The organism is Streptomyces sp. NPDC090025, assembly GCF_044748125.1.
Taxonomy (GTDB): domain Bacteria; phylum Actinomycetota; class Actinomycetes; order Streptomycetales; family Streptomycetaceae; genus Streptomyces.
Window position 1 is genome coordinate 84,867 of sequence record NZ_JBIVFL010000017.1, and the last position, 57,671, is coordinate 142,537.

48 protein-coding genes and 1 pseudogene (2 of these 49 cut by a window edge) are annotated in these 57,671 nt (G+C 73.3%); 31 read left to right on the plus strand and 18 right to left on the minus strand.

Going from position 1 to position 57,671, the window contains the following annotated elements; all coding sequences use genetic code 11:
* The 5 genes from ACIPXM_RS30420 to ACIPXM_RS30440 all read right to left on the minus strand — a co-directional run.
* Positions 1–585, minus strand: the 5' portion of a protein-coding gene (locus ACIPXM_RS30420; RefSeq protein ID WP_401662087.1) for a response regulator. Its footprint begins 93 nt before the window's first position; the window shows 585 of its 678 coding nt (coding positions 1–585); its start codon is at positions 583–585; its stop codon lies beyond the left edge, outside the window.
* On the minus strand, positions 582–1,664 hold the full coding sequence (locus tag ACIPXM_RS30425; protein ID WP_401662300.1) for a sensor histidine kinase: 1,083 nt from the start codon (positions 1,662–1,664) through the stop codon (positions 582–584). Before ACIPXM_RS30425 ends, ACIPXM_RS30420 begins: the two co-directional genes overlap by 4 nt.
* A 152-nt stretch (positions 1,665–1,816) precedes the next feature.
* On the minus strand, positions 1,817–2,596 hold the full coding sequence (locus tag ACIPXM_RS30430; protein WP_401662090.1) for an SAM-dependent methyltransferase: 780 nt from the start codon (positions 2,594–2,596) through the stop codon (positions 1,817–1,819).
* Complete coding sequence (locus tag ACIPXM_RS30435; protein WP_401662092.1) at positions 2,593–3,375, minus strand: glycerophosphodiester phosphodiesterase; 783 nt, start codon at positions 3,373–3,375, stop codon at positions 2,593–2,595. Before ACIPXM_RS30435 ends, ACIPXM_RS30430 begins: the two co-directional genes overlap by 4 nt.
* 31 nt (positions 3,376–3,406) lie before the next feature.
* The gene (locus ACIPXM_RS30440; protein ID WP_401662095.1) at positions 3,407–4,432 is read right to left on the minus strand and encodes an adenosine deaminase; all 1,026 of its coding nucleotides are present in this window, start codon (positions 4,430–4,432) and stop codon (positions 3,407–3,409) included.
* 75 nt (positions 4,433–4,507) lie between these two features.
* Between ACIPXM_RS30440 and ACIPXM_RS30445 the strand changes: the two genes are divergently transcribed.
* On the plus strand, positions 4,508–5,173 hold the full coding sequence (locus ACIPXM_RS30445) for a hypothetical protein (protein WP_401662097.1): 666 nt from the start codon (positions 4,508–4,510) through the stop codon (positions 5,171–5,173).
* 37 nt (positions 5,174–5,210) lie between these two features.
* Here the strand turns inward: ACIPXM_RS30445 and ACIPXM_RS30450 are convergent, their stop codons facing one another.
* The gene (locus tag ACIPXM_RS30450) at positions 5,211–5,783 is read right to left on the minus strand and encodes an NADAR family protein (RefSeq protein ID WP_401662100.1); all 573 of its coding nucleotides are present in this window, start codon (positions 5,781–5,783) and stop codon (positions 5,211–5,213) included.
* 175 nt (positions 5,784–5,958) lie between these two features.
* Between ACIPXM_RS30450 and ACIPXM_RS30455 the strand changes: the two genes are divergently transcribed.
* The 8 genes from ACIPXM_RS30455 to ACIPXM_RS30490 all read left to right on the plus strand — a co-directional run bounded on the left by ACIPXM_RS30455 (position 5,959) and on the right by ACIPXM_RS30490 (position 15,826).
* Positions 5,959–7,473, plus strand: coding sequence for a gamma-aminobutyraldehyde dehydrogenase (locus ACIPXM_RS30455; RefSeq protein ID WP_401662102.1), 1,515 nt, complete (start codon positions 5,959–5,961; stop codon positions 7,471–7,473).
* A gap of 49 nt (positions 7,474–7,522) precedes the next feature.
* Positions 7,523–8,767 carry a PotD/PotF family extracellular solute-binding protein gene (locus tag ACIPXM_RS30460; RefSeq protein WP_401662104.1) on the plus strand — a complete coding sequence of 415 codons (1,245 nt, stop codon included), beginning with the start codon at positions 7,523–7,525 and terminating at the stop codon, positions 8,765–8,767.
* A gap of 42 nt (positions 8,768–8,809) precedes the next feature.
* Entirely contained in the window at positions 8,810–9,976 is a 1,167-nt protein-coding gene (locus ACIPXM_RS30465) for an ABC transporter ATP-binding protein (RefSeq protein WP_401662106.1), read from the plus strand.
* The gene (locus ACIPXM_RS30470; protein ID WP_401662109.1) at positions 9,973–10,905 is read left to right on the plus strand and encodes an ABC transporter permease; all 933 of its coding nucleotides are present in this window, start codon (positions 9,973–9,975) and stop codon (positions 10,903–10,905) included. Before ACIPXM_RS30465 ends, ACIPXM_RS30470 begins: the two co-directional genes overlap by 4 nt.
* Positions 10,905–11,699 carry an ABC transporter permease gene (locus ACIPXM_RS30475; RefSeq protein WP_401662111.1) on the plus strand — a complete coding sequence of 265 codons (795 nt, stop codon included), beginning with the start codon at positions 10,905–10,907 and terminating at the stop codon, positions 11,697–11,699. The genes ACIPXM_RS30470 and ACIPXM_RS30475 overlap by 1 nt, the downstream gene beginning before the upstream one ends.
* 36 nt (positions 11,700–11,735) lie before the next feature.
* Positions 11,736–13,154, plus strand: a complete 1,419-nt coding sequence (locus ACIPXM_RS30480) for an NAD(P)/FAD-dependent oxidoreductase (RefSeq protein ID WP_401662114.1) — start codon at positions 11,736–11,738, stop codon at positions 13,152–13,154.
* A gap of 260 nt (positions 13,155–13,414) precedes the next feature.
* Positions 13,415–13,879, plus strand: a complete 465-nt coding sequence (locus ACIPXM_RS30485; RefSeq protein WP_401662117.1) for a hypothetical protein — start codon at positions 13,415–13,417, stop codon at positions 13,877–13,879.
* A gap of 144 nt (positions 13,880–14,023) precedes the next feature.
* Positions 14,024–15,826, plus strand: a complete 1,803-nt coding sequence (locus ACIPXM_RS30490; protein ID WP_401662120.1) for a chitinase — start codon at positions 14,024–14,026, stop codon at positions 15,824–15,826.
* 80 nt (positions 15,827–15,906) lie between these two features.
* Here ACIPXM_RS30490 and ACIPXM_RS30495 read toward each other — a convergent pair whose 3' ends face one another.
* The 3 genes from ACIPXM_RS30495 to gabT form a co-directional block, all read right to left on the minus strand.
* Complete coding sequence (locus tag ACIPXM_RS30495) at positions 15,907–16,572, minus strand: hypothetical protein (RefSeq protein WP_401662122.1); 666 nt, start codon at positions 16,570–16,572, stop codon at positions 15,907–15,909.
* Positions 16,572–17,165 (minus strand): phosphatase PAP2 family protein, encoded by a 594-nt coding sequence (locus ACIPXM_RS30500; RefSeq protein ID WP_401662124.1) that lies wholly within the window; start codon positions 17,163–17,165, stop codon positions 16,572–16,574. The genes ACIPXM_RS30495 and ACIPXM_RS30500 overlap by 1 nt, the downstream gene beginning before the upstream one ends.
* Before the next feature lie 378 nt (positions 17,166–17,543).
* On the minus strand, positions 17,544–18,878 hold the full coding sequence (gene gabT / locus ACIPXM_RS30505; protein ID WP_401662127.1) for a 4-aminobutyrate--2-oxoglutarate transaminase: 1,335 nt from the start codon (positions 18,876–18,878) through the stop codon (positions 17,544–17,546).
* A gap of 378 nt (positions 18,879–19,256) precedes the next feature.
* On the opposite strand from gabT, the gene ACIPXM_RS30510 reads away from it, so the two are divergent.
* The 4 genes from ACIPXM_RS30510 (at position 19,257) to ACIPXM_RS30525 (ending at position 26,194) form a co-directional block, all read left to right on the plus strand.
* On the plus strand, positions 19,257–21,623 hold the full coding sequence (locus ACIPXM_RS30510; RefSeq protein WP_401662129.1) for an ATP/GTP-binding protein: 2,367 nt from the start codon (positions 19,257–19,259) through the stop codon (positions 21,621–21,623).
* Between the two features lie 142 nt (positions 21,624–21,765).
* Entirely contained in the window at positions 21,766–23,487 is a 1,722-nt protein-coding gene (locus ACIPXM_RS30515; protein ID WP_401662132.1) for a PucR family transcriptional regulator, read from the plus strand.
* A 91-nt stretch (positions 23,488–23,578) separates the two neighbouring features.
* Entirely contained in the window at positions 23,579–24,556 is a 978-nt protein-coding gene (locus ACIPXM_RS30520; protein WP_401662135.1) for an EamA family transporter, read from the plus strand.
* A gap of 192 nt (positions 24,557–24,748) precedes the next feature.
* Positions 24,749–26,194 carry an aldehyde dehydrogenase family protein gene (locus tag ACIPXM_RS30525; RefSeq protein ID WP_401662138.1) on the plus strand — a complete coding sequence of 482 codons (1,446 nt, stop codon included), beginning with the start codon at positions 24,749–24,751 and terminating at the stop codon, positions 26,192–26,194.
* A 130-nt stretch (positions 26,195–26,324) separates the two neighbouring features.
* Here the strand turns inward: ACIPXM_RS30525 and ACIPXM_RS30530 are convergent, their stop codons facing one another.
* A complete protein-coding gene (locus tag ACIPXM_RS30530; RefSeq protein ID WP_401662141.1) occupies positions 26,325–26,627 on the minus strand; it encodes a putative quinol monooxygenase in 303 nt (100 codons plus the stop codon).
* 125 nt (positions 26,628–26,752) lie between these two features.
* Between ACIPXM_RS30530 and ACIPXM_RS30535 the strand changes: the two genes are divergently transcribed.
* The 8 genes from ACIPXM_RS30535 to ACIPXM_RS30570 all read left to right on the plus strand — a co-directional run bounded on the left by ACIPXM_RS30535 (position 26,753) and on the right by ACIPXM_RS30570 (position 37,544).
* Positions 26,753–28,678 carry an acyl-CoA dehydrogenase family protein gene (locus ACIPXM_RS30535; RefSeq protein WP_401662144.1) on the plus strand — a complete coding sequence of 642 codons (1,926 nt, stop codon included), beginning with the start codon at positions 26,753–26,755 and terminating at the stop codon, positions 28,676–28,678.
* 71 nt (positions 28,679–28,749) lie between these two features.
* Positions 28,750–30,024 carry a 3-phosphoshikimate 1-carboxyvinyltransferase gene (aroA, locus tag ACIPXM_RS30540; protein ID WP_401662146.1) on the plus strand — a complete coding sequence of 425 codons (1,275 nt, stop codon included), beginning with the start codon at positions 28,750–28,752 and terminating at the stop codon, positions 30,022–30,024.
* 25 nt (positions 30,025–30,049) lie between these two features.
* Positions 30,050–31,309, plus strand: a complete 1,260-nt coding sequence (dxr, locus tag ACIPXM_RS30545) for a 1-deoxy-D-xylulose-5-phosphate reductoisomerase (protein WP_401662148.1) — start codon at positions 30,050–30,052, stop codon at positions 31,307–31,309.
* Positions 31,306–32,610, plus strand: a complete 1,305-nt coding sequence (locus ACIPXM_RS30550; protein WP_401662151.1) for a M50 family metallopeptidase — start codon at positions 31,306–31,308, stop codon at positions 32,608–32,610. The genes dxr and ACIPXM_RS30550 overlap by 4 nt, the downstream gene beginning before the upstream one ends.
* 157 nt (positions 32,611–32,767) lie before the next feature.
* A complete protein-coding gene (gene ispG / locus ACIPXM_RS30555) occupies positions 32,768–33,925 on the plus strand; it encodes a flavodoxin-dependent (E)-4-hydroxy-3-methylbut-2-enyl-diphosphate synthase (protein WP_401662154.1) in 1,158 nt (385 codons plus the stop codon).
* Positions 33,926–34,272: 347 nt separating this feature from the next.
* Complete coding sequence (locus ACIPXM_RS30560) at positions 34,273–35,118, plus strand: GNAT family N-acetyltransferase (protein WP_401662157.1); 846 nt, start codon at positions 34,273–34,275, stop codon at positions 35,116–35,118.
* 21 nt (positions 35,119–35,139) lie between these two features.
* Positions 35,140–35,781, plus strand: coding sequence for a GNAT family N-acetyltransferase (locus ACIPXM_RS30565; protein ID WP_401662159.1), 642 nt, complete (start codon positions 35,140–35,142; stop codon positions 35,779–35,781).
* Between the two features lie 68 nt (positions 35,782–35,849).
* Positions 35,850–37,544, plus strand: a complete 1,695-nt coding sequence (locus ACIPXM_RS30570) for a proline--tRNA ligase (RefSeq protein WP_401662162.1) — start codon at positions 35,850–35,852, stop codon at positions 37,542–37,544.
* A gap of 12 nt (positions 37,545–37,556) precedes the next feature.
* On the opposite strand, the gene ACIPXM_RS30575 is transcribed toward ACIPXM_RS30570, so the two are convergent.
* The 4 genes from ACIPXM_RS30575 to ACIPXM_RS30590 form a co-directional block, all read right to left on the minus strand.
* A complete protein-coding gene (locus ACIPXM_RS30575; RefSeq protein WP_401662165.1) occupies positions 37,557–38,507 on the minus strand; it encodes a slipin family protein in 951 nt (316 codons plus the stop codon).
* 77 nt (positions 38,508–38,584) lie between these two features.
* Positions 38,585–39,469 (minus strand): aminoglycoside phosphotransferase family protein, encoded by an 885-nt coding sequence (locus ACIPXM_RS30580; protein WP_401662168.1) that lies wholly within the window; start codon positions 39,467–39,469, stop codon positions 38,585–38,587.
* A 55-nt stretch (positions 39,470–39,524) separates the two neighbouring features.
* A complete protein-coding gene (locus tag ACIPXM_RS30585) occupies positions 39,525–39,941 on the minus strand; it encodes a ferritin-like domain-containing protein (protein WP_401662171.1) in 417 nt (138 codons plus the stop codon).
* Entirely contained in the window at positions 39,938–40,534 is a 597-nt protein-coding gene (locus ACIPXM_RS30590) for a hypothetical protein (RefSeq protein WP_401662174.1), read from the minus strand. Before ACIPXM_RS30590 ends, ACIPXM_RS30585 begins: the two co-directional genes overlap by 4 nt.
* Positions 40,535–40,728: 194 nt before the next feature.
* On the opposite strand from ACIPXM_RS30590, the gene rimP reads away from it, so the two are divergent.
* The 9 genes and pseudogenes from rimP (at position 40,729) to ACIPXM_RS30635 (ending at position 52,091) form a co-directional block, all read left to right on the plus strand.
* Positions 40,729–41,235 carry a ribosome maturation factor RimP gene (gene rimP, locus ACIPXM_RS30595; RefSeq protein WP_401662177.1) on the plus strand — a complete coding sequence of 169 codons (507 nt, stop codon included), beginning with the start codon at positions 40,729–40,731 and terminating at the stop codon, positions 41,233–41,235.
* 2 nt (positions 41,236–41,237) lie between these two features.
* On the plus strand, positions 41,238–42,239 hold the full coding sequence (gene nusA / locus ACIPXM_RS30600; protein WP_401662180.1) for a transcription termination factor NusA: 1,002 nt from the start codon (positions 41,238–41,240) through the stop codon (positions 42,237–42,239).
* Between the two features lie 128 nt (positions 42,240–42,367).
* Complete coding sequence (locus ACIPXM_RS30605) at positions 42,368–42,646, plus strand: YlxR family protein (RefSeq protein ID WP_401662182.1); 279 nt, start codon at positions 42,368–42,370, stop codon at positions 42,644–42,646.
* A gap of 180 nt (positions 42,647–42,826) precedes the next feature.
* The gene (gene infB / locus ACIPXM_RS30610; RefSeq protein ID WP_401662185.1) at positions 42,827–45,916 is read left to right on the plus strand and encodes a translation initiation factor IF-2; all 3,090 of its coding nucleotides are present in this window, start codon (positions 42,827–42,829) and stop codon (positions 45,914–45,916) included.
* Positions 45,917–46,058: 142 nt separating this feature from the next.
* Positions 46,059–46,352 carry a DUF503 domain-containing protein gene (locus ACIPXM_RS30615; protein ID WP_401662187.1) on the plus strand — a complete coding sequence of 98 codons (294 nt, stop codon included), beginning with the start codon at positions 46,059–46,061 and terminating at the stop codon, positions 46,350–46,352.
* Positions 46,353–46,381: 29 nt separating this feature from the next.
* Positions 46,382–46,822, plus strand: a complete 441-nt coding sequence (gene rbfA, locus ACIPXM_RS30620) for a 30S ribosome-binding factor RbfA (protein WP_401662190.1) — start codon at positions 46,382–46,384, stop codon at positions 46,820–46,822.
* Positions 46,819–47,745 (plus strand): tRNA pseudouridine(55) synthase TruB, encoded by a 927-nt coding sequence (gene truB, locus ACIPXM_RS30625; RefSeq protein WP_401662191.1) that lies wholly within the window; start codon positions 46,819–46,821, stop codon positions 47,743–47,745. The genes rbfA and truB overlap by 4 nt, the downstream gene beginning before the upstream one ends.
* Positions 47,746–47,999: 254 nt before the next feature.
* Positions 48,000–48,401: pseudogene (locus tag ACIPXM_RS30630) on the plus strand (trypsin-like peptidase domain-containing protein); the annotation flags it as partial.
* 2,730 nt (positions 48,402–51,131) lie between these two features.
* Positions 51,132–52,091, plus strand: coding sequence for a bifunctional riboflavin kinase/FAD synthetase (locus tag ACIPXM_RS30635; RefSeq protein ID WP_401662303.1), 960 nt, complete (start codon positions 51,132–51,134; stop codon positions 52,089–52,091).
* Between the two features lie 36 nt (positions 52,092–52,127).
* Here ACIPXM_RS30635 and ACIPXM_RS30640 read toward each other — a convergent pair whose 3' ends face one another.
* Complete coding sequence (locus ACIPXM_RS30640) at positions 52,128–53,354, minus strand: cytochrome P450 (RefSeq protein ID WP_401662195.1); 1,227 nt, start codon at positions 53,352–53,354, stop codon at positions 52,128–52,130.
* Between the two features lie 202 nt (positions 53,355–53,556).
* On the opposite strand from ACIPXM_RS30640, the gene ACIPXM_RS30645 reads away from it, so the two are divergent.
* Positions 53,557–54,687 (plus strand): type III polyketide synthase, encoded by a 1,131-nt coding sequence (locus tag ACIPXM_RS30645; RefSeq protein WP_401662198.1) that lies wholly within the window; start codon positions 53,557–53,559, stop codon positions 54,685–54,687.
* Positions 54,688–54,915: 228 nt separating this feature from the next.
* Here the strand turns inward: ACIPXM_RS30645 and ACIPXM_RS30650 are convergent, their stop codons facing one another.
* The 3 genes in view from ACIPXM_RS30650 to ACIPXM_RS30660 are tightly spaced (each overlapping or abutting the next) and all read right to left on the minus strand, a layout consistent with a single transcriptional unit that may run on beyond the window.
* Positions 54,916–55,941: an ABC transporter ATP-binding protein gene (locus ACIPXM_RS30650; protein ID WP_401662201.1), complete on the minus strand. Its 1,026-nt coding sequence runs from the start codon at positions 55,939–55,941 to the stop codon at positions 54,916–54,918.
* Complete coding sequence (locus ACIPXM_RS30655) at positions 55,938–56,933, minus strand: ABC transporter ATP-binding protein (RefSeq protein WP_401662204.1); 996 nt, start codon at positions 56,931–56,933, stop codon at positions 55,938–55,940. The genes ACIPXM_RS30650 and ACIPXM_RS30655 overlap by 4 nt, the downstream gene beginning before the upstream one ends.
* Positions 56,930–57,671, minus strand: the 3' portion of a protein-coding gene (locus ACIPXM_RS30660; RefSeq protein WP_401662207.1) for an ABC transporter permease. 155 nt of this gene lie beyond the right edge of the window; 742 of the gene's 897 nt are visible here — the last part of the coding sequence; its start codon lies beyond the right edge, outside the window; it ends in the stop codon at positions 56,930–56,932. Before ACIPXM_RS30660 ends, ACIPXM_RS30655 begins: the two co-directional genes overlap by 4 nt.

Here is a 57,671-nt window from a genome sequence, read left to right on the forward strand (position 1 = left end):
GACGTTGCCCACATGGGTCTTCACGGTGTGGTCGCTGACCGTCAGCTCCGCCGCGATCTCCGCGTTCGACAGACCGCGCGCGAGCAGCAGCAGCGTCTCCCGCTCCCGGGCCGTCAGTACGTCGAGCCGAGGGTCGGGCCCGCCCCCGGCGGGCCTGCGCGGGCCGCCCGCCGTGTACTGCTCCACCAGGCGGCGCGCCACCGACGGCGCGAGCAGCGCCTCGCCCGCCGCCACCACCCGGACCGCGTGCACCAGGTCGTCCCGGCGGACGTCCTTCAGGAGGAAGCCGCTGGCGCCCGCGTGCAGCGCCTCGTACACGTACTCGTCGGCGTCGAAGGTCGTCAGGATCACCGTCCGGCACCCGAACTCGGCGCTGATCACCCGGCACGCCTCGATGCCGTCCATCCGGGGCATCCGGATGTCGAGCAGCGCCACGTCCGGCCGGTGGCGGCGCACGGCCTCCACCGCCGCCGCGCCGTCGGCGACCTCCGCGACCACCTCGATGTCGTCCTGGACGTCCAGGATCAGCGCGAAACCGCTGCGCACCAGCTCCTGGTCGTCGGCGACCACCACTCTGACCGTCATCGTGCCTCCAGCGGGAGCACCGCCCGCAGTTCGAATCCCCGCCCGTCCGGGCCCGGGCCGGTCGTCGCCGTGCCGCCGTGTGCGGCGGCCCGTTCGCGGATCCCGAGCAGGCCGTGGCCGCCGGTGCCGGTTCCGCCGGAGCCGGGCTCGCCGCGCGGGCCGCGGCCGTCGTCGGTGACCCGGATCCGCAGGGCGTCGCCGCCGTCGGGCCCGTGGTCGAGGCGTACCGTCACCCGGCTCGCCCCGGCGTGCTTGACCACATTGGTCAGGGCCTCCTGCACGATCCGGTACGCGGTCGCGCCGGTCGCCCGCGGCAGCGGCGGCTCGAAGTCCGCCGTCGTGCAGGTGACGTCGAGTCCGCCGTCGCGCACCCGGTCGAGCAGCGCGGGGAGTTCGGCGAGGCCGGGCTGCGGCGCGCGCGGGGCGGGCACCGGGCCGTCCGCGGACGCCGGTCCTTCGTCCCGCAACACGCCCAGCATGGAGCGGAGTTGGGTCATGGCCTCCCGGCCGGTCGCGGAGATCGCGTCGAACGCGGCCTCGGCCCGCTCCGGGGCCTTGCGGACCGCGAGCGGGCCCGCCTCGGCCTGCACGATCATCAGGCTGACGGCGTGCGACAGGATGTCGTGCATCTCCCGGGCGATCCTGGCCCGTTCGCGCGCGGCGGCCCGTTCCTCCTCCACCCGGTGGGTGCGCCGGCGGGCGTCGGTGAGCCGGCCGAAGACATAGGCGGCGGCGAACACGAAGACGGAGAAGGTGAGTTCACGCGCCGACTGGGTGTTGAGCCACACCGACACCGGCACCGCGAAGGTCACCACCACGGCGGCGGCCAGCCGCTTCGGGCCCGGGGACAGCACCGCGACCGTGTAGAGGCTGAGCAGCCCGGTGTACGGGAGCGGCTGCCCAGGCCCTTCCAGGGCGAGCCGGTACAGGCCGCTGGTGGCGACGATCGCGAGGAGCACGGCGAGCGGGGCGCGGCGGCGCCAGACCAGCGGGAGCACGGTGAGGGTGGTCAGCCCGTACGCGGGCCAGGTCGCCGGTTCGAGCTCGGGCGGGCGCGGCACCACGAACGGCATGGTCATCGCCGCCTGCACGAGCAGCGCGATGCCGATGTCGACGGCCCACGGGTTGGCCGCCGCCCAGCCGCGGACGGTCCGCCCGGCCCGGTCCGCCGCCTGCCGTCCGGTCCGTCCCGACCGTGCCTCCCGTCCTGCCCGCGCCCCCGGTGTCCGCATCAGGGCTTGCGGCCCACCGCGCCGAACTGGGCGACCTCGGCCGCCTCCGGGGCGCGCCAGCGGGCGCAGGACACGATGCCGGGTTCGAGGATGTCGAGGCCGTCGAGGAAGGAGGCGAAGTCGGCGCGGCCGCGGGCGGTGATCGGCGGGGTGGCGTGGGCGTTCCAGAACTCCATCGCCGCCACGTTGGCCTCGCCGCCGAGGTCGGCGTCGTAGGTGGGGTGGGTGAGCACCAGGTGGCTGCCGGAGGGGACCCCGGCGAGCAGGGTGCGCACGATGGAGCGGGCCTCGTCGGTGTCGAGGACGAAGTTCAGGATGCCCAGCATCAGGATCGCCACCGGGCGGTCCAGGTCGAGGGTGCCCGCCGCCGTGGCGAGGATCTTCTCCGGGTCGCGGGCGTCGGCGTCGACGTACTCGGTGGCGCCCTCGGGGGTGCCGGTGAGCAGCGCGCGGGCGTGCGTGAGGACGATCGGGTCGTTGTCGACGTACACGATCCGGGCGTCCGGGGCGACCCGCTGGGCGACCTCGTGGGTGTTGTCGGCGGTGGGCAGTCCGGTGCCGATGTCGAGGAACTGGCGGATGCCCGCCTCGGCGGCCAGATGGGTCACCGCGCGGCCGAGGAACGCCCGGTCGGCGCGGGCCACCGCGCCGATGCTGGGGTGGAAGGAGGTCACCTGGTCGCCGACCGCACGGTCCACCGGGTAGTTGTCCTTGCCGCCCAGCCAGTAGTTCCACACGCGCGCGTTGTGCGCGATGTCGGTACGGATGCGGTCGGTCATGGGCGGGCCTTTCGCAGGACGGTGTCCACCAGGGCGTCGACGCGATTCGTGGTGATCGAATCGACCCCGTTGTCGATCAGCTTACGCATGTTCCTTTTCGTGTCGGGCGTCCACACCGACACCAGGAGCCCGTCCCGGTGCACCCGCTCCACCAGCTCCCGACTGGCCAGGCCGAAGCGGAAGTTGAGCCAGCGGGGCCGTACCGCGTCGAGCAGCACCGGACGCGGCGGCGCGAGCGAGGTCCAGGTCAGCGCGATCTCGGCGGCCGGGTCCGCCGCGCGCACGTCCAGCATCGCCGTGGCGCCCGCGCAGTAGTACACCCGCTCGCCCGCGCCGCATTCGCGGACCGTGCCCACGATCCGGCGCACCGAGGCCGCGTCGCCGCCCGGCAGGTCCAGCATCAGCCGGTGCGGGCCCGCGGCGAGCAGTGCCTCGCGCAGGGTGGGGATGCCGTCGGCGGTGAACTCCCTGATCTCGTCGAGGCCCAGCCCGGACAGCGGCCGGTCGAGCCCCCACAGCCGCTTCAGGGTGTCGTCGTGCAGCAGCACCGGGACGCCGTCGGCGGTCAGCCGCACATCGACCTCCACCGCGTCCGCGCCCCGCTCGAACGCCGAGACGATCGAGGGGACGGTGTTCTCGCGGACGCGGTAGGGGTCGCCGCGGTGGCCCACGGCGAGCGGGCGGGACGCCGGCGCGGCGAGTGCCGGAGCGGCGGGCGCCGCCGCCGTCGTGGCGGCTGTGGTCGCCGTGGGGGTGGTGGGGTCGGTGGGGAGGGTCATGACCCCCATTGTCCCGGCCCCGCCCCGGCTGTCAGGCGGACAGCCAGCCTTCCGTGTACGTGTCGATCTCCTCGGTCAGCTTCGCCTTGCCCGCCTCGTCGAGGAACGACGCCTCCACCGCGTTCTTCGCGAGCGCCGCGAGACCCCGCTCGTCGAGCCCGAGCAGCCGGGCCGCCACCGCGTACTCGTTGTTCAGGTCGGTGCCGAACATCGGCGGGTCGTCGCTGTTGATCGTCACGAGCACCCCGGCCTCCACCATCTGCTTGATGGGGTGGTCCTCCAGGCGCTCCACCGCGCGGGTCGCGATGTTCGAGGTCGGGCAGACCTCCAGGGCGATCCGGTGCTCCGCCAGGTGCTTGAGCAGCTCCGGGTCCTTGACCGAGCTGGTGCCGTGGCCGATCCGCTCCGCGCCCAGCTCGTTCAGCGCGTCCCAGACCGTCTCCGGGCCGGTCGTCTCGCCCGCGTGCGGCACCGAGTGCAGGCCCGCGGCCCGCGCCCGGTCGAAGTACGGCTTGAACTGCGGGCGCGGCACGCCGATCTCCGGGCCGCCGAGGCCGAACGCCACCAGGCCCTCGGGGCGCAGCTCCACCGCGAGCCGCGCGGTCTCCTCGGCCGCCTCCAGGCCCGCCTCGCCCGGGATGTCGAAGCACCAGCGCAGGATCACGCCGAGCTCGGTCTCGGCCGCCTTGCGGGCGTCCTCGATCGCGGCCATGAACGCGTGCTCGTCGATGCCGCGCCGGGTCGAGCTGTACGGGGTGATGGTCAGCTCCGCGTAGCGGATGTTCTGCCGGGCCATGTCCCGGGCCACCTCGAACGTCAGCAGCCGGACGTCCTCCGGGGTGCGGACCAGGTCGACCACCGACAGATAGACGTCGATGAAGTGCGCGAAGTCGGTGAACGTGAAGTAGTCGGTCAGCGCCTCCGGGTCCGTCGGGACCTTGGAGTCCGGGTGGCGGGCGGCCAGCTCGGCGACGATCCGGGGGGACGCGGAGCCCACGTGGTGGACGTGCAGCTCGGCCTTCGGGAGCCCGGCGATGAAGGAATGCAGGTCGGTCATCCGGTCATGGTAGGCCGCGACCTTCCCCCTGATGGCGTAGGTCGTAGCATGGTTCGACCACGATGGGGGAGGCCCATGTCCGAAAACAGTGACCAGCCGGTGGACCCGTGGGCTCCGCCGAACCGTGACGGTGTCGAGCTGAGCAAGGGGGCGGGCGCGCCGGGTGACGGTACGCCCGGCGCTCCCGGTGTTCCTGGTGCGCCCGGGGGAGTGCACGACCAGCGGACCGTCGCCGCCATGCCGGGGGCCGAGCTGCCGCCGCCGCCCGTCGCGCCCGGCGGTGCCTACGGGTACCCGGCCGCGCCCACGCCGCCGGTCGCGCCCGGCGCGCCGCAGACCCCCGGCTACGGGTACCCGGTCGCGCCGCCCGCGCCGTACCCCGGCTACGGCCAGCAGGGCTGGGGCATGCAGCCGTCCAACGGCATGGGCACCGCGGCCATGGTCGTCGGCATCTGCGGTGTCGCCCTGGCCTTCTGCTCGTACGGCATCCTCGGTCTGATCCTGGGCGCGGTCGCGCTCGGGCTCGGCATCGCGGGGCGGAAGAAGGCGCGGCGGGGCGAGGCCACCAACGGCGGGCAGGCGCTCGCGGGTGTCATCCTCGGCGCGGTCGGTCTGGCGCTCGGCGTGGCCGGGATCGCGCTGATCGTCTTCCTGGCCACCCACGCCGACGAGTTCTCGGACAGTGACAGCGGCTACGACAGCGATCCGTTCTCGACGTCCCTGGTGGTCGGCGCGAGGTAGTCCGGACGGCCGTCGGCGGGCGGGCGCGCGGCTGCCGTCAGGCGGCCGCCGTGTCCGCCCGCAGCCGTTCCCGGGCCGCCATCAGCGCGAAGCCCAGCAGGTTCAGGCCGCGCCAGCGCTCCGGGTCCGTCGCCCGGGGGTCGTCGGCCGCGAGGCCGATGCCCCACACCGGGTCCACCGGGCTCGCCTCGACCAGGACCCGGTCACCGGTGCCGAGCAGGAACGCGCGCAGCTCGGGGGCCGAGGCGAACTTGTGGACGCTGCCCGCGGTCACGATCGCCGAGCGCTCCCGCCGCCAGACCTCGTCCGTGAAGCCCCGGACCAGCCGGCCCGCCTTCTTCGCCTCCGCCGGGGTGCGGGCGGCGAGGATCCGCTCCGCCGCCTCCGGGTCGTCGAACAGGCGCGCCTTCGCCGCCATCATCCAGTGCTCGGCCGTCGCGTACCGCACGTCGTCGACCACGAAGGGTGACGGCCACCACTGGCTCAGACAGCTCGACGAGAGTCGGCCACTCGGGTATGGGCGATGGCCCCAGAAGTGCAGCCATTTGATCCGGTCGCCGGTCGCCTCGGCCGTTCTGACCTGCTGCTTCAGTTCCTCGATACCCTGCATGCACGCCACCTTGCCAGTCGCCACGGACACTCCGTACGGCAATTTCGCGCCACCCTCGACACATGGTCCACCGATTCCGTCGCGTAACCAAAAGGCAACAACGGAATCACTTGTTGGACCACTGTGGCTCTGTCAGGATCGGCACTCAACTTGAGCTGGAACAACGGAGAGCGTCATGGGCAACCGCTTCCAGGTGTCGGATCGCTTCGCGGACGGCGCGCAGTACATCGGGGGGCGACTCCGCCCCGGAACCTCGGAGCAGGAACACAGCGTCATCGACCCGGCCACCGGTGAGGCCGTCTACACCTACCGGCTCGCGTCGGTCGCCGACGTCGACGACGCCGTCGCCGCGGCCAAGGCCGCCTTCCCCGGCTGGGCCGGTGCCACCCCCGGCGAGCGCTCCGACGCGATGCACCGCTTCGCCGCCGTGCTCGCCGCCAAGGCCGAGGAGTTCGCCCAGGTCGAATCCCTCCAGTGCGGCAAGCCCATCAAGCTGACCCGCGAGTTCGACGTGCCCGGCACCGTCGACAACACCGCCTTCTTCGCGGGCGCCGCCCGCCACCTCCAGGGCCAGTCCGCGGGCGAGTACGACGGTGACCACACCTCGTACGTACGCCGCGAGCCGATCGGCGTCGTCGGCTCCATCGCCCCCTGGAACTACCCGCTGCAGATGGCCGCCTGGAAGGTGCTCCCGGCCATCGCCGCGGGCAACACCATCGTCCTCAAGCCGGCCGAGCTCACCCCGCTGACCTCGCTCCTGTTCGCGCAGGCGGCCACCGAGGCCGGGATCCCCGACGGTGTCGTCAACGTCGTCACCGGCGCCGGGCGGACCGTCGGCGAGCACCTGGTCGGGCACCCCGACGTCGCCATGACCTCCTTCACCGGCTCCACCCCGGTCGGCAAGCGGGTCGCCGAGATCGCCACCGCCACCGTCAAGCGGCTCCACCTGGAGCTCGGCGGCAAGGCGCCCTTCCTCGTCTTCGACGACGCCGACCTGGAGGCCGCCGCGCACGGCGCCGTCGCCGCCTCCCTGATCAACAGCGGGCAGGACTGCACCGCCGCCACCCGCGCGTACATCCAGCGCCCGCTGTTCGACGCCTTCGTGGCGCGGGTCGCGGAGCTCATGGAGACCGTGCGGCTCGGCGACCCCTTCGACCCGTCGACCGACCTCGGTCCGCTCGTCTCGCACGCCCAGCGCGACCGGGTCGCCGGTTTCGTGGACCGGGCCCGCGGCTACGCCACCGTCGTCACCGGCGGCGAAGCCCCTGGTGGTGAGCTGAAGAACGGCGCATACTACCGTCCCACCCTGATCACCGGCGCCGCGCAGGACAGCGAGGTCGTGCAGTCGGAGATCTTCGGTCCGGTCCTGGTGGCCCTGCCCTTCGACAGCGACGACGAGGGCATCCGGCTCGCCAACGACACCCCGTACGGGCTCGCCGCCTCCGCCTGGAGCCGCGACGTCTTCCGGGCCAACCGGGCCACCCGGGAGATCAAGGCCGGATGTGTGTGGGTCAACGACCACATCCCGATCATCAGCGAGATGCCCCACGGCGGCTACAAGTCGTCCGGGTTCGGAAAGGACATGTCGGCGTACTCCTTCGAGGAGTACACGCAGGTCAAGCACGTGATGTACGACAACACCGCGGTGGCGGCCAAGGACTGGCACCGCACGATCTTCGGGGACCGATAGCAGTCAGCCGTCCGACCGGCGGCGAACCCATCCCGAAAGGGCACAGCGCATGGAGTACCAGCCCGACAGCCTGTCCGCCGCCCAGTTCGCGGCGATGCGGCGCAGCCTCACGAGCGGCCGGGGCGCCCTCACCCGCCGCTCGGTGCTGCGCGCCGGAGGCGTCGGCGCGCTCACCGTCGGCGGTCTCGCCGCGCTGAGCGGCTGCGGCATCCCGCCCGCCAAGCGGGAGGGCCAGGGTCCGGCGTCCACCGACTTCTCGGCCAAGGAGAAGTCGCTGAGCTTCTCCAACTGGACCGAGTACATGGACGTCAGCGAGGACGAGAAGTCCCGGCCGACCCTGGAGGCGTTCACCAGGCGGACCGGCATCAAGGTCAAGTACACCGAGGACATCAACGACAACGTCGAGTTCTTCGGCAAGATCAAGCCGCAGCTCGCGGCCGGCCAGGACACCGGCCGCGACCTGATCTGCGTCACCGACTGGCTGGCCGCCCGGATGATCCGGCTCGGCTGGGTGCAGAAGCTGGACGCGTCGAACCTCCCCCACGCGTACGCCAACCTGTCCCCGCAGTTCCGCAGCCCCGACTGGGACCCGGGCCGGGCCTACTCGTACCCCTGGACCGGCATCTCCTGCGTCATCGCCTACAACCAGAAGGCGACCGGCGGGAAGAAGGTCGACTCCGTCACCCAGCTGCTCGACGACCCCGCCCTCAAGGGCCGGGTCGGGTTCCTCACCGAGATGCGCGACACCGTCGGCATGACCCTGCTCGACCTCGGCAAGGACCCCGGCAGCTTCACCGACGCCGACTACGACGCGGCGATCGGACGGCTCCAGAAGGGCGTCGACAAGAAGCAGATCCGCCGCTTCACCGGCAACGACTACACCTCGGACCTCGACAAGGGCGACATCGCGGCCTGCCTCGCCTGGGCCGGAGACGTCATCCAGCTCCAGGCCGACAACCCGGACATCAAGTTCGCCATCCCGTCCGCCGGATACATCACGTCCAGCGACAACCTGCTCGTCCCCGCGCAGGCCCGGCACAAGACCAACGCCGAGAAGCTGATCGACTACTACTACGAGCTCCCGGTCGCCGCCCAGCTCGCCGCGTACATCAACTACGTGTGCCCGGTCGACGGCGTCAAGGACGAACTCTCCAAGATCGATCCCGCGCTCGCGAACAACACCCTGATCGTCCCCGACAAGGCGATGGTCAAGAAGTCGCACGCCTTCCGCTCGCTGACCAGCGCACAGGAGACGGCGTACGAGGAGAAGTTCGCCAAGCTCATCGGTGCCTGACGCCGCCCCCCTCTCTTCTCACGAACCCCTGGGATCCCACCCATGACTGACAAGAACACCGGCGGCGACGTCCGTCTCTCCGGCATCAGCAAGTCCTACGGCTCGTTCCACGCCGTCCGCCCGCTGGACCTCACCATCCCGCAGGGCTCCTTCTTCGCCCTGCTCGGCGCCTCCGGCTGCGGCAAGACGACCACGCTGCGCATGATCGCCGGACTCGAGGACCCGACGACGGGCACCGTCTTCCTCGGCGACCGCGACGTCACCGACCTGCCGCCCTACAAGCGGCCGGTGAACACCGTCTTCCAGTCGTACGCGCTGTTCCCGCACATGACGATCTCCGAGAACATCGCCTTCGGCCTGCGCAGGCGCGGCATCAAGACGGTCAAGCCGCAGGTCGACGACATGATCGAACTCGTCCAGCTCGGCGAGCACGCCCACAAGAAGCCGCACCAGCTGTCCGGCGGCCAGCAGCAGCGCGTCGCCGTCGCCCGCGCGCTCATCAACCACCCCCAGGTGCTGCTCCTCGACGAACCGCTCGGCGCCCTCGACCTCAAGCTGCGCCGCCAGATGCAGCTGGAGCTCAAGCGCATCCAGACCGAGGTCGGCATCACCTTCGTGCACGTCACCCACGACCAGGAGGAGGCCATGACCATGGCCGACCAGGTCGCGGTCATGAACGGCGGCCGGGTCGAACAGCTCGGCGCCCCCGCCGACCTGTACGAGAACCCGCAGTCCACCTTCGTCGCGAACTTCCTCGGCACCTCCAACCTCATCGAGGCCGAGGTCGCCGGGACCGGCGCCGACATCACCGTCACCGCCGGCGGCGGCACCCTCAAGCTGCCCGGCGACCGCTGTAGCGCCGCCGTCCGCACGGGCGGCAAGGTGCTCGTCGGCGTACGGCCCGAGAAGATCTCCCTCACCCACGCCGACGACGCCGCGGACATCGCCGACGGCCGCAACCGGGTCACCGGCCGGATCGTCGAGTCCTCCTTCATCGGCGTCTCCACCCAGTACGTGGTCGACGGCCCCGCCGGCGCCGGACTCCAGGTGTACGAGCAGAACATCGAGCGCGACGAGCGGCTGCGCCCCGGCGCCGAGGTCGTCCTGCACTGGAACCCCGCCCACACCTTCGGTCTGGACGCGGCCCAGTCCCTGTCTGCTGGGACGATGGGCGACGCGGGCGTGGAGACGGTGGAGGACGCCTCGTGACCACCCCCACCCTCACGAAGGCGGCGCCCGCCCCGGCCGAGGAACCGCCGGTGCGCAAGCCCTCCACCCGCAAGCGGCTGGTGCCCTACTGGCTGCTGCTGCCCGGCATCATCTGGCTGCTCGTCTTCTTCGCGCTGCCGATGGTCTACCAGGCGTCGACGTCGGTGCAGACCGGCTCCCTGGAGAAGGGCTTCGAGGTCACCTGGCACTTCCAGACCTACTGGGACGCCTTCCAGGAGTACTGGCCGCAGTTCGTCCGCTCGCTGCTGTACGCGGGCACCGCGACCCTGCTGTGCCTGCTGCTCGGCTACCCGCTGGCCTACCTCATCGCCTTCAAGGCCGGCCGCTGGCGCAACCTCGTGCTCGTCCTGGTCATCGCCCCGTTCTTCACCAGCTTCCTCATCCGCACGCTGGCCTGGAAGACGATCCTCGCCGACGGCGGCGCCGTGGTCGGCGCCCTGGACACCCTCCACGTCCTCGACGTCACCAGCTGGCTCGGCTGGACCGAGGGCAACCGGGTGCTCGCCACCCCCATGGCCGTCGTCTGCGGCCTCACGTACAACTTCCTGCCCTTCATGATCCTGCCGCTCTACACCTCCCTGGAGCGGATCGACGGCCGGCTCCACGAGGCGGCGCAGGACCTGTACGCCTCGCCCGCCACCACCTTCCGCAAGGTGACCTTCCCGCTGTCGATGCCCGGCGTCGTCTCCGGCACCCTGCTCACCTTCATCCCGGCGAGCGGCGACTACGTCAACGCCGAACTCCTCGGCTCCACCGACACCAAGATGGTCGGCAACGTCATCCAGTCCCAGTTCCTGCGGGTCCTGGACTACCCGACGGCCGCCGCCCTGTCGTTCATCCTCATGGCGATCGTGCTGCTCATGGTCACCGTCTACATCCGCCGAGCGGGAACGGAGGACCTGGTCTGATGCGTTGGATCCGTCGGAACCTCGTCGTCATCGCGGGCCTGCTGACGCTCGCGTACATGATCCTGCCGAACGTCGTCGTGATGGTGTTCTCGTTCAACAAGCCGAACGGACGCTTCAACTACGCCTGGCAGCAGTTCTCCCTGGACGCCTGGAAGGACCCCTGCGGGGTCGCCGACATGTGCCAGTCGCTGACGCTGTCGCTGCAGATCGCCGCCTGGGCGACGGTCGGCGCCGTGGTGCTCGGCACGATGATCGCCTTCGCGCTGGTCCGCTACCGCTTCCGGGCCCGCGGCGCGATCAACTCGCTGATCTTCCTGCCGATGGCGATGCCCGAGGTCGTCATGGCCGCCTCGCTGCTCACCCTGTTCCTCAACATGGGCGCCGAGCTGGGCTTCTGGACCGTCCTCATCGCGCACATCATGTTCTGTCTGTCGTTCGTCGTCACCGCCGTCAAGGCGCGCGTGATGTCCATGGACCCCCGCCTGGAGGAGGCCGCCCGCGACCTGTACGCGGGACCGGTGCAGACCTTCCTGCGGGTGACGCTGCCGATCGCGGCGCCCGGCATCGCGGCCGGTGCGCTCCTCGCGTTCGCGCTGTCCTTCGACGACTTCATCATCACCAACTTCAACGCGGGCTCCACCGTCACCTTCCCCATGTTCGTGTGGGGCTCGGCGCAGCGTGGCACCCCCGTGCAGATCAACGTCATCGGCACGGCGATGTTCGTCATCGCGGTACTGGTGGTCGTGGCCGGGCAGATCATTACGAACCGGCGCAAGAAAACAGCAACAGCCTGACCGGCCGTCGGTCAGGCACCGAAGGAGTTGGAAACCATGGCCCCAGTCGCCATGCGTCTCGCTGCACAATCTCTCTCCGACGCCCAGCCCGTCCCCTTCTGGCTGGAAGACCCCGGCAAGCCCGGCGCCCTGCCCGCCCTCACCGGCACCGAGCGGTGCGACCTGCTCGTCGTGGGCGGCGGCTACAGCGGACTGTGGACCGCGCTCATCGCCAAGGAGCGCGACCCCTCCCGGGATGTCGTCCTGGTCGAAGGCCACGAGGTGGGCTGGGCCGCCTCGGGCCGCAACGGCGGCTTCTGCGCCGCGTCGCTGACGCACGGCTTCGGCAACGGGCTCGCCCGCTGGCCGCACGAACTGCCGAAGCTGGAGGCGCTGGGCGCCGCCAACCTCGACGCCATCGAGGCCGCCGTCGCCCGCTACTCGATGGACTGCGACTTCGAGCGCACCGGCGAGATCGACGTCGCCACCGAGGCGTACCAGCTCGACGAACTGCACGAGGTGTACGAGGCGGCCGCCGAGCTCGGCCTCGCCGACGGCCTCGACCTGCTCGACCGCGACGCCATGCGCGCCGAGGTCGACTCGCCGACCTTCCACGGCGGCCTGTGGGACCGCGACGGCGTCGCCATGGTCAACCCGGCCAAGCTCGCCTGGGGCCTCAAGCAGGCGTGCCTCGACCTCGGGGTGCGGATCTTCGAGAACACCCCGGCGCTCGACCTGGTGTCCGCGGGCGGCGGCATGGCCGTGCGCACCCCGTACGGCCGGATCGCGGCCCGCCGGGTCGCGCTCGGCACCAACGTCTTCCCCTCGCTGGTCAAGCGGGTCCGGCACTACACCGTCCCGGTGTACGACTACGCCCTGATGACCGAGCCGCTGAGCGCCGAGCAGCTGGCGGCCATCGGCTGGAAGAACCGGCCGGGCCTCGGCGACTCCGCGAACCAGTTCCACTACTTCCGGATCACCGCCGACAACCGGATCCTGTGGGGCGGCTACGACGCCATCTACCGCTTCGGCGGCAAGGTGCAGGCCGAGATGGACCACCGGCCGGAGACCTATCTGAAGCTGGCCCAGCACTTCTTCACCTGCTTCCCGCAGCTGGAGGGCCTGCGCTTCAGCCACGCCTGGGGCGGCGCGATCGACACCTGCTCGCGCTTCTCGGCGTTCTTCGGCACCGCGTACCAGGGCAAGGTGGCGTACGCCGCCGGATACACCGGGCTCGGCGTCGGCTCCACCCGGTTCGGCGCGGACGTGATGCTGGACCTGCTCGCGGGCGAGCGGACCGAGCGCACCGAGCTGGACATGGTGCGGTCGAAGCCGCTGCCGTTCCCGCCGGAGCCGATCGCGTGGGCGGGCATCGGCCTGACCAAGTGGTCGCTGGCGCGGGCCGACGACAACGGCGGCCGGCGGAACCTGTGGCTGAAGACGATGGACAAGCTGGGACTCGGCTTCGACAGCTGACGACCAGGGCCCCTCTCCGAGGTCTTTGTGAGCCAGATCACAACTGACGGGTAGGAAACCCGCGTCATAGCGGGGGCCCGGCCCGCTCTCTCCGTGTGGACACCGCGACCGCGGTTTCCGCACGGAGGGAGACAGTGGTGATGACTGGTACGGAGACGGGCCCGGGCGGACCGAGCGGCCCGGGCGGACCGAGCGGCCCGAGCGGCCCGAGCGGCCCGAGCGGACCGGGTGGTCCGGGTGGCGAGGGGGACGGGGGCGCCGTGCCCGCGCCGCGGACGGCCGTGGAGTGGCTGGCCTCGGCCGCGCCGGATCCCGAGGCGTGCCGCTTCGAATGGGAGCGCAACCCGCACGGCGTCACCCTGCTGCCCGCCGGGCGGCGCTGGGACGTGCTGATCCTGTCCGCCGAGCTCGGCTATCCGACGCTCGACGTGCTCACCCGCCTCGTCGACCGCCCAGGACCGGTGCTCGCCGACTTCGGCGACGCCCGGATGGGCTTCTTCGTGCCCCCGGGCACCGCGACCCGCTGGCTCGGCACCGGGGTGCGCAGCGCGGGCTCCGGGACCTGGATCGTCGTCCCGTACCCGGGGCGGACCAGCGGCGGGGTGCGCTGGCTGGTGGCCCCGGACGCCGCGGGCACCCTCACCGACGCGACCCTGCTCGAACTGGCGATGCACGAGGCGGCGGGCCAACTGGCCCGGGGTGACGGAGGGACGGGCACCGGCTGACCGCGCGAACGTCTCGAAACGCCCGTGTGAGGGCACCCGCACCCGCTCGCGCACCCGGCCATGGACAGAGGTCTTGACCACTTGATTGGTCTGGACCATGCTGTGGCGCGCTCCACCTCGATTCCCCCACCCCCGGAGGCAGTTGTGGACCGCACCAGACCCCTCAATCTTCTGCTGGCGGGCGTGCTCGCCGCCGGTGGCGCCGTGGCGCTCGCCCCCGTGGCCCACGCCGCCGACAGCGAACTCGCCCGCAACGGCGGCTTCGAAGCCGCCCTGGACGGCTGGAGCTGCACGGCCGGCAGCGGGGCCGCCGTCACCTCCCCGGTGCACGGCGGTACGAAGGCCCTGCAGGCGACCCCGGCCGGCAGCGACAACGCCAAGTGCTCCCAGACCGTCACCGTGCTGCCGAACTCCCGCTACACGCTCAGCGGCTGGGTCCGCGGCTCCTACGTCTACCTCGGCGCCTCCGGCACCGGCACCACCGACGTCTCCGCCTGGACCCAGTCCGCGCCGGACTGGCAGAAGCTCTCCACCAGCTTCACCACCGGCGCCTCCACCACCTCGGTGACGATCTACACCCACGGCTGGTACGGCACCGGCGCCTACCAGGCCGACGACCTCTCGCTGTTCGGGCCCGGCGGCGCCCCCGTGCAGATACCCGCCACGCCGACCGGACTCGCGGCCGGCAACGTGACCTCGTCCGCGGTGACCCTCAACTGGCCCGCGGTGCCCGGCGCCACCTCGTACCGGATCTACCGGGACGGGGTGCTGATCGCGACCGTCAGCGGCAACACGTACACCGCGACCGGCCTCACCGCGGCCACCGCCTACCGCTTCGAGGTGTCGGCGGCCAACAGCGCGGGCGAATCGGCGAAGTCCGCCCCGGTGACCGCCACCACCGGCACGGGCGGCGGCGGCAACCCCGGCGGCCAGCTGCCCGCGCACGCCCTGGTCGGCTACCTCCACGCCAGCTTCGCCAACGGCTCCGGCTACACCCGGATGGCGGACGTACCGGACTCCTGGGACGTCATCAACCTCGCCTTCGGCGAGCCGACCTCGGTGACCTCCGGCGACATCCGCTTCAAGCTGTGCCCGGCGACCGAGTGCCCCGGCGTCGAGTCGGAGGCCGACTTCAAGGCCGCGATCAAGGCCAAGCAGGCCGCGGGCAAGAAGGTCCTCATCTCGATCGGCGGCCAGAACGGCCAGGTGCAGCTGGCCAGCACGGCCGCCCGTGACACCTTCGTCTCCTCGGTCTCGAAGATCATCGACGACTACGGCCTCGACGGCCTCGACATCGACTTCGAGGGCCACTCGCTGTCGCTGCAGACCGGCGACACCGACTTCCGCAGCCCGACCACCCCGGTCGTCGTCAACCTGATCCAGGCGGTCAAGACCCTCAAGGCCAAGTACGGTGCGAAGTTCGTGCTGACCATGGCACCGGAGACCTTCTTCGTCCAGCTCGGCTACCAGTTCTACGGCTCAGGCCCCTGGGGCGGTCAGGACCCGCGGGCCGGCGCCTACCTGCCGGTCATCCACGCCCTGCGCGACGACCTCACCCTGCTGCACGTCCAGGACTACAACTCGGGCCCGATCATGGGCCTCGACAACCAGTACCACTCCATGGGCGGCGCCGACTTCCACATCGCCATGACCGACATGCTCCTCACCGGCTTCCCGGTGGCGGGCAACACCGACCGCGTCTTCCCGGCCCTGCGCCCCGACCAGATCGCCATCGGCCTCCCCGCCTCCACCCAGGCGGGCAACGGCTACACCACCCCGGCCGAGGTCAACAAGGCCCTGGACTGCCTCACCAAGAAGACCAACTGCGGCACCTACCAGACCCACGGCACCTGGCCGGGCCTGCGCGGCCTGATGACCTGGTCGATCAACTGGGACCGCTTCAACGGCGGGGAGTTCAGCCGGAACTTCGACTCGTACTTCCCGTAGGGATCCCGCAGGCATTCCCGTAGGGATCCCGTAGCCGTCCTGTAGTAAGGCGCCCGGGTCGCGGGCGGCGCCGGTCCGGCTCAGCCGGCCGCCGCCGCCCGCGCCCCGAGCCCCGCCCGGTCCAGCTCCCGCAGCATCGCGGGCAGTTCCGGCGCCTCCCCGGCCGCCGCCGTCAGCTCGTCCGGCGTCAGGGCGTACGCCTCGGCCAGTTCGAGCAGCGCCGCCGCGTCCACGGCCGCCGCGTCCCCGGGCCCGCGCACCGCTTCGCGCGCCAGTTCACGCAGCAGGAGCAGCGCCTCGGCCCGCACCACGAACCGGCTCATGCCGCAGTCGAGACCGTCGTCGTCGAGGTCGGCGGGGTACGGGGCGCGGCCCCAGGCGCCGTCCTCGTACCAGTAGACGCAGCCCAGTTCGTTGCCGGAGAGCCGGTCGCGCAGCTCCTCGTACGGCAGCCAGTCCGGGCCGCCCGCCAGCATGTCGACGGGCGGCTCGTACCACTTCGCCCCGCTCGACTCGTCCTCGCCGTACAGCACCCAACGGCCCTCGGCGACCCGGGTGAAGGTCCACCAGGTGCCCCCGCAGTCGTCCAGGTGCAACCCCTCGTCGTCGATCCAGCAGCCGGTCCGGTACCCGGTCTCGCGCTCCCCGGCGGCGCTCGCCTGGACGACGGCGGCCAGCGCCCAGCGGGCCCACAGCAGTTCGGGCGCGGGCAGGTCGGCGGGGCGGCCGGGGCGGTCGATCGTCATCAGCTCTCCGTGGGGCGGTCGGTACGGGAGGGTTTCCGGGTACCGGCGCGGCGGCCGGGGCCGTACCGCTGCGCGTACACCGGCCAGCGCAGCAGCGGCACGCACAGGGCGAGCGAGGCGAGCACGTCCAGCGGCCAGTGGAAGCCGCGGAGGATCAGGCCGGTGGCGGTGACCGCGGTGAGCAGGGCCGCCAGGGGGAGCAGGCGGGGGGAGACCAGGAGGGCGGCGCCGGTGTAGGCGATCAGGGCGGTGGCCGTGTGGCCCGAGGGGTAGTAGCCGGTGGCCCAGGGCTCCAGGGGGCCCGGGCGGGCCGTCCACTCCTTCAGCGGGACGATCAGGAGCGGCACCGCGGCCATCGCCAGACCCGCCCAGAGCGCGGCGGCGCGGCGCCCGCGCCGGACGGCGTACAGCATCGCGAGGGCGAGGACCGGGAGGGCGACCGTCATGTTGCCGAGGTCGGCGGCGGATTCGCTCAGGCCGCGCGGGACGGTGTCCACCAGGGCGCGGGAGAGGCGTTCGTCGAGCCGGGCCAGCGGTCCGTGGACCAGCACCTGCCAGGTGACGACGGCGAGCACGGCCACCGACCAGAACACAGCCGACCGCCCCGGAACAGGGGGGGTGGTTCCGGGGCGGTCGCCTGGACCGGGCTGCCGCGCGCCCCGGGGGGTGTGGGGCGGGCGGCCATCCGATCGGTGAGGAGTTCCGGAGCCCAGGGCTCCAGCGGTGTGCGCGGTGGCACGGTGTGGACGGGGCTGGGGAGGCTCCGCCCGGGGTGTTTCTCTCATCTGCAGAAACCGTACGCCACGGGAGCGGGGACCGACAGCCGGATCCCCATCCCGCCATCGGCCCCCCACACCTTCTTCACACCGGGTCCCGATCGCTCCGGATCGGTCCGAACCGGTGTCGGAGCGGGCGTCCGGGTGTACGCCTCGGGGTGCCCCGGGACCCGGTCCGCCCGCCCCGAACGGGCGTCAGAGAGACGCCAGCGCCGACTCGATGACGTCCAGGCCCTCGTTCAGCAGGTCCTCGCCGATCACCAGCGGCGGCAGGAAACGCAGCACGTTGCCGTAGGTGCCGCAGGTGAGGACGAGGACGCCCTCGGCGTGGCAGAACTTGGCGAGCGCGCCGGCCGCCTCGGCGTGCGGCTCCTTGGTCGCCGGGTCCTTGACCAGCTCGATCGCGATCATGGCGCCGCGGCCGCGGATGTCACCGATGACCGGGAACTTCTCCTGCATCGCGGTCAGCCGGGCCTTCATGACCTCCTCGATGCGCTTGGCCTTGCCGTTGAGGTCGAGCTCCTTCATGGTCTCGATGGCACCGAGCGCACCGGCGCAGGCCACCGGGTTGCCGCCGTAGGTGCCGCCGAGGCCGCCACCGTGCACGGAGTCCATGATCTCGGCGCGGCCGGTCACGGCGGCGAGCGGCAGACCGCCCGCGATGCCCTTGGCGGTGGTGATGAGGTCCGGGACGATGCCCTCGTCGTCACAGGCGAACCACTGGCCGGTGCGGCAGAAACCGGCCTGGATCTCGTCGGCGACGAAGACGATGCCGTTGTCGTTGGCGAACTTCACGATCGCGGGCAGGAAGCCCTTGGCCGGCTCGATGAAGCCGCCCTCGCCGAGCACCGGCTCGATGACGATCGCGGCGACGTTCTCCGCGCCGATCTGCTTGGTGATGTTGTCGATCGCCTGGGCGGCGGCCTCGGGGCCGCAGTTCTCCGCACCGGTGGGCCAGCGGTAGCCGTAGGCGACCGGCACGCGGTAGACCTCGGGCGCGAACGGGCCGAAGCCCTGCTTGTACGGCATGTTCTTCGCCGTCATGCCCATGGTGAGGTTGGTGCGGCCGTGGTAGCCGTGGTCGAAGACCACGACGGCCTGGCGCTTGGTGTACGAACGGGCGATCTTCACCGCGTTCTCGACCGCCTCGGCGCCCGAGTTGAACAGCGCCGACTTCTTGGCGTGGTCGCCCGGGGTCAGCTCGGCGAGCGCCTCGCAGACCTCCACGTAACCCTCGTACGGCGTCACCATGAAACAGGTGTGGGTGAAGTCCTGGAGCTGCGCGGAGGCGCGGCGCACCACGGCCTCGGCGGAGGCGCCCACGGAGGTCACGGCGATGCCGGAACCGAAGTCGATCAGGAGGTTGCCGTCGACGTCCTCGATGATGCCGCCGCCCGCACGCTTGGTGAACACCGGCAGCGTGGAGCCCACGCCACCGGCGACCGCGTCGAGACGGCGGGCCTGAAGCTCCTGCGACTTCGGGCCGGGGATGGCGGTGACGACGCGCCGCTCCTGCGGGACAGCGTTCATGCGGGGCTCCTGGGGGTGTTCTGGACGCACTTGTGGGTTTCCTCCGCAGGCTAGGGGCGGAGACGGGGCGGGGGCATGCGCCGATCGGGAGTGATGGGGGGTGTGTCGTTGTCCGTGATGGATATGACGGAGTCCCGGGTACTCCGTCCCGGTGGGGTCGGGCGGAGCTCGCCAATCCGCTCCGGCGGGGACGCGGGCCACTAGATTGACGGTGGCACAGTTGCGGCGGCCTGGCTGGTCAGGGGGCAGGGACAGATGGAGAGCGACGGTACGCCCGGGATGTCGGGTACGTACGGTACGGGGGCGGCGCCCGGCGGTCCCGGCGGTCCCGGCGGTCCAGCCCCGGCCTCGGGACCGGCGGCCGGGGGAGTGCCGCCGATGCCCGCCCGGCCACCGGCCGTGACACCCGCCGCCGTGCCGCCCGCCGCCGTGCCGCCCGCGCCCGGCCGTCCGCCGATCGCGCCGCCGCCCGCGAGCCCGGTGGCGGAGTGGCTGGACGCGCCGCGGCCGAAGGCGGGGGCGGGGATCTGGCGGCTGCGGTACGCGCCGCGGCCGGAGGCGCCGGAGCGGCTCGCGCCCGCGACCGTCGCCGGGATGCTGATCCCGCTCGCCCTCGGTCTGCTGGCCTGGTCGGCGTGGCGCTCCGAGGTGTTCCCGTACAAGGCCGAGTTCCTCTGGCTGCTGACCCCCTCGGAGTGGTGGTACCCGGCGACCACCTCGCCGATCGACTGGCACGGCCAGGCCGCCCGCGCCATGTACGACGGGGTGTTCCTGCTCGTGCTGGTCGTCGCCATCGGCTTCCTCGGCGCCTGGCGCCGGATCGTCCGCCACTACCTGGGGCGGTTCCGCCCCGGGGCCCGCGCCACCCTGACCGCGGCCATGGCCTTCGGCACCCTCGTGCTGGTCTGGCCCGAGGCGTTCGGTCTCGGCTGGGACCCGCTGCCCGTGACCGAGCCGGTGCTCGCCCTGGTCGCCCTGCTCACCGGCGGCTTCCAGGCGTTCACCTCGCCCTTCGTCGTCTACACCCTCTACACCCTCATCACCCTCCTCGTCCTCTGGCCCTTCGCCCTCCTCGGCGACTGGCCCGGCCTCCTCCGCTCCTGGCGCGCCGCCCGCCGCGCCACCCCCGCCCCCACCGTCCCCGCCCAGGGCGCCCCCGCCGTCCCCCGCTCCCAGTGGCCCGCGCTCCGCGAGGCCGGGGAGTGGCAGGCCGCCGACGCGCTCGCCGCCGAGGTCGCGCGCGGGCGGATGAACGACGTCGACTGCGCCCGCGTCGACCGGGCCTGGCGGGAGGTGCGGCGGGACGCGGCCGGGCGGGCCGCGTTCACCGGCCGGGTGGTGCGGGAAGGCGGCGCCACCGGGACGCATCCGTCCGGGGAGCGGGACCTGCCCCGCCGGGCCGCCACCCACGACCTGCTGCTCGGGCAGGTGCGGGTCGGCCGGTTCCCGGTCACCGAGCGGACCCCGCACGCCTACCAGGAGGCCGGGCTCGCGCTCGATCCCGGGCTGCTCGGCACCTCGCTGCTCGCCGTCGGCCCCTCCGGCGCGGGCAAGACCCGGGCGCTGACCGGGCCGGTCACCGAGTCCCTCACCCTGCAGGCCCTCGCGGGCGGCTGCTCCGTCGTCGCCGTCGGCGCGGCCGGGGCCGCGCTCGGGCCGGACGGCTCGTACGACGTGGTGGTACGGCTCGGCGACCCGGGCTCCCCGCACGACCTGGACCTGTACGCCGGGGCCACCGACCCCGACGAGGGCGCCGCGTTCCTCGCCGAGGGCCTGGTCGGCGACCTCGCCGAGGTCGAGACCCGGCGCGCCGCCACCGTGCTCGCCCAGCTCATCGGCCCCTACCGGGCCGTGCACGGCCGCTTCCCCACCGTCGCGGTGCTCCGCGAACTGCTCGACGCCCGCCCCGAGACCCTGCGCGCCCTCCTCGACCAGGTGCCCGCGACCGGCGCGCAGGGCATGCGGCGCGAGCTGGAGTCCCGGATCCGGCAGGCCGGCACCGCCGCCGACCTCGGGCCGGTGCTCGCCGACCGGCTCGCCGCCCTCGACCGGCCCGTGTTCGCCGAGTTCTTCGGCGGCCGCAAGGGCAGTACGCCGTTCTCGCTGCGCGCCGTGGTCCAGCACCCCGTACGGGTCAGGATCAGCCTCCCCGACGGCGCCCACGAGGAAGCCGCCCGCCTTCTCAACCGCCTCCTCCTCGCCCAGTTCCAGGCCGTCGTCCGGGACCGCCCGGCGCGCGGCCACTTCGCCTGCCTGGTGCTCGACGACGCTGCCGGGGCGCTCACCGCCGGGACCGTGCGCGGCCTGCAGCGGCTGCGCCCGCAGCACGCCGGCGCGGTGCTCGCCCTGCGCACCCTCGCCGAGGTGCCCGAGGCGCTGCACGGGCCGCTGCTCGCGAGCGTCGGCTGCCGGATGGCCTTCGCCGGGATCTCCAACTGGGACGGCCGCGCCTTCGCCGAGGCATGGGGCACCGAGCGCGTCGAGACCACCGAGGTCGCCCACCACACCGTCTTCGCCGACCAGCCGATGACCCGCGCCTTCCACGCGGTGCGCAAGCTGATGACCGGCAAGGCGGTCACCACGGAAGCGGTGACGGTACGGGAGGTGGAGCGGGAACGCTGGTCCGCGTCGCAGCTCGCGCACGAGGTGCCGCCCGGGCACGCCGTGCTCTCGCTGACCCACGTCGGCGGCGAGCACACGCCCCCGCTCCTCGTCGACCTGCGCACGCAGGCGGTCGGCACGTAGGCCGTGCGGCAGGACGGCACATAGGAGCGCGGCCCGTACGGCGGGACTGGCACAATCAGGGACACGCCGCCCCCGACGCGCGGCGGGCGCCCTCCCCACCCCCCACGCGCTCCCCCGCACCCCAAAGGCCGACGGTCCCCACATGCCGCCCACCCTCGCCTCGCTCGTCCAGCACTCGGCGCTGAAGCTCGTCGTCCGCGCCGGTGAGGACCGGCTCGACACGCCCGTGCGCTGGGCGCACGTCAGCGAGCTCGCCGATCCCGTCCCCTATATGGAGGGCGGCGAGCTGCTGCTCACCACCGCGCTCACCCTCGACGCCGAGGACCCGGAGGCGATGCGGCGCTACGTACGGCGGCTGCTCGACGCCGGGGTCGTCGGGCTCGGCTTCGCCGTCGGCGTCAACCACGACGCGATCCCGGCGGCGCTCCTCGACGCGGCCCGCCAGGAGCACCTGCCGCTCCTCGAAGTGCCGCGCCGTACGCCGTTCCTGGCCATCAGCAAGGCGGTGTCGGCAGCCATCGCCGCCGACCAGTACCGGGCCGTGACCGCCGGGTTCGAGGCGCAGCGCGAACTGACCAGGGCGGCCCTCGCCGAGGGCCCGGACGCGGTCGTCGCCCGGCTCGCCGGGTACGTCGACGGCTGGGCCGCGCTGTACGACACCTCCGGCACCGTCCTCGCGGTGGCACCGGACTGGGCGGCCCGCCGGGCGGCCCGGCTCACCCCCGACGTGGAGCGGCTGCGGGAGCGGCCCGCGCCCGCCAGCGCCGTGGTCGGCGGGACCGACGAGCGGGACGACCGGGTCGAGCTGCAGTCGCTCGGCACCGGACGGCGGGTGCGCGGGGCGCTCGCCGTCGGCACCGGGGCGCCGCTGGGCACGGCGGAGCGGTACGCGGTGCACTCGGCGATCGCGCTGCTCACCCTGACGACGGAACGCTCCCGTTCGCTACAGGCCGCCGAGCAGCGGCTCGGCGCCGCGGTGCTGCGGATGCTGCTCGCCGGGCAGCCGGACCACGCCAGGGCGGTCGCGGGCGGACTGTACGGCGGGCTGCTCGACGCCCCGTTCCGGCTGCTGATCGCGGAGCCGGTGCCGGGCGGGGAGGCGAAGGACGGTGCCGAGGCGCCGCTCGCGGTGCTCGCGGAGCACCTGGAGACGGCGGCGGCCCGCGCGGGCGAGTCGGTGCTGACCGTGCCCGAGGGCCCGGAAGGCGGCGAACGGCTCGTCGTGCTCGCCGGGGACGGCGGCGCGGTGGTCGCGGCCTGCGCCGGGTACGCGGCGCGGGAGGCCGAGGAGGCCGGGCTCGTCGTCGGACTGTCCGCGCCGACCGGGCCGATCGCCGCGGCCGCCGCGTACAAGCAGGCCGAACAGTCGCTCTCGGTCGCCCGGCGGCGCGGCCGCGCCCTGGTCGAGCACGAGGAACTGGCGGCGGGCTCGGTCCTGCCGCTGCTCGCCGACGACGCGGTACGGGCGTTCGCCGACGGGCTGCTGCGCGCCCTGTACGAGCACGACGCGACCGGGCGCGGCGATCTGGTCGCCTCGCTGCGGGCCTGGCTGTCCCGGCACGGACAGTGGGACGCGGCCGCCGCCGACCTGGGCGTGCACCGGCACACGCTGCGCTACCGGATGCGGCGGGTGGAGGAGATCCTGGGCCGTTCGCTGGACGATCCGGACGTGCGGATGGAGCTGTGGCTGGCGCTGAAGACGACCGGCGGGGGAGCGGTCGCCCCCTCGGGGCCGTCCTCGGCCGAGGCCCAGGGGCAGGCCGCGCCGGTCGGCTCGGCCCCGGCCCGGCGCCCGGCGGCGCGCACCTCGTCCCGTACGCCCAAGCCGGCGGATCCGGACGTTCCGGAGGATCCGCGCCCCTAGCGGGCCCGGAAAGGTCAAGAAAGGCCCTGCCCTGCCCGCCTCCGGGCAGGATTCCTGGTGTCAGGAGCGTCCGGTGCCTACTCTCCTGCGCATGACACAGCGTCCCACCGCCGCGCCCGACCCGGCCCCCGCCTCCTCCGGCGGCCCCAGCGGCCCCGCCGCCCCGTCCGTCGGCCCGCCCCGGCGGATCTCCGGGGCCGTCTGGGCCGCGCTCGGCATCGTCTACGTCGTCTGGGGCTCGACGTACCTCGGGATCCGGATCGCCGTCGAGACGCTGCCGCCGTTCCTGTCCGCCGGGATGCGGTTCAGCGCCGCCGGACTGATCCTGCTCGCCGTGATCGCCGCCCGCGAGGGCGTCGGCGCGCTCAAGGTGAGCCGACGGCAGCTGGGCTCCGCCGTGCTCGTCGGAGTGCTGCTGCTGGTCGGCGGCAACGGGCTCGTCGTGCTCGCCGAGACCGGCATCCCGTCCGGGCTCGCCGCGCTCCTGATCGCCGTCGTGCCCGCCTGGGTCGTCGTGTTCAAGGCGCTCACCGGCGAACGGCCGGGCGTGCGCGGCCTCGCCGGGGTGCTGCTCGGGCTCGCCGGGCTCGCGGTCCTGATGCTGCCCGGGATCAGCGGCGAGGTGCGGACCAGCGGGGTGGTCCTGGTGGTGGTCGGCACCCTGATGTGGTCGGTCGGCTCGTTCTCCTCCTCACGGCTCCCGATGCCCGGCAACCCGTTCACCGCGAGCGCGTACGAGATGATCGCGGGCGGCGTCGGCGGCTTCGGCGTCGCCCTGGCCCGCGGCGAACAGCACGGCTTCGACGTCTCCGCCGTCTCGGGCCGCTCCTGGACCGCCCTCGGCTACCTCGTCGTCTTCGGCTCGCTCATCGCGTTCACCGCGTACGCCTGGCTGCTGCACACCGCCCCGATCTCGCTGGTCGCCACCTACGCGTACGTGAACCCCGTCGTCGCCGTCGCCCTCGGCTCGCTCGTCCTCGACGAGGCGCTGACCTGGCCGATCGTCCTCGGCGGCGCGATCGTGGTGGCCGGGGTCTGGCTGATCGTCTCCACCGAACGGCGCACCTGACCACCGCACCCCACCGCATTCCCGCCGCGCCCGCCACCGCCGTCACGCCCTCCTCCCGCCAAAGCGGACAGGTACCAGGGGGCACCACTCCAACACGGACAAGCGCCGCTCCGCCCGCTTCGCCCTAACGTGTCACGAGAGCGTGCGAGCACCCCCGCGCGCCATCCCCGAAACGGAAAGGGCCGGGCCGCAATGACGACCACCCACGCCTTCTGGCTCGCCGGCCGCGAGGCCACCGGCGAGGCCGCCTTCGACGTCACGAACTCCTTCGACGGACGTCTGGTCGGCAAGGTCAGCGTGCCCACCGAGGCCCAGGTCGAGGAGGCCGTCGCCGCCGCGCACGCCGTCGTCGACGAGTTCGCCGCCTCCCCGGCGCACGTCCGCGCCGCCGCCCTCGACCACGTGTCGAAGCGGCTCGCCGAGCGCACCGAGGAGATCGCCCAGGTCATCTCCGCCGAGAACGGCAAGCCCATCAAGTGGGCCCGCGGCGAGGTCGGCCGGGCCGTGTCGGTGTTCCGGTTCGCCGCCGAGGAGGCCCGCCGCTGGAACGCGGGCGAGGCGCAGCGCCTGGACACCGAGGCCGGTGGCGTGGGCCGGTTCGCGCTCACCCGGCGGATCCCGAAGGGCGTCGTGCTCGGCATCGCGCCGTTCAACTTCCCGCTGAACCTCAGCGCCCACAAGGTCGCCCCGGCCATCGCCGTCGGCGCCCCGATCATCCTCAAGCCGGCCCCGTCGACGCCGATCTCCTCGCTCATCCTGGGCGAGCTGCTCGCCGAGACCGACCTGCCGGCCGGCTCCTGGTCGATCCTGACCGTGCCCAACGACCGGATGCCCGCCCTGGTCCAGGACGAGCGCCTGCCGGTCATCTCCTTCACCGGCTCCGACACCGTCGGCTACGCCATCCAGCAGTCCGTGCCGCACAAGCACTGCACCCTGGAGCTCGGCGGCAACGCCGCCGCCGTCGTGCTGCCCGACTGGTCCTCCGAGGCCGACCTGGACTGGGCGGCGAGCCGGATCGCCACCTTCTCCAACTACCAGGGCGGCCAGTCCTGCATCTCGGTGCAGCGCGTCATCGCCGACACCTCGGTCTACGACCGGCTGGTCCCGAAGATCGTCGCCGCCGTCGAGGCGCAGGTCACCGGCGACCCGGCGGACGACGCCACCGACGTAGGACCGCTCGTCGACGAGAACGCCGCCAAGCGCGTCGAGGGCTGGGTGGACGAGGCCGTCGCCGCCGGTGCCACGCTCCTCGCGGGCGGCAAGCGCGAGGGCGCGACCTACGCCCCGACCGTCCTCGCCGACCTCCCGGCCGATGTCACCCTGGCCCGCGCCGAGGTGTTCGGCCCGGTCCTCACCCTGGCCCGGGTCGACGGCGAGGCCGCGGCGTTCGCCGCGGTCAACGACTCCGACTTCGGCCTCCAGGCGGGTGTCTTCACCCACGACATCCAGGCCGCGTTCCGCGCCCACCGCGCCCTCGAGGTCGGCGGCGTGATCGTCGGCGACGTCCCCTCGTACCGCGCCGACCAGATGCCGTACGGCGGCGCCAAGCGCTCCGGCGTCGGCCGCGAGGGCGTCAAGTACGCCATGGACGACTACACCTACGAGCGGGTCCTGGTCCTCACCGGCCTCGCCCTGTAGCCCCTGTAGCCGATCCCGGTCGCCCGTACGCCTGCCGTACGGGCCCTCGGACCGACGGCCCGAGCCCACTGTGCGGGGGCTCGGGCCGTCCGCATGCCCGGACCCGTACGCGCACCCGGAGCGGACAGGGTCAGGCCACCGGCGCGTCCGTCAGCCGGACCACCCGCGCCGGGCCCGCCCGGAACGCCTTGTTCGTCTCGGCCGCCGCCACCATGTGCGGCGCCGCGTCGTGCGCGGCCAGTGCCGCCGCCGACGCCCAGCGCTCCAGGAGCACGAAACGGTCCGGGTCGTCGGCGACCCGGTGCAGGTCGTACTGGAGGCAGCCGTCCTCCGCGCGGACCAGCGGGGCGAGCCGCGCGAACGCCGCCGCCTGCTCGGCGCCGCGGCCCGGCAGGGCGGTGAGGTGGATGAGGAGCTTGATCGTCTGCGACATGGCGGGGACCCTACGCGCCCGCCCGGCGCTGCCGCTCGTCTTTCCGAACCCCGGGACATCGGGTACGACGGAGGGGTAGCCACCGCCCCCCCCGGGGCCCCCGACGAGCGGCGAGGTGAGCCCTCATGTCCGCACCCACCCAGCGCCCGCCCAAGGTCACCGAACGCGAGGCCCGGCAGGTCGCCGAGGCCGCCCGCCAGCAGGACTGGCAGAAGCCCAGCTTCGCCAAGGAACTGTTCCTCGGCCGCTTCCGGCTCGACCTCATCCACCCCCACCCGCTGCCCGCCGACGAGGACGTCCGGCGCGGCGAGGCGTTCCTCGCCACCCTGCGCGCCTTCTGCGAGACCGAGATCGACGGCGCCCGCATCGAACGCGAGGCCCGCATCCCCGACGAGACCATCGCCGGGCTGAAGCGAATTGGCGCGCTCGGCATGAAGATCGACCCGAAGTACGGCGGCCTCGGCCTCACCCAGCTGTACTACAACCGGGCGCTCGCCCTGGTCGGCTCGGTCAGCCCGGCGCTCGGCGCGCTGCTCTCCGCGCACCAGTCGATCGGCGTACCGCAGCCGCTGAAACTCTTCGGCACCCAGGAGCAGAAGGACACCTTCCTGCCCCGGCTCGCCCGCACCGCGATCTCCGCGTTCCTGCTCACCGAGCCCGACGTCGGCTCCGACCCGGCCCGGCTCGCCACCACCGCCGTCCCGGACGGCGACGACTACCTGCTCGACGGGGTGAAGCTGTGGACCACCAACGGGGTGATCGCCGACCTCCTGGTGGTGATGGCCCGGGTGCCCGCGTCCGAGGGCCACAAGGGCGGCATCACCGCCTTCGTCGTCGAGGGCGACGCCCCCGGCGTCACCGTCGAGCACCGCAACGCCTTCATGGGCCTGCGCGGCCTGGAGAACGGCGTCACCCGCCTCCACCAGGTACGGGTCCCCGCCGCGCACCGGATCGGCCCCGAGGGCGCGGGCCTCAAGATCGCCCTGACCACCCTCAACACCGGCCGGCTCTCGCTGCCCGCCGCCTGCGCGGGCGCCGGGAAATGGTGCCTGAAGATCGCCAGGGAGTGGGCGGCAGAACGCGAGCAGTGGGGCAAGCCGGTCGCCCGGCACGAGGCCGTCGGCGTCAAGATCTCCTTCATCGCGGCCACCGCCTTCGCCCTGGAGGCCGTCGTCGACCTCGCCTCCCAGCTCGCCGACGAGGACCGCAACGACATCCGCATCGAGGCCGCCCTCGCCAAGCTGTACGGCTCCGAGATGTCCTGGCGGATGGCCGACGAACTGGTCCAGATCCGCGGCGGCCGCGGCTACGAGACCGCCGCGTCGCTCGCCGCCCGCGGCGAACGGGCCGTGCCCGCCGAGCAGATGCTGCGCGACCTGCGGATCAACCGGATCTTCGAGGGCTCCACCGAGATCATGCACCTGCTGATCGCCCGGGAGGCCGTCGACGCCCACCTCGCCGTCGCGGGCGACCTCATCGACCCCGACACCCCGCTCGCCGACAAGGCACGGGCCGGGGCGAAGGCGGGCGGCTTCTACGCCCGCTGGCTGCCGAGACTCGTCGCCGGACAGGGCCAGCTGCCCGGCGCGTACGGCGAGTTCGGCGAGCTCGCGGGACACCTCAGGTTCGTCGAGCGGACCTCCCGCAAGCTCGCCAGGTCCACCTTCTACGCCATGTCGCGCTGGCAGGGCCGGATGGAGCTCAAGCAGGCGTTCCTCGGCAGGATCGTCGACATCGGCGCCGAACTGTTCGCGATGAGCGCTTCCTGCGTCCGCGCCGAACTGCTCCGCACCACCGGCGACCACGGCAAGGCCGCCCACCAGCTCGCCGACGCCTTCTGCCGGCAGGCCCGGCTGCGGGTCGACGACCTCTTCACCCGGCTGTGGACCAACACCGACGACCTCGACCGGCGGGTCGTCGACGGCGTCCTCGCCGGGACCTACACCTGGCTGGAGGAAGGCATCATCGACCCCAGCGACGACGGCCCCTGGATCGCCGACCCCACCCCCGGCCCCGCCACCCGCCCCAACCAGCACCGCACCATCCCCTAGGGCGTCCCCGGGCGCGTCCACCTGCCGGACCGGGCCGCGACCCGGCGGCCCGGCACGGCAGGATGACCGCCGTGACCGTCATCGACATCCCCGGCTCCAAGTCCGTCACCGCCCGCGCGCTGTTCCTCGCGGCCGCCGCCGAAGGCACCACCACCCTGCTGCGGCCGCTGCGCTCGGACGACACCGAGGGCTTCGCCGAGGGCCTGAAGGCGCTCGGCTACGCCGTACGGCAGGAGCCGGACGCCTGGCACATCGAGGGCAGCCCGGCCGGGCCGCCCGCCACCGACGCCGACGTCCAGTGCCGCGACGGCGCCACCACCGCCCGCTTCCTGCCCACGCTCGCCGCCGCCGGCCACGGCACCTTCCGCTTCGACGCCTCCGCGCAGATGCGCCGCCGCCCGCTCGGCCCGCTCACCACCGCGCTGCGCGCGCTCGGCGCCGACCTCACCCACGGCGAGCGCGAGGGCCACCACCCGCTGACCGTCACCGGCCACGGCATCAAGGGCGGCGCGATCCGGCTCGACGCCGGACAGTCCTCGCAGTACCTCACCGCACTGCTGCTGCTCGGCCCGCTCACCACCGAGGGCCTCACCCTCACCGTCACGGACCTCGTCTCGGAGCCGTACGTCGAGATCACCCTGGCGATGATGCGCGCCTTCGGGGCCGAGATCACCCGCGGCGAAGCCCCCGAAGGCCGCACCTACACCGTCGCCCCCACCGGCTACCGCGCCACCACCTACGCCGTCGAGCCGGACGCCTCCACCGCCAGCTACTTCTTCGCCGCCGCCGCCCTGATGCCCGGCGGCGCGGTCACCGTCCCCGGGCTCGGCACCGGCGCCCTCCAGGGCGACCTGGCCTTCACCGACGTGCTGCGCCGGATGGGCGCCGACGTCACCACGACCGCGACCGGCACCACCGTCCGCAACACCGGCACCCTGCGCGGCCTCACCGTGAACATGCGGGACATCTCCGACACCATGCCGACGCTCGCCGCGCTCGCGCCGTTCGCCGAAGGACCGGTCCGCATCGAGGACGTCGCCAACACCCGGGTCAAGGAGTGCGACCGGCTCGACGCCTGCGCCGAGAACCTGCGCCGCCTCGGCGTCGACGTCGCCACCGGACCCGACTGGATCGAGATCCGGCCCGGTGCCCCCGCCGCCCCCGGCAGCCCTGCCGGACCGGCCGGACCTGCGGAGATCGCCACCCACGGCGACCACCGGATCGTGATGTCCTTCGCGGTCACCGCCCTGCGCACCCCCGGCATCCGCTTCGACGACCCCGGCTGCGTCCGCAAGACCTTCCCGGACTTCCACACCGTTTTCGAAGCCTTCGCACGGGGGCTGTGAAGAGCGCACAGTCTTTACGGCAAGAATGGGGGGCATGAGCGACCGCCCCTCTCCTCTCGCCGACCCGCACACCGTCTTCGACGCGGCCCCGGGCCGCCGGGACGTCGTCGTGCTCGGGTCCACCGGATCCATCGGCACCCAGGCCATCGACCTGGTCCTGCGCAACCCCGACCGGTTCCGGGTCACCGCCCTCGCCGCCTCCGGCAGCCGGGTCGGGCTGCTCGCCGAGCAGGCGCACCGGCTGGGCGTCGCCGCGGTCGCGGTCGCCCGCGAGGACGCCGTCGAGGAGCTCCGTACCGCCCTGCGGGCGTTCTACGGCACCGCGCCGCTGCCCGAGATCCTGGCCGGCCCCGACGCCGCCACCGAGCTCGCCGCCTCGCCCTGCCACACCGTCCTCAACGGCATCACCGGCTCCATCGGCCTCGCGCCGACCCTGGCCGCCCTCCGGGCCGGCCGCACCCTGGCGCTCGCCAACAAGGAGTCGCTGATCGTCGGCGGCCCGCTGGTGAAGGAGCTCGCGAAGCCCGGCCAGATCATCCCGGTCGACTCCGAGCACGCCGCCCTCTTCCAGGCGCTGGCCGCCGGCACCCGCGCCGACGTGCGCAAGCTGGTCGTCACCGCGTCCGGCGGCCCGTTCCGCGGCCGGACCCGCGACCAGCTCGCCGACGTCACCCGCGAGGACGCCCTCGCCCACCCCACCTGGGCGATGGGCCCCGTCATCACCGTGAACAGCGCCACCCTGGTCAACAAGGGCCTGGAGGTGATCGAGGCCCATCTGCTCTACGACATCCCGTTCGACCGGATCGAGGTCGTCGTCCACCCCCAGTCGTACGTGCACTCCATGGTCGAGTTCACCGACGGCTCCACCCTCGCCCAGGCCACCCCGCCGGACATGCGCGGCCCGATCGCCATCGGCGTCGGCTGGCCCGACCGGATCCCCGACGCGGCCCCCGCCTTCGACTGGACGACCGCCTCCACCTGGGAGTTCTTCCCGCTCGACAACGAGGCGTTCCCCGCGGTCGGCCTGGCCCGGCACGTCGGCACCCTCGGCGGCACCGCGCCCGCCGTGTTCAACGCCGCCAACGAGGAGGCCGTCGACGCCTTCCTCGCCGGACGGCTCCCGTTCAACGGAATCATGGACACCGTCACCGCCGTCGTCGACGAGCACGGCGACCCCGGCCGGGGAACCTCGCTCACGGTCTCGGACGTCCTGGAAGCGGAGACCTGGGCACGGGCCCGGTCCCGGGAACTCGCGGCGAAGGCAATCGCGGAGGCGCGCGCATGACCATTCTCCTGACCGTCCTCGGCATCGCGCTGTTCGCGCTGGGACTCCTCGTCTCCATCGCGTGGCACGAGCTGGGCCACCTCTCCACGGCCAAACTCTTCGGCATCCGGGTGCCGCAGTACATGGTGGGCTTCGGCCCCACCATCTGGTCGCGGAAGAAGGGCGAGACGGAGTACGGCATCAAGGCCATCCCGGCCGGCGGCTACATCCGGATGATCGGCATGTTCCCGCCCGGCAAGGACGGCCGCATCGAGGCCCGCTCCACCTCCCCCTGGCGCTCCATGATCGAGGACGCCCGCGAGGCGTCCTTCGAGGAACTCGCCCCCGGCGACGAGGACCGGCTCTTCTACACGCGCAAGCCGTGGAAGCGCGTCATCGTCATGTTCGCCGGACCCTTCATGAACCTGATCCTGGCCGTCGTGCTGTTCTTCGGCAGCGCCATGGCGATCGGCTTCGAGACCCAGACCACCAAGGTCGCCGGGGTCACCACCTGCGTCATCGACCAGAGCGAGAAGCGCGACGCCTGCAAGCCCGGCGACCGCCCCTCGCCCGCCAAGGCCGCCGGACTCCTCAAGGGCGACCGGATCGTCGCCTTCAACGGACAGCCGGTCTCCGACTGGAACACCCTCTCCGACCGCATCCGCGCCACCACGGGCCCGGCCACCGTCACCGTCCAGCGGGACGGCAAGGATTTGGTCCTGCACGCGAACCTGCTGGAGAACAAGGTCCTCAAGAAGGACGCCGACGGCCGGGTCGCCCAGCCGCTCCAGTACGTCTCCGCCGGCTACCTCGGCTTCGAGTCCGGCCGCGAGGTCGTACCGCTCACGTTCGGGGAGTCCGTCGACCGGATGTCCGAACAGCTCCAGGCGGGCGTACAGTCCGTGATCGCCCTGCCCGGCAAGATCCCCGCCCTCTGGGACGCCGCCTTCGGCGACGGCGAGCGCAAGCAGGACTCCCCGGTCGGCGTCGTCGGCGCGGCCCGGATCAGCGGCGAACTCATGAGCGTCGAGGCCCCGCCGCAGACCCGGCTGGTCTTCTTCCTCCAGCTCGTCGTCATGTTCAACGTCTCGTTGTTCCTGTTCAACATGCTGCCGCTGCTCCCGCTCGACGGCGGGCACATCGCCGGCGCGCTGTGGGAGTCGATCCGCCGCCACACCGCCCGGATCTTCCGGCGGCCCGACCCGGGCCCCTTCGACGTCGCCAAGCTGATGCCGGTGGCGTACGTCGTGGCGGGCGTCTTCGTCTGCTTCACGCTGCTCGTCCTCGTCGCCGACGTCGTGAACCCGGTGAAGATCACCTGACGGAACCTGATGCCCCGGTGACGCTCCGGTGACGCTCCGGGGGCCCGCGAGGGCCCCCGGACGGCCCGGAACCCGTGCGGTGGCGGGCCCGCCACCACGGGGGCGGTAACCTCGAATACCTGAGCCCGATGAACCACACCTTGGGGTTGTACAGCTGATGACCGCGATCTCTCTCGGTATCCCGTCCGTTCCGACCCGGCTCGCCGAACGGCGCAAGAGCCGCCAGATCCAGGTCGGATCGGTGGCCGTCGGCGGCGACGCCCCCGTGTCGGTCCAGTCGATGACCACCACCCGCACCTCCGACATCGGCGCGACGCTCCAGCAGATCGCCGAGCTCACCGCCTCCGGCTGCCAGATCGTCCGGGTCGCCTGCCCGACCCAGGACGACGCCGACGCGCTCGCCACCATCGCGCGCAAGTCGCAGATCCCGGTCATCGCCGACATCCACTTCCAGCCGAAGTACGTGTTCGCCGCGATCGACGCGGGCTGCGCGGCGGTCCGGGTCAACCCGGGCAACATCAAGCAGTTCGACGACAAGGTCAAGGAGATCGCCAAGGCCGCGTCCGCGGCGGGCACCCCGATCCGGATCGGCGTCAACGCGGGCTCGCTCGACGCGCGACTCCTCGCCAAGTACGGCAAGGCCACCCCCGAGGCGCTCGTCGAGTCCGCGCTGTGGGAGGCGTCCCTCTTCGAGGAGCACGGCTTCCGCGACATCAAGATCTCGGTCAAGCACAACGACCCGGTCGTCATGGTCAACGCCTACCGCCAGCTCGCCGCCCAGTGCGACTACCCGCTGCACCTCGGCGTCACCGAGGCGGGCCCGGCCTTCCAGGGCACCATCAAGTCGGCCGTCGCCTTCGGCGCGCTGCTCGCCGAGGGCATCGGCGACACCATCCGGGTCTCCCTCTCCGCGCCGCCCGCCGAGGAGATCAAGGTCGGCATCCAGATCCTGGAGTCCCTCAACCTCCGCCAGCGCCGCCTGGAGATCGTCTCCTGCCCGTCCTGCGGCCGCGCCCAGGTCGACGTCTACAAGCTCGCCGAGGAGGTGACCGCCGGCCTGGAGGGCATGGAGGTCCCGCTCCGCGTCGCCGTCATGGGCTGCGTCGTCAACGGCCCCGGCGAGGCCCGCGAGGCCGACCTCGGCGTCGCCTCCGGCAACGGCAAGGGCCAGATCTTCGTCAAGGGCGAGGTCATCAAGACCGTGCCCGAGTCGAAGATCGTGGAGACCCTCATCGACGAGGCGATGAAGATCGCCGAGCAGATGGAGAAGGACGGCATCGCGAGCGGCGAGCCGACGGTCTCCGTCGCGGGCTGACGTTCACGCGCCCCGTACGACGCCCTGCGAAGCCCCTCCACCCGGACCCGGGAGGAGGGGCTTCCGCGTACCCGGCCCCCGGGGTTGCCTGCGGGTGCGGGCCCGCCCGGGCGCCGTGACCCGTGCGGGCCTGCCCCCGTGGATGACCACAGGTGCGGGCCCACTGGTTGGGCGAGTGAGCCGAAGGGGCGCGTCGAGGGAACAGTGCCGAGCGCGCGCAGCCCCCGAGGTACGAGGGGGTGAGCACGGTCGGTGCTGTGAGCTCGGCTGCAGCGCCCCGGAGGCGAACCGAGCCACAAAAAAGCGTAAGGTGCCAGAAAGCTGCAGTCCGGACGGTGAGGCCCTTCGTGTTGACGCAATCCTCGACGCGGGTCCTCGAACCCGCCGACCTCGACGCCGCGCTCGCCGTCCTCGACAGCGCGCCCGTCGAGAACGCCTTCGTGACCGCCCGCGTCCAGCTCGCCGGGCTCGACCCGTGGCGGCTCGGCGGTGAGATGTGGGGCTGGTACCGCGACGGGCACCTCACCTCGCTCTGCTACTCCGGCGCCAATCTGGTGCCGATCTGCGCCACCCCCGAAGCGGTCCGCGGCTTCGCCGACCGGGCCCGCCGGATCGGGCGCCGCTGTTCCTCGATCGTCGGGCCCGCCGAGCCCACCGCCCAGCTGTGGCGGCTGCTCGAACCCAGCTGGGGCCCCGCCCGTGACGTCCGCGCCCATCAGCCGCTGATGGTCACCGACCGGCCCGCCGCCGCCGTCACGGCGCACCCCGGGGTGCGCCGGGTCCGCAAGGACGAGATGGAGGTGATCATGCCCGCCTGCGTCGCCATGTTCACCGAGGAGGTCGGCGTCTCCCCGCTCGCCGGGGACGGCGGACTGCTCTACCAGGCCCGTGTCGCCGAGCTCGTGGGCTCGGGCCGCGCCTTCGCCCTGATCGAGGACGGCAAGGTCCTCTTCAAGGCCGAGATCGGCGCCGCCACCCGCCTCGCCTGCCAGATCCAGGGCGTCTGGGTGGCCCCCGAGCACCGCGGGCGTGGCCTCTCCGAGACCGGTATGGCCGCCGTCGTCGACTCCGCCCTGACCGATGTGGCCCCGCTCGTCAGCCTGTACGTCAACGACTACAACGCGCCCGCCCGCGCCGCCTACCGCCGCGTCGGCTTCGAGGAGGTCGGCGCCTTCATGAGCGTGCTGTTCTGACCGGCTTGTAGGGTGCGGCGCATGGATGCCACCGAGGACACCGCGGCCACCGGCGACACCGGCGACACCGGGAACGCAGGCGACACCGGGACTGCCGGGACCGCCGCGAGCACCGGCGTCGTGATCTCGCCGGTCGATCTCGGCGCCCGGGTCGACGAGGCCCTCGCCGTCCAGGCCGTCGCCTTCGGCCTCGACGCCGCCGAGGTGGCCGTACGCCGCCACATCGTGCTGCGTCACCTCCTCAACCCCGGCGCCCTCGCCTACGGCGCCCTCACCCCCGAGGGCCGTCTCGTCGGCTTCGTGTACGGGATGCCCAACGACCGCTCCCACTGGTGGTCCACCGTCGTCGAGCCGTACCTCCGCGAGGGCGGCCACGACCACTGGCTCGACGACTCCTTCGTCATCACCGAACTCCATGTGCATCCGGGCTTCCAGGGCCGGGGGCTCGGCCGCGGTCTGCTCACCACCATCACCGGCCGCTCGGACCTGCCCCGCTCGATCCTCTCCGCGATCGACACCGAGAGCCCGGCCCGCGCCCTGTACCGCTCGCTCGGCTACACCGACCTCGCCCGCCAGGTGCTGTTCCCGAGCGCGCCCCGCCCGTACGCGGTGATGGGCGCCCCGCTGCCGCTGCCGCGGCGCGCGCCCCGTACGGGTAACTGATTTCTCCGAGCCGACCTCGCCCGGCTAACCTCGGGGCCATCACACTTTTCACCGCAGGAGAGTTCCCCATGGCCCAGGTCCAGCGCATGTCCCGGTTGATGGTCAAGACACTGCGCGACGACCCGGCGGACGCCGAGGTGCTCAGCCACAAGCTCCTCGTCCGCGCGGGGTACGTGCGCCGGACGGCCGCGGGCATCTGGAGCTGGCTGCCGCTGGGCAAGAAGGTGCTCGCGAACGTCGAGCGGATCGTCCGCGAGGAGATGGACGCCATCGGCGCCCAGGAGGTCTCGCTGCCCTCGCTGCTGCCGCGCGAGCCGTACGAGGCGACCGGCCGCTGGGACGAGTACGGCGCCGAGCTGTTCCGCCTCCAGGACCGCAAGGGCGGCGACTACCTGCTCGGCCCCACCCACGAGGAGATCTTCACCCTGCTGGTGAAGGACCAGGCGTCCTCCTACAAGGACCTGCCGGTCATCCTGTACCAGATCGCCGCGAAGTACCGCGACGAGGCCCGCCCCCGGGCCGGCATCCTGCGCGGCCGCGAGTTCCTGATGAAGGACTCGTACTCCTTCGACGTCGCCGACGAGGGCCTCGCCGAGGCGTACGCCCAGCACCGCGCCGCCTACCAGCGGATCTTCGAGCGCCTCGGCCTCGACTACCGCATCTGCGCCGCCACCGCGGGCGCCATGGGCGGCTCCAAGTCCGAGGAGTTCCTGGCCCCCGCCGAGGCGGGCGAGGACACCTTCGCCGACTGCCCGAACTGCGATTTCGCCGCCAACACCGAGGCCGTCGGCTTCGCCCTGAAGGCCGTCGACGGCTCCGCGGTGCCCGCCGCCGAGGACATCCCCACCCCGGACACCCCGACCATCGAGACGCTGGCCGCCTCGCTCGGCGTCCCGGCCTCCGCCACCCTGAAGAACCTCCTGGTGAAGGTCGACGGCGAGATCGTCGCCGTCGGCGTCCCCGGCGACCGTGAGGTCGACCTCGGCAAGGTCGAGGCGCACTTCGCCCCGGCCACCGTCGAGATGGTCACCGAGGCCGACTTCGCCGAGCGCGCCGACCTGGTGCGCGGCTACGTCGGCCCGCAGGGCCTGGAGAAGGTCGGCTACATCGCCGACCCGCGGGTCGCCCCCGGCACCGCCTGGATCACCGGCGCCAACAAGCCCGGCACCCACACGAAGAACGTCGTCGCGGGCCGCGACTTCGAGGTCGACGCGTACGTCGACGTCGTCGTCGTGGAGGAGGGCGACCCGTGCCCCAAGTGCGGCACGGGCCTCAAGCTGGACCGGGCGATCGAGATCGGCCACATCTTCCAGCTCGGCCGCAAGTACGCCGACGCCCTCAAGCTCGACGTCCTCGGCCAGAACGGCAAGCCGGTCCGCGTGACCATGGGCTCCTACGGCATCGGCGTGTCCCGCGCCGTCGCCGCCCTCGCCGAGCAGTCCGCCGACGAGCAGGGCCTGTGCTGGCCCGCCGAGGTCGCCCCGGCCGACGTCCACGTCGTCGCGGCGGGCAAGGCGCTCCAGACCGAGCTGGCCCTCGAGGTCTCCGACAAGCTCGCCGCCGCGGGCCTGCGGGTCCTGGTCGACGACCGCGCCGGGGTCTCCCCGGGCGTCAAGTTCACCGACGCGGAGCTCATCGGCGTCCCGAAGATCCTGGTCGCGGGCCGCCGCTCCGCCGAGGGCGTCCTGGAGCTGAAGGACCGCCGCACGGGCGAGCGCGAGGAGCTGTCGGTCGAGGACGCGATCGCGCGCCTGTCCGCCTGACCCCTGCCGCCCTCAGGACCCGTCCCCGGGTGGGGACGGGTCCACCGACGGGCCGGTGAGGTCCTCCACCGGATCCACCGCCCGTACGGGCTCCGCCGGGTCCTTCTCCGGTACGGGCTCCGCCGGGTCCTTCTCCGGTACGGGCTCCGCCGTCACCTCCGGCGGCACCGGGGCGGCAGGCGCCGCCGGAGCCGCCGGTGGTGCGCCACCGGCCCGCTCCAGGAACCGCAGCAGTTCCACCGGGATCGGCAGCACCAGCGTCGAGTTCTTCTCCGCCGCCACCGCCATCACCGTCTGCAGCAGCCGCAGCTGCAACGCCGCGGGCGCGTCCTCCAGCTGGTGCGCCGCCTCCGCCAGCTTCTTCGACGCCTGCAGCTCCGCGTCCGCGTTGATCAGCCGCGCCCGGCGCTCCCGGTCCGCCTCCGCCTGCCGGGCCATCGAACGCTTCATGGTCTCCGGCAGCGACACGTCCTTGATCTCCACCCGGTCGATCTGCACGCCCCAGCCGATCGCGGGGGAGTCCAGCATCAGCTCCAGGCCCTGGTTCAGCTGCTCCCGGTTCGACAGCAGGTCGTCGAGATCGCTCTTGCCGATGATCGACCGCAGCGAGGTCTGCGCCATCTGCGAGACGGCGAACTTGTAGTCCTCGACCCCGACGAGCGCCTCCGCCGCGTCGACCACCTTGAAGTAGACGACCGCGTCCACCCGCACCGTCACGTTGTCCCGGGTGATGCCCTCCTGGGCGGGCACCGGCATCGTGACGATCTGCATGTTCACCTTGGTGAGCCGGTCCACGCCCGGCAGGATCATCGTGAACCCGGGCTGCCGCACATCACCGAGCAGCCGCCCGAAGCGGAACACCACCCCGCGCTCGTACTGCTTCACGACCCGCGCCGCGGCCCCCGCGTACACCGCGACCGCCGCGCCCGCTCCCGCGACCGCCATCAACAGTTCCTGGATCATCACGGCCCCCTGACAAAGGGTTGTATGAGGGTTATTCCCCCCGGCCGTGGGCCGGACTCACGCGCGGCGGCCCGGACTCACAGCCAGTCCGCGAACTCCAGGAGCAGTTCCGCGTCCGCCCGGCGCCCCGCCGTCAGCGCCCGGGTCGCGGACTCCACCGCGCGGAACAGGGTCCAGCCCCGCAGCCGCTCCCGGTCGACGTCGAGCGAGTCGGCGAGCTTGTTCACCCGGCGGCGGGCGGTCGACGCCCCCGCCGTGCCGCCCACCAGGTCCTCCACCCGGTCCCTGACCAGCCGGGCCAGGTCGAAGGCCCGCTCGCCGACCAGCGGCTCGGGGCCGACCGCGAGCCACGGCACCCGGTCGGCGCCGAGTACCTTGCCCTGCCGGAACTGGCCGTGGAGCAGCAGCGTCTCGGGGGAGTGGGCGGTCAGCTCGGCCCGCGCGTCCAGCGCGGCGCCGACCAGGGCGCCCGCGTCCTGGTGGGCCCGGTACGCCTCCATCGGCCCGGCCTGCCGCTCGGTGCGCTCGGCGACCGACTCGAAGCCGTGCCCCTCGGGCGGCGCCACCCACAGCCGCCGTACGGTGCCCGCCGCCTCCAGGAGCGCCTTCGCCTCGGGCAGCGAGCGCAGCGACACCTCCGGGTGCAGCCGCTCCAGGACCAGCCCGCCCTCCGGCGTTCCGCCGAGCAGCCGGGCGGCGCCCCAGCCGTCCCAGTGGGCGAGCGCGGCCCGCTCCAGGTCCGGCCGGGCGAAGTCGGGGGCGATCTTGACGGCGGCGTCGGGGACGAGGACGACGAGGCTGCTGCGCCCGCCGGGGGCCATCACCCGCTCGGCGGTCAGACCGGCGTGCTCCAGGGTGTCCTCGGCGAGCGCGGGAAGCTTGCCGAGCCAGTCGGCGGCGGCCGTCTCCCCGTACGTCTCACCGAGGGCCCGGACCAGTCGCTGCGGCGGTTCGAAACCCATACGTACGTTGTTTCCTTCGTTCCCTCGACGGCCGGGTCCCTCCTGCCGAGGAGCCCTAGGCCCGTTCGGCGAGCCCAGGAAAGGTTACGTCGCTGCCGCGCCAGCGCACCGCCCGCACCGCCGCCTCGCGCAGCGCGGCGGCCGCGTCCCGGCGCAGCGGGCCCTCGGCGGAGCGCACCAGGTCCGAGTAGACGCCCGCGACCCGGTCCTCCAGGAAGGCGGCGAGCCGGACGGCGGCGGCCGGGTCGGGCACGGCGAACGGCAGCTGGTAGCCGCCGGCCGCGGCGACCGGCTCGCCGCCCAGGTCACGGACGGTGCGGCGCAGCCCGTCCCGGCGGGCCCGGTGGGCCTGGAAGGCGGCGGTGGCCTCGGCGCGGCGGGCCTCGCCGACCTTGGCGCCGACGACGCCGTAGCCGTACACGGCGGCGTGCTCGGCGGCCAGCGCCGCCTGCGCGGCGTCCAGCGCGGTCATGCCCGGCTCCCCGTGGTGAGCAGATAGGCGTGCGCGGCCCCGGCGGCGGCGACCGAGGCGAGCAGCCTGGCGTACTCGGGCGGGGCGGTGAGCAGTGCCGCCGTATGGGTGTCGGCGCTCGCCCGGACGGCCGAGGCCAGGTCCTTCAGGGCGGCGGCCGGGTCGGCGGGCACGGTGGGCGAGGGCGTCGCGGAGGGGGCCGCGGAAGGGGTCCCGGCCGGGCTCGCGGAGGCGGAGGCGGCGGTGGGTCCTGGGGCGGCCGTCGGTCCCGTGCCCTCGGCCAGGGCCGCCGCGTGCGCCGCCGTCGCGGTGCGCAGCGGGGTCAGCCGGGCGCCGAGCGCCGGGTGGGCGGCGAGCACCGCGTCGTACCGGGCGAGCAGGGTGCGGGCGGTCCTGGCCGAGCGGGTGCGCAGGGCGGCCTCGGCGGCCGCGGCCCGTTCGGCGGCGTCGGGGCGCCGGGGGCCCGGGCGCTCGTCGGAGGTGCAGCCGGTGAGCGTCGTCGCGGCGGCGGCCGCCCCGGCCGCGCCCGCCGCGAGCAGCCTCCGTCTGCCGACCGTCGCCCTCGCCGACGTCGCCCTCGTCGCGGTCGTCACGCTTCGCCTCCCTCGCCAGGATTCCGCCAGTTCGAAGATCTTCGAAGATCGCCGCAGGCGAGCGTACCCGCGGCCGCGGGCCCGGTGGACGGCAACACCCTCCGGGACCGGATACCCTTTGATCTGACACGCGACGAACACGCGATGCCACGCGACGTACCCACAACAGCACACGCGGCCGAGGAGTCACCCGGATGAGCACCACCCAGAGCGAACGGCTGCGCGGTCTTCTGGAGCCGCTCGTCGCCGCCAAGGATCTCGACCTCGAGGAGATCGAGGTGTCCCGGGCCGGCCGCCGCGGACTGCTGAGGGTCGTCGTCGACTCGGACGAGGGCGTCGAGCTGGACCTGTGCGCCGAGCTGAGCCGCGAGATCTCCGAGAAGCTGGACGAGACCGACGCCATGGGCGACGGCGAGTACGTCCTGGAGGTCAGTTCCCCGGGCGCCGACCGCCCCCTCACCGAACACCGTCACTACGTGCGCGCCGAAGGCCGCCTGGTGAAGCTCCAGCTGACGCCCGAGGCGGGCGGCGGCGAGCTGGTCACCCGGATCCTCGCGGTGGACGAGGCCGGTCTGGACACCGAGGTGCCGGGCGTGAAGGGCCGCAAGGCCACCGCCCGCCGGGTGGAGTTCGCCGAGATCGCCAAGGCGCGTGTCGAGATCGAGTTCAACCGCAAGGACAAGAAGGAAGAGGAGGCGTAGCCGTGGACATCGACGTGAAGCTTCTGAAGGGCTTGGCGCAGGAGAAGGACATCTCCTTCGAGATGCTGGTCGAGGCGATCGAGTCGGCCCTCCTCATCGCCTACCACCGCACTCCGTCCGCCCGCCGCCACGCGCGCGTGGAGCTGGACCGCAAGACCGGTCACGTGACCGTGTGGGCGAAGGAGGACCCGGCCGAGCTGGAGGAGGGTCAGCAGCCGAAGGAGTTCGACGACACGCCGTCGGACTTCGGCCGGATCGCCGCGAGCACCGCCCGCCAGGTCATCCAGCAGCGGCTGCGCGACGCCGAGAACGACGTCACCTTCGGCGAGTACGCCCGCCGCGAGGGCGACATCGTGGCCGGCCAGGTGCAGCAGGGCAAGGACCCGAAGAACGTCCTCGTCAAGCTGGACGACAAGCTGGAGGCCATCCTTCCGGTGCAGGAGCAGGTGCCGGGCGAGGACTACACGCACGGTCTGCGGCTGCGCACGTACGTCGTCCGGGTGGCGAAGGGTGTCCGCGGTCCGTCCGTCACCCTTTCGCGCACCCACCCCAATCTGGTGAAGAAGCTGTTCGCCCTGGAGGTGCCGGAGATCGCCGACGGTTCCGTCGAGATCTCCGCCATCGCGCGTGAGGCCGGTCACCGCACCAAGATCGCCGTGCGGTCCACCCGTTCGGGCCTGAACGCCAAGGGCGCCTGCATCGGCCCGATGGGCAGCCGGGTGCGCAACGTGATGGCCGAGCTGATGGGCGAGAAGATCGACATCGTCGACTGGTCGGACGACCCGGCCGAGATGGTGGCGAACGCGCTCTCCCCGGCCCGGGTCTCCAAGGTCGAGGTCGTGGACCTGGCGGCCCGCTCCGCCCGGGTCACGGTGCCGGACTACCAGCTGTCGCTCGCGATCGGCAAGGAGGGCCAGAACGCCCGCCTCGCCGCCCGCCTGACCGGCTGGCGGATCGACATCCGCCCGGACACCGAGCAGCCCGCGGAGGACGCGGACCGCTAGGCCGGGCCGGGCCCGCGACCGGGTACCAGGTGTTCCCCACCCCGTACCGAAGCTGATCCTTTTTGGCCAACGACTGTTCGATCTTTGCCCCAAACGGGTGAGGTCGGTACGGGGAGGTAGACTTAAGCGTGTCTGGCCGGACGCATGCCCGCGCGTGCCCTGAGCGAACCTGTGTGGGATGCCGGGAGCGAGCGGCCAAGAGCGATCTGCTGCGGATCGTGGTGAATAAGGACGAGTGCGTCCCCGATCATCGCGGTACGCTGCCCGGCCGGGGTGCGTACCTGCACCCCGCCGTGGTCTGTCTCGACCTCGCGGTGCGCCGCCGAGCTTTCCTTCGGGCCTTCAAGGTCCAGGGACCGCTCGACACGGCTGCGCTCCGCGCGCGGGTGGAGCGGGCCGGACCGTAGACGTAGTACGGCATTGACGTAATACGGCAGCACAGAAGTACGGCACGGAGTCCCGTGCGGTCAGGTACCTCGCGAGTTGGAAGTAGGTCGAGATTGCGATGAGCACTCGATGAGTACGCGATGAGTACGCCCATGAAGTAGCGACGGTCCGGCGGTAACCGGACCTCACAAAGGAGCGAAGTGGCTAAGGTCCGGGTATACGAACTCGCCAAGGAGTTCGGCGTGGAGAGCAAGGTCGTCATGGCCAAGCTCCAAGAACTCGGTGAATTCGTCCGTTCGGCGTCCTCGACGATCGAGGCGCCGGTCGTGCGCAAGTTGACTGACGCGTTGCAGGGTCCCGGCGGAGGCGCCGGGAAGACCGCTGCGAAGCCTGGTGCGCCCCGCAAGGCGGCGCCCGCCCCCAAGCCCGCGGCACCGGCTCCGGCCGCCGCGGCACGTCCCACCGCTGCCCCCAAGCCCGGCGCCCCGGCCCCCAAGCCGGCCCCCGCCGCGGCGGCCGCGCCGGTCACCCCGGCCGCGCCCGAGAGCAGCACCCCCGCCCCGGCTCCGGCCGCGGGTCCCCGTCCGGGTCCGAAGCCCGCGCCCAAGCCGGCTCCGGCCGCGCCCGCGCCGGCCGCCCCGGAGTTCACCGCGCCCCCGGCCGCTCCGGCCGCCGGTCAGCGCTCCGGCGGTGCCACTCCCGGCCCGCGCCCCGCTGCCCGTCCGGGCCAGCAGGCGCCGCGTCCGGGCCAGCAGGCCCCGCGCCCCGGTCAGCAGGCCGCCCGCCCGGGTGGTCGTCCGGCCGGTCCCCGTCCGGGGAACAACCCCTTCACCTCCGGTGGCTCCACCGGCATGGCGCGCCCGCAGTCGCCGCGTCCGCAGGGTGGCGGCGCGCCGCGCCCCGGCGGCCCCGGTGCCGCGCCCGGCGCCCCGCGTCCGCAGGGCGGTTCCGGTGTTCCCGGTGCCCCGCGTCCGCAGGGTCAGGGCGGCGCCCGTCCGACCCCCGGTGGCATGCCCCGTCCGCAGGCTCCGCGCCCCGGTGGCGCGCCCGGCGGCAACCGTCCGAACCCCGGCATGATGCCGCAGCGTCCGGCCGCGGGTCCGCGTCCGGGCCCCGGCGGCCGTGGCCCGGGTGGCCCCGGCGGCCGTCCGGGTGGTCCCGGCGGTGGCGGCGGCGGTCGTCCCGGCTTCGCCGGTCGTCCGGCGGGTCCCGGTGGCGGTGGCGGCGGCTTCGCCGGCCGTCCGGGTGGTCCCGGCGGTGGCGGCGGCGGTCGTCCCGGTGGTCCCGGTGGCGGTGGCGGCGGCTTCGGCGGTCGTCCCGGTGGCTTCGGTGGCCGTCCCGGCGGCCCCGGTGGCCGTGGTGGCACGCAGGGCGCCTTCGGCCGTCCCGGCGGTCCCGCGCGTCGTGGTCGCAAGTCGAAGCGTCAGAGGCGCCAGGAGTACGAGGCCATGCAGGCCCCGTCCGTGGGCGGCGTGATGCTGCCTCGCGGCAACGGCGACACCATTCGCCTGTCGCGCGGTGCCTCCCTCACCGACTTCGCCGAGAAGATCGGCGCCAACCCGGCGTCGCTCGTCGCGGTGATGATGAACCTCGGTGAGATGGTCACGGCCACGCAGTCCGTCTCCGACGACACGCTGACGATGCTCGGCGAGGAGATGAACTACACCGTTCAGATCGTCTCGCCGGAGGAGGAGGACCGCGAGCTCCTGGAGTCCTTCGACATCGAGTTCGGCGAGGACGAGGGCGGCGAAGAGGCCCTGGTCTCCCGTCCGCCGGTCGTCACCGTCATGGGTCACGTCGACCACGGAAAGACCCGACTGCTCGACGCGATCCGCAAGACGAACGTCGTCGCGGGCGAGGCCGGTGGCATCACGCAGGGCATCGGTGCCTACCAGGTGGGCACCGAGGTCAACGGCGAGGACCGCAAGATCACCTTCATCGACACCCCGGGTCACGAGGCGTTCACCGCCATGCGTGCCCGTGGTGCGAAGTCGACCGACATCGCGATCCTCGTGGTCGCGGCCAACGACGGCGTCATGCCGCAGACGATCGAGGCGCTCAACCACGCCAAGGCCGCCGGCGTCCCGATCGTCGTCGCGGTCAACAAGATCGACGTCGAGGGCGCGGACCCGGTCAAGGTCCGTGGTCAGCTGACCGAGTTCGGTCTGGTGGCCGAGGAGTACGGCGGCGACACGATGTTCGTCGACATCTCCGCCAAGCAGGGTCTGCACATCGACTCCCTGCTCGAGGCCGTCGTCCTCACCGCCGACGCCTCGCTCGACCTGCGGGCCAACCCGAACCAGGACGCGCAGGGCATCGCGATCGAGTCCCACCTCGACCGTGGTCGTGGTGCCGTCTCGACCGTCCTGGTCCAGCGCGGAACGCTGCGCATCGGCGACACCGTGGTGGTCGGCGACGCGTACGGCCGCGTCCGGGCGATGCTCGACGACAAGGGCAACAACGTCGAGGAGGCGACCCCGTCGACTCCCGTCCTGGTGCTCGGTCTCACCAACGTGCCGGGTGCCGGCGACAACCTCATCGTTGTCGACGAGGACCGTACGGCCCGTCAGATCGCCGAGAAGCGCGCCGCGCGTGAGCGCAACGCCGCCTTCGCCAAGCGCGTCCGCCGGGTGTCCCTCGAGGACCTCGACAAGGTGCTCAAGGCCGGTCTGGTCCAGGAACTCAACCTCATCATCAAGGGCGACGCGTCCGGTGCGGTCGAGGCCCTGGAGGCGTCCCTGCTCCAGCTCGACGTCGGCGAGGAGGTCGACATCCGCGTGCTGCACCGTGGCGTGGGTGCGGTCACCGAGTCCGACATCGACCTGGCGATGGGCTCCGACGCCATCGTCATCGGCTACAACGTCCGCGCGGCCGGCCGTGCCGCGCAGATGGCGGAGCGCGAGGGCGTCGACGTCCGGTACTACTCGGTGATCTACCAGGCCATCGAGGAGATCGAGGCGGCCCTCAAGGGTCTCCTCAAGCCGGAGTACGAAGAGGTCGAGCTCGGTACGGCGGAGATCCGCGAGGTCTTCCGCTCGTCCAAGCTGGGCAACATCGCCGGTGTCCTCATCCGCTCGGGCGAGGTCAAGCGCAACACCAAGGCGCGCCTCCTCCGCGACGGCAAGGTCATCGCGGAGAACCTCAACATCGAGGGTCTGCGCCGCTTCAAGGACGACGTCACCGAGATCCGCGAAGGCTACGAGGGTGGTATCAACCTCGGAAACTTCAACGACATCAAGATCGACGACGTCATCGCGACCTACGAGATGCGCGAGAAGCCGCGCGCGTAGTACGTGACCGTGTCCGGGGCCGGTCGACGGAATTATTTCCGTCGATCGGCCCCGGCCGTTGCGTGTACGGTTTTGATGTTCCCCCGCCGGGTCTGGTCCCGGCGGGACGTCGAACCCGAACCGGCGGGACATCCGGCACCGCATGTACGTGGGGACCCTGTCCTTCGATCTGCTCCTCGGCGACGTTCATTCGTTGAAGGAGAAACGCTCCGTCGTCCGCCCGATCGTCGCCGAGCTCCAGCGCAAGTTCGCGGTGAGCGCGGCCGAGGTCGGCGACCAGGACCTCCATCGCAGGGCCCGCATCGGGGTCGCGCTGGTGTCCGGGGACCCGGGGTTCGTGTCGGACGTCCTGGACCGCTGCGAGCGGCTGGTGGCGGCCCGGCCCGAGGTGGAGCTGCTGTCGGTGCGCCGCAGGCTCCACACTGATGAAGACTGAATGAGCAAGGCAAAGAAGGAGACGGACCAGTGGCCGACAACGCGCGGGCGAAGAAGCTGGCGGACCTCATCCGGGAGGTGGTCGCCGAGAAGCTGCAGCGCGGCATCAAGGACCCGCGCCTGGGTACGCACGTGACCATCACGGACACCCGTGTCACCGGCGACCTGCGGGAGGCCACGGTCTTCTACACGGTCTACGGCGACGACGAGGAGCGGGCCAGCGCCGCGGCGGGCCTGGAGAGCGCCAAGGGCATCCTGCGGTCGGCCGTCGGCCGCGCCGCGGGCACCAAGTTCACCCCGACGCTCGCCTTCGTCGCGGACGCCCTGCCGGAGAACGCCAAGACCATCGAGGACCTCCTCGACAAGGCGCGCGCCTCCGACGCCAAGGTGCGCGAGGCGTCCTCGGGCGCCGCGTTCGCCGGTGAGGCCGACCCGTACAAGAAGCCGGGCGAGGACGAAGCCGCCGAATGAGCACCCCACGGAAGACGCCCGGGGACTCCCCCCGGGCGCAGGCCGCCGACGGGCTCGTCGTCGTCGACAAGCCGTCCGGCTTCACCTCGCACGACGTGGTGGCCAAGATGCGCGGCATCGCCAGGACCCGCCGGGTCGGGCACGCGGGCACGCTCGACCCCATGGCGACCGGCGTCCTCGTGCTCGGCGTGGAGCGGGCCACCAAGCTGCTCGGTCACCTCGCGCTGACCGAGAAGGAGTACCTGGGCACCATCAGGCTCGGGCAGACCACCGTCACCGACGACGCCGAGGGCGAGATCACGGCGTCGGCAGACGCTTCGAAGGTCACCCGCGAGCAGATCGACGCCGGTGTGGCGGAGCTGACCGGCGCCATCATGCAGGTGCCGTCGAAGGTCTCCGCGATCAAGATCGACGGCAAGCGGTCGTACGCGCGGGTCCGCGGCGGCGAGGAGTTCGAGATCCCGGCCCGGCCGGTCACCGTCTCCTCGTTCCAGGTGTACGACGTGCGCGAGGCCACCGCCGAGGACGGCACCCCGGTCATGGACCTGGTCGTGTCCGTCGTCTGCTCCTCCGGCACCTACATCCGGGCGCTCGCCCGCGACCTCGGTGCCGGGCTGGGCGTCGGCGGCCATCTGACCGCACTGCGCCGCACCCGGGTCGGCCCGTACAAGCTGGACGGCGCCCGCACCCTGGACCAGCTCCAGGAGGAGCTGACCGTGATGCCGGTCGCCGACGCGGCCGCGGCGGCGTTCCCGCGCTGGGACGTCGACGAGCGCCGCGCGAAGCTGCTGCTCAACGGCGTCCGCCTGGAGATGCCGGCGTACCCGGCGGGCCCGGTCGCGGTCTTCGGACCTGACGGGCGGCTGCTGGCCCTCGTGGAGGACCAGCGGGGCAAGGCGAAGAGCCTGGCGGTGTTCGGCTGAGCCGGACACCGGCGAGGACCGGAAGACCCTGACGGTGGGGCGGGCACACAGGTGCCCGCCCCACCGCCATGCCGGCCGCCACGGCACCGCCGGGCGAAGCGCCGTGCGCACCGCCAGGTGATCCACGCCCGCGCCCGCTTCCCCGCTCCGTTCACCCTGACGGAGAAGCGCTCGGAGTGAACCGGGGGCGTGCGCGGGGGCGCGTTCGGCTCGCGTGCTTCTCCCGCCGATCACCCCCCGCCTACCGTCGAACCATGGGGAGCGGGGACCTGGCGACACTGGTACGGATCGAGGACCCGTCCGGCCGCCCCCTCGGCACCGGATTCCTCACCGACCACCAGGGCACCCTCCTCACCGGCGACGAGGTCGTCGCGGGCCACGACACCCTGGTCCTGCGCACCCCCGCCGGACCACCCCGGCGGATCCGTCCCGCCGACATCACCCCGCTGCCCGGCACCGGCCTCGCCCTGATCCGGGCCGGTGGCCTCGCCGCCCGCCCGCTGCCGCTGGCCGTCCGGGACGGCGTCGAACCCGGCTCGTACGTCCGGATCTCCGCGTACGGCTGGCGCGAGGCCCGCGTCCTCGGCACCGGCACCGGGACCGGGACCGCCCTGGAGCTCGCCATCGGCACCGAGGGCGCCGAAGCCCTGCACGACGGCGGCCCCGCCGCCGGCGGCCCGGTGCTCGACCCGGTCACCGGAGCCGTCCTCGCCGTCCTCGGCAGCGCCGCCCACGGCGACCGCCGGGCCGCCGGACACGCCCTGCCGATCCCGCCCGTCGGACCGCTCGCCGCCCTGCTGCGCCGCAACGCCGCCACCGTCCCCTGCTACGGCCGGGACCTCAACCTCGCCGGGATCCTCGAACTCACCGCCACCACCACCGGCGCCCTCGACGACCTGCCGCCGCCCCGGCTCCGCGACGACCCCGACACCCCCGTCCGCGCCGTCGTCGGCGCCCCCGGCACCGGCCGCAGCACCGCCCTCGCGGGCCTCGCCGCCGACCGCGCGCGCGGCGCCGCCCCCGGCCCCACCGTCTGGCTGCGCGGCGCCGACCTGCGCGCCGACGACCCCTGCCTCGCCGCCGCCGTCGGCCGCGCACTGCGCCGCGCGGGCCGGGTCGCCGCCGCCTCCGGCACCCCCGGCGACCCCGCCGCCGTCACCCCCGACCAGGCCGCCGACCTCGCCAGGGACACCGGCAGGCCGCTGCTCGTGCTGCTCGACGGCCCCGAGGAGATGCCCCCGCTGCTCGCCCACCGGCTGGCTCCCTGGACCACCGCCACCGAGAGCTGGCTCACCACCCACGGCGCCCGCCTCGTGATCGCCTGCCGCCCCGAGCACTGGGAACGGGCGAGCACCCTGTACGGGGCCGAGCCCCCGGCAACCGCCCTCGGCGACCTCACCGACAGCGAGGCCGCCGAGGCCCGCCGCCGCCACGGCGTCCCCGACGACGCCGTCGACCCCGCGGACGCCCGCCACCCGCTCGCCCTCAGGCTGCTCGGCGAGGTCAGGGCCGCCACCCGCGGCGACCTGCCCGGCCGACCGGACCGCGACGAGATCTTCGGCGCCCACCTCGACCTGATGTGCCTCAAGGTCGCCGTCCGGATCGCCGCCGCGGGCCGCCCCGTGCTGCGCGGCACCGCCGTCCGCCGCCTCGCCGCCCAGGTCGCGGGCCGGGTCCACGAGGCCGCCCGGCGCTGCCTCGGGCCCGGCCAGGGCGAACTCGACCGCGAGTCCTTCGAGGAACTCTTCCCCTGGGGCCCCCGCCCCGGCCAAGGACCCGGAGGACGGGCGGGCTGGGCCTCCGCCGTGCTCACCGAAGCCCTCCTGGTGCCCGCCGGAGGCGGCTACCGGTTCGCCCACGAGGAACTCGCCGACTGGCTCCAGGCCGTCCACCTCGACGTCGACCGCGCCCTCGACACCCTCGTCCACCACCCGCCGCCGCTCCCGGTGCCCCGCCACCGCATCGGCCCCGTCCTGCAGTCCCTGCGCCGGCTGCACCGCGACCACGGCCCCGAAGGACTCACCCCCCGGCTGCTCACCCTGGTCGACGCCCTCCGGCAGCCACCGGAGCCCCCACCCGCCCCCGACAGCGGCGCCGACCCGGCGGACGCCCGTACCGTAGACCGGTCCCGTACCGAGGACCGGTCCCGTACCGAAGGCCACTGGTGGGCCGCCCGGCTGCTCGGCGGCCTCCTCGGCGGCACCGCCGACCCCCGCCCGTACCTCCCCGTACTGCGGAGCCTCGCCGACCGGATCGGCGCGCACGGCCCCGTCGACGGCTTCGGCACCGCCTTCTGGGCCGCCCTGCGGATCGCCGAGGACGAACGCCTCGACCTGCTGCGCCGCCTGGTGGGCGCCGACCCGGCCCCGTACGGCCGCTTCCTCGACCTCGTCGCCGCCCGGCTCACCGCCGACCCGCGCGGGGTGCAACCCCTGCTCTGCCGCTGGTTCGGCGACGAACGCACCCTCGCCGGAGCACCCGGCGCCACCGTCGGCGCCGCCGCCCAGGCCCTGCTGCACACCCACCGGCGGCTCGCCGTCGACGACCTCTGCGAAGCACTGGTCGCCACCGCGCACCCGCTCGCCGACGGCCTGCTCGCCGCGCTCGCCGAGGACGAGACCGCCGCCCTGTGCCGGGCCGTCGACCGCTGGGCCCACGACGACGGCCGCCCCGACCGCCGGGCCGCCGCCGCCGCGTACGGGGCCCTGGCGGCCCGGCACCCCCTCGACCCCGCCGACCGGGACACCCTGCGCTACGCCGCCCTCGCGCTGCTCGCCAGGCCCGGCGACCGCGCCCTGCACGGCGCCGCGCTCGGCCTGCTGCTGCGCGACCCGGCCACCCGCGACCGCTTCCTGCCCCGGGCGCTCACCGACCCCACCGTCCCCGCCGACGCCCTCGTCGCCGCCCTGCCCGGCGCCCCCGAACAGATCCTCGCCGTCCTCAGGACCCGACTGCTCGGCGCGCCCGCGCCCGCGCCGGACACCCGGCCCGACGCCGCCCGCGTGCTCGCCGCCCTCGCCACCGTCGACACCCCGCGGCACGCCCGCCGGGCCGCCGCCCTCGTCGCCGAATACGCCGACCGGCACCCCGAAGGCGCCCGGCTCGTCGCCGCGTTCGTCGACCGGCGCCTGGAGGACGGCCCCGCCGCCCGCTGCGTCCTGCACCCCCTCGTCCTCGGCCTGCTGCGGCTGCCCGCCGCCCGCGAGGCGCTCGCCCCGGTGCTCGCCGCGCCCGGCACCGGCGCCTCCCGGTTCCTGCGGCGCGAACTCCGAGACATGGCGCACACCATGCCGATGCCGACGCAGCCGCATGCTCATGGCAGTCTTAGACCTGCGCCAACAGGCGTACACGCGGACATGGGTACAGGCGGACGAGGAGCGGTCACAGTGCAGCGCTGGCGTGGCTTGGAGGACATCCCCCAGGACTGGGGGCGCAGCGTCGTCACCATCGGCTCCTACGACGGGGTGCACCGCGGGCACCAGCTGATCATCGGCCGGGCCGTGGAGCGCGCCCGCGAACTCGGCGTCCCCTCGGTCGTCGTCACCTTCGACCCGCACCCCTCCGAGGTCGTCCGCCCCGGCAGCCACCCGCCGCTGCTCGCCCCGCACCACCGGCGCGCCGAGCTGATGGCCGAACTCGGCGTCGACGCCGTCCTGGTCCTGCCGTTCACGGCGGAGTTCTCGCAGCTGTCCCCGGCCGACTTCATCGTCAAGGTCCTGGTCGACAAGCTGCACGCGCGCTGCGTCATCGAGGGCCCCAACTTCCGCTTCGGCCACCGCGCCGCCGGGAACGTCGGCTTCCTGACCGAGCTCGGCGCCACCTACGACTACGAGGTCGAGGTCATCGACCTGCGGGTGCGCGGCGCGGCGGGCGGCGGCGAACCGTTCTCGTCCACGCTCACCCGCCGCCTCGTCGCCGACGGCGACATGGCGGGCGCCGCCGAGATCCTCGGCCGCCCGCACCGGGTCGAGGGCATCGTGGTGCGCGGCGCCCAGCGCGGCCGCGAACTCGGCTTCCCCACCGCCAACGTGGAGACCCTGCCGCACACCGCGATCCCCGCCGACGGCGTCTACGCGGGCTGGCTGACCGCCGCGGGCGAGCGGATGCCCGCCGCGATCTCGGTCGGCACCAACCCGCAGTTCAACGGCACCGAGCGGACCGTCGAGGCGTACGCCATCGACCGCGAGGGCCTGGACCTGTACGGCCTGCACGTGACCGTCGACTTCCTCGCCTATGTGCGCGGCATGCTGAAGTTCGACACCCTCGACGACCTGCTCGTCGCGATGGCCGACGACGTGAAGCGGTGCCGCGAGCTGACGGCGGTGTACGACCGCGAGCACGGCTGACCCCCTCGCGGGAGCCACGGGGAGCCACGGGAGCCGTCACCAGCGGACGTACAGCTCCCGAGGGCCCCTGATCAGCCCCTTGGACTGGAACACCACGTCCTCGGGGCGGCCCGCGAGCCGCAGCGCCGGGTAGCGGGCGAGCAGCGTCGACAGCATCACCTCGGACTCCATCCGGGTCAGCATCGCGCCCATGCAGTGGTGCGGCCCGTGCCCGAAGGACAGGTGCCCGGTGCCTGTACGGTCGAAGTCGACGGTGTGCGGGTCGGGGAACACCGCCGGGTCCCGGTTCGCCGCCAGGTAGGACGCGTACACCGCCTCACCGGCCCGTACGAGCACCCCGCCGACCACCACGTCGGCCAGCGCGATCCGGGGCAGCCCGACCCCGTTGCGGTGCGGGATCCAGCGCAGCAGCTCGTCCACCGCCTGCGGCAGCAGCTCAGGACCGGCCCGCAGCCGGTCCGCCAACTCCGGCCGGGACAGCAGCAGATACACCATGTTGGCGCTGTTGTTGCGGACCGCGTGGGCACCGCTGATCAGGATCGCCATGGCGAGCGACACGGCCTCGTCGCGGTCCACCTGCCCGGCCGCGAGCGACTCGGCGAGCACCCCGCCCAGATCGTCGGCGGGCTCCGCCGCCCGCCGCTCCAGATGCCGCAGGATGTAGTCGCGGATCCGGCCCTTGGCCGCCAGGCTGCCCTCGGGCCCGGGACCCGAGGACAGGATCAGATCCGGCCAGCCCGCCAGCTCGGCCCGGTCCTCGTCGGGGATCCCGAGCAGATCGCACACCACCGCCATCGGCAGCGGCCCGTGCAGCGCGGCCACCAGATCCGCCGGACCACCACCCGCGGCGGCCGCCTCCATGGCGTCCAGGAGCCGGTCGCAGCCGGCCTGGGCGAGCGGGCGCAGCCGTTTGGCCGACTGCCCGGTGAACGCCTTCGTCACCGCCTTGCGGAGCTGGGTGTGGTACGGCGGGTCCGCGTAGTTCAGGGCCGCCCTGGACGCCACCCGGTGCCCGGTCATCCCGGTCACCTGACGCTCCAGGAGCGCCGTCCGGCTGAACCGGGGGTCGGAGGTCACCGTACGGACGTCCTCGTACCGGGTGACCAGCCACGCCTCGTGATCCCCGCCGAACGGCAGCCGGATCCGCGCGACCGGCTCCTCGTGCAGCAACCGCAGAAGCAGCGGATCGAAGTCGAGACCGGGCAGGTCGTCGACCGCCCAGGTCCGTACGGGCCGCTCGGCGGCCTCGGGTTCGGAGGTCATGTGCACGGTGTTACCGCCCCCGCCCCGCCGCGACACGCCGAACCACGACCGCCACCCGTACGGAGCACACCCCACCCGGCCCGGCTCGCCCGCCTGGCGGTAACGCTCCGCGAGTAACCGACCACGCTCGCGGTTGCGGGGCGGCCCCGGCGGGGTGAGTGTGGGCGCAGTTCACGGCGAACGAGACGAAGGAGCGCGTGTCGTGGTGACTCTGTGCAAGCCCGCGGTGTCCGTACCCGAGTACGTGATCACGATGGAGGAGACCCTCGACCTCGCCCGCTCACGTCATGCCGGGCACCCCCAACTCCCGCTCGCGCTGCGGCTGATCGCCAACACCGGGGTGAACCAGCGGCACCTCGTGCGCCCCATCGAGGAGACCCTGGAGCACCCCGGCTTCCAGGAGCGCAACGAGGTGTACGAGGCCGAGGCGAAGGCCCGGGTGCCCGCCGTCGTCAAGGAGGCCCTGGCCAACGCCGGACTCGCCCCCGCCGACATCGACATGATCGTCTACGTGTCGTGCACGGGCTTCATGATGCCCTCGCTCACCGCCTGGATGATCAACACGATGGGCTTCCCCAGCCACACCCGGCAGATGCCGATCGCCCAGCTCGGCTGCGCGGCGGGCGGCGCCGCCGTGAACCGGGCGCACGACTTCTGCACCGCGTACCCCGACGCCAACGTCCTCATCGTCGCCTGCGAGTTCTGCTCGCTCTGCTACCAGCCCACCGACCTCGGCGTCGGCTCGCTGCTCTCCAACGGCCTGTTCGGCGACGCCGTCGCGTCCGCCGTGGTCCGCGGCCGCGGCGGCACCGGCATCGCCCTGGAACGCAACGACTCCCACCTGGTGCCCGACACCGAGGACTGGATCGCCTACAGCGTCCGCGCCACCGGCTTCCACTTCCTGCTCGACAAGCGGGTCCCCGGCACCATGGAACCCCTGGCCCCCGCGCTGCGCACCCTCGCGGGCCGGCACGGCTGGGACGCGGGCGACCTCGACTTCTACATCATCCACGCGGGCGGCCCGCGCATCCTCGACGACCTCAGCCACTACCTCGAAGTCCCGCCGGAGTCCTTCCGGTTCAGCCGCTCCACCCTCACCGAGTACGGCAACATCGCCAGCGCCGTCGTCCTCGACGCGGTGCGCCGCCTCTTCGACGAGGGCGGCCTGCGCGAGGGCGCCCGGGGCATCCTGGCCGGCTTCGGCCCCGGCATCACCGCCGAGATGTGCCTCGGCCGCTGGACCACCGGCGACACGGCCCCGGCCCCGTCCCTCGACACCCGCCGCATCGTCGGCTACACCCCCCACCCCACCCCGGTCCGCACCGTCGCATAACCGGCACCCCCGCCGCCTCCCCCTCCTCCTCCCGGGAATCAAGGCGACCGGGTCGGGCGATCCGAACGGGAGCGGGGGACGGGCGGGGGCCGCGTTCCGGACGTAAAGCGTGATTTGTTGGCGCGGGCCGCGGGGCCCGCGCCATGGCAGGCCCTGACCGCGCCGTAAATCATGCAGTCCGGAACGCGGCCCCCACCCGGCACACGCGCACGCACGGACAGGCCCGGCCTACACCCCCTCGCCGATCAGATGGCACGCCGCCCCCGCCCCCGCACCCCCACCCAGCACCGGCAGATCCACCGTCCGACACGCCTCCGCCAACCCCCCCGCCCCACCCGACGCCAACACCTGACACCGCACATGGAACCGGCACCCCACCGGAATCCGCCCCGGATCCGGCGGCTCCCCCGACAGCACCACCGGCTCACCCCCCGCCTCCGGCAGCACCGACAGCAACGCCTTCGTGTACGGATGCCGAGGTGCCGTCAGCACCGTCTCCACCGGCCCCGTCTCCACGATCCGCCCCAGATACATCACCGCCACCCGGTCCGCGATGTTCCACGCGAGCCCCAGGTCGTGCGTCACCACCAGCGCCGAAAGCCCCAGCTCGTCGCGCAGCCGCAGCAGCAGCGCCAGGATCTCGCCCCGCACCGACGCGTCGAGCGAGGCCACCGGCTCGTCGGCGACGATCAGTTCGGGCTCCAGGACCAGCGCGCCCGCGATGACCACCCGCTGCCGCTGGCCGCCGGACAGCTCGTGCGGGTAGCGCAGGAAGAACCGCTCGGGCGGGCGCAGTCCGGCCCGGGACAGCGCCTCGGCGACCGCGGCCCGTTCGTCCCCGGCGGAGCCGCCGTACCCGTGGATCCGCAGGCCCTCGGCGACGGCGTCGTACACGGTGTGCCGCGGGTTCAGCGAGCCGCTGGGGTCCTGGAGGACGAGCTGGACGCGGCGGCGGTACGCCTTGAGGTCGCGGCCGGTGTACGAGAGCGGGGTGCCGGCGAAGGAGACGGTGCCGGCGGTCGGGCGGACCAGGCCGAGCAGCGAGCGGGCGAGGGTGGTCTTGCCGCAGCCGGACTCGCCGACCAGGGCGACGATCTCGCCCGCGCCGACGTCGAGGTCGACGCCGTCGACGGCCCGGGCGGCGGGGGCGCCCCGGCGCCCGGGGAAGGACACGCGCAGCCCGCGCGCGGAGAGCAACCCGGCCTCGCCCACGGCCCCACCCACGCCCTGGGGCTCCACACGTTCCCCACTCATGACGCACTCCCCACGGATGTCCCGGTCGCGGCCGCGGCCCCGACGTGCACACAGGCGGCCCGCCGCCCCGCGCCCGCGGCCCGCAGCTCCTGGTCGGTCCCGGCGCAGCTGTCGAGCGCCACCGGGCACCGGGGATGGAAGGCGCACCCGCCGGGCAGCGCCGCCGGGTCCGGCGGGTCGCCGGGCAGCCCGCGCGGGGCCCGCCGGGAGGCCGGGTCGCCGATCCGGGGGAACGCGGCGGACAGGGCGCGCCCGTAGGGGTGGGCGGCGGCCTCGTACACGGCCCGCGCGGGGCCTTCCTCGACGACCCGGCCCGCGTACATCACGGCGAGCCGGTCGCAGGTGTCGGCGAGGACGGCGAGGTCGTGGCTGATCATCAGCAGGCCGATGTCCTGGTCCCGGACGAGCTGTTCGATCAGGCGGAGGATCTGCGCCTGGATCATCACGTCGAGCGCGGTGGTGGGCTCGTCGGCGACGATGAGCCGGGGGTCGCAGGCGAGGGCCATCGCGATCATCACGCGCTGGCGCTGGCCGCCGGACAGTTCGTGGGGGTGGGCGGCGGCGCGGGCGGCCGGGAGGCCGACCTGTTCGAGGAGTTCCCCGGCGCGGGTGCGGGCGGCGGCCGGGGTGGCCCGGCCGTGCACGAGCAGCGGTTCGGCGATCTGGTCGCCGATCCGCCGTACCGCGTTGAGGGAGTGCATGGCGCCCTGGAAGACGATGGAGGCGCCCGCCCAGCGGACGGCCCGCAGCCGCCCCCATTTCATGGTGAGGACGTCCTCGCCGTCGAGCAGGATCTCGCCGGTCGTCCGCGCGGAGGGCGGCAGCAGCCGGAGCAGCGCGAGCGCCATCGTCGACTTCCCGCAGCCGGACTCGCCGGCCACGCCGAGCTTGGTCCCGGCGGGCAGGCTGAGGTCGATGCCGCGCACGGCGGGGACGGCGGCCGCGCCCGTCCCGTAGGTGACGGTCAGGTTCCGTACGTCCAGGAGGGTCATCGGCCCACCCCCAGCTTCGGGTTGAGGACGGATTCGACGGCCCGCCCGCACAGTGTGAACGCGAGCGCGACCAGCGCGATGGCGATGCCGGGCGGCGCCAGGTACCACCAGTGGCCGGAGGAGACGGCGCCCGCCTCGCGGGCGTCCTGGAGCATGCCGCCCCAGGAGACCACGGTCGGGTCGCCGAGGCCGAGGAACGCGAGGGTGGCCTCGGTGAGGATGGCGGTGGAGATGCCGAGGGTGGTCTGGGCGAGGACGAGCGGCATCACGTTCGGCAGCACGTGCCGGGTCATCACGTGCCGGTGGCCGCCGCCGAGGGCGGTGGCCCGCTCGATGTAGGGGCGGGACTCGACGGCGATGGTCTGGGCCCGCACCAGGCGGGCGGTGGTGGGCCAGCTGGTGACGCCGATCGCGAGGATCACCGTCCACATGGAGCGGGAGAGGACGGTCGCCAGCACGATGGCGAGGACCAGGGTGGGCATCACCAGGAACCAGTCGGTGATCCGCATGACGACGGTGGAGAACCAGCCGCCGTAGTGGCCCGCGACCACGCCCACCAGGGTGCCGATGGCCACCGAGAGGACCGCGGCGAGCAGTCCGACGAGCAGCGAGATCCGGGCGCCCCAGATCAGCAGTCCGAGCAGGGAGCGGCCGAACTGGTCGGTGCCGAGCGGGAATTCGGCGCTGGGGGATTCGAGGGCGTCGCCGGGGGCGTCGGTCACCGACTGCACGTCGGCG

Bases quoted from the DNA above. Each gene is read 5' to 3' on its own strand.
- ACIPXM_RS30565 (WP_401662159.1), top strand. From the start codon at position 35,140: ATGGATGCCACCGAGGACACCGCGGCCACCGGCGACACCGGCGACACC.
- ACIPXM_RS30450 (WP_401662100.1), bottom strand. From the start codon at position 5,783: ATGCAGGGTATCGAGGAACTGAAGCAGCAGGTCAGAACGGCCGAGGCG.
- ACIPXM_RS30480 (WP_401662114.1), top strand. From the start codon at position 11,736: ATGGCCCCAGTCGCCATGCGTCTCGCTGCACAATCTCTCTCCGACGCC.
- ACIPXM_RS30640 (WP_401662195.1), bottom strand. From the start codon at position 53,354: ATGACCTCCGAACCCGAGGCCGCCGAGCGGCCCGTACGGACCTGGGCG.
- ACIPXM_RS30530 (WP_401662141.1), bottom strand. From the start codon at position 26,627: ATGTCGCAGACGATCAAGCTCCTCATCCACCTCACCGCCCTGCCGGGC.
- ACIPXM_RS30495 (WP_401662122.1), bottom strand. From the start codon at position 16,572: ATGACGATCGACCGCCCCGGCCGCCCCGCCGACCTGCCCGCGCCCGAA.
- ACIPXM_RS30525 (WP_401662138.1), top strand. From the start codon at position 24,749: ATGACGACCACCCACGCCTTCTGGCTCGCCGGCCGCGAGGCCACCGGC.
- ACIPXM_RS30515 (WP_401662132.1), top strand. From the start codon at position 21,766: ATGCCGCCCACCCTCGCCTCGCTCGTCCAGCACTCGGCGCTGAAGCTC.
- ACIPXM_RS30465 (WP_401662106.1), top strand. From the start codon at position 8,810: ATGACTGACAAGAACACCGGCGGCGACGTCCGTCTCTCCGGCATCAGC.
- rimP (WP_401662177.1), top strand. From the start codon at position 40,729: ATGAGCACCACCCAGAGCGAACGGCTGCGCGGTCTTCTGGAGCCGCTC.
- ACIPXM_RS30510 (WP_401662129.1), top strand. From the start codon at position 19,257: ATGCCCGCCCGGCCACCGGCCGTGACACCCGCCGCCGTGCCGCCCGCC.
- ACIPXM_RS30430 (WP_401662090.1), bottom strand. From the start codon at position 2,596: ATGACCGACCGCATCCGTACCGACATCGCGCACAACGCGCGCGTGTGG.
- ACIPXM_RS30575 (WP_401662165.1), bottom strand. From the start codon at position 38,507: ATGATCCAGGAACTGTTGATGGCGGTCGCGGGAGCGGGCGCGGCGGTC.
- ACIPXM_RS30425 (WP_401662300.1), bottom strand. From the start codon at position 1,664: ATGACCATGCCGTTCGTGGTGCCGCGCCCGCCCGAGCTCGAACCGGCG.
- ACIPXM_RS30455 (WP_401662102.1), top strand. From the start codon at position 5,959: ATGGGCAACCGCTTCCAGGTGTCGGATCGCTTCGCGGACGGCGCGCAG.
- ACIPXM_RS30585 (WP_401662171.1), bottom strand. From the start codon at position 39,941: ATGACCGCGCTGGACGCCGCGCAGGCGGCGCTGGCCGCCGAGCACGCC.
- ACIPXM_RS30475 (WP_401662111.1), top strand. From the start codon at position 10,905: ATGCGTTGGATCCGTCGGAACCTCGTCGTCATCGCGGGCCTGCTGACG.
- ACIPXM_RS30445 (WP_401662097.1), top strand. From the start codon at position 4,508: ATGTCCGAAAACAGTGACCAGCCGGTGGACCCGTGGGCTCCGCCGAAC.
- ACIPXM_RS30615 (WP_401662187.1), top strand. From the start codon at position 46,059: ATGTACGTGGGGACCCTGTCCTTCGATCTGCTCCTCGGCGACGTTCAT.
- ACIPXM_RS30650 (WP_401662201.1), bottom strand. From the start codon at position 55,941: ATGAGTGGGGAACGTGTGGAGCCCCAGGGCGTGGGTGGGGCCGTGGGC.
- ACIPXM_RS30520 (WP_401662135.1), top strand. From the start codon at position 23,579: ATGACACAGCGTCCCACCGCCGCGCCCGACCCGGCCCCCGCCTCCTCC.
- ACIPXM_RS30550 (WP_401662151.1), top strand. From the start codon at position 31,306: ATGACCATTCTCCTGACCGTCCTCGGCATCGCGCTGTTCGCGCTGGGA.
- ACIPXM_RS30435 (WP_401662092.1), bottom strand. From the start codon at position 3,375: ATGACCCTCCCCACCGACCCCACCACCCCCACGGCGACCACAGCCGCC.
- gabT (WP_401662127.1), bottom strand. From the start codon at position 18,878: ATGAACGCTGTCCCGCAGGAGCGGCGCGTCGTCACCGCCATCCCCGGC.
- ispG (WP_401662154.1), top strand. From the start codon at position 32,768: ATGACCGCGATCTCTCTCGGTATCCCGTCCGTTCCGACCCGGCTCGCC.
- truB (WP_401662191.1), top strand. From the start codon at position 46,819: ATGAGCACCCCACGGAAGACGCCCGGGGACTCCCCCCGGGCGCAGGCC.
- ACIPXM_RS30570 (WP_401662162.1), top strand. From the start codon at position 35,850: ATGGCCCAGGTCCAGCGCATGTCCCGGTTGATGGTCAAGACACTGCGC.
- ACIPXM_RS30580 (WP_401662168.1), bottom strand. From the start codon at position 39,469: ATGGGTTTCGAACCGCCGCAGCGACTGGTCCGGGCCCTCGGTGAGACG.
- ACIPXM_RS30535 (WP_401662144.1), top strand. From the start codon at position 26,753: ATGTCCGCACCCACCCAGCGCCCGCCCAAGGTCACCGAACGCGAGGCC.
- ACIPXM_RS30655 (WP_401662204.1), bottom strand. From the start codon at position 56,933: ATGACCCTCCTGGACGTACGGAACCTGACCGTCACCTACGGGACGGGC.
- ACIPXM_RS30460 (WP_401662104.1), top strand. From the start codon at position 7,523: ATGGAGTACCAGCCCGACAGCCTGTCCGCCGCCCAGTTCGCGGCGATG.
- ACIPXM_RS30440 (WP_401662095.1), bottom strand. From the start codon at position 4,432: ATGACCGACCTGCATTCCTTCATCGCCGGGCTCCCGAAGGCCGAGCTG.
- dxr (WP_401662148.1), top strand. From the start codon at position 30,050: ATGGGGGGCATGAGCGACCGCCCCTCTCCTCTCGCCGACCCGCACACC.